General features: G+C 71.3%; 54 protein-coding genes and 2 pseudogenes (1 of these 56 only partly in view). 43 read left to right on the forward strand and 13 right to left on the reverse strand.

The genetic code is table 11. From position 1 onward, the window contains the following. The coding region (locus tag ONA70_RS01640) for a C40 family peptidase (RefSeq protein ID WP_265004503.1) at positions 1–1,162 on the reverse strand (1,162 nt) is incomplete at its 3' end. 243 nt (positions 1,163–1,405) lie between these two features. Between ONA70_RS01640 and mqnE the strand changes: the two genes are divergently transcribed. The 4 genes from mqnE (at position 1,406) to ONA70_RS01660 (ending at position 3,885) form a co-directional block, all read left to right on the forward strand. Continuing rightward, positions 1,406–2,575, forward strand: a complete 1,170-nt coding sequence (mqnE, locus tag ONA70_RS01645; protein WP_265004504.1) for an aminofutalosine synthase MqnE — start codon at positions 1,406–1,408, stop codon at positions 2,573–2,575. 2 nt (positions 2,576–2,577) lie between these two features. After that, positions 2,578–3,006: a hypothetical protein gene (locus ONA70_RS01650; protein ID WP_265004505.1), complete on the forward strand. Its 429-nt coding sequence runs from the start codon at positions 2,578–2,580 to the stop codon at positions 3,004–3,006. A gap of 56 nt (positions 3,007–3,062) precedes the next feature. Next, positions 3,063–3,344 (forward strand): DUF4229 domain-containing protein, encoded by a 282-nt coding sequence (locus tag ONA70_RS01655; RefSeq protein WP_265004506.1) that lies wholly within the window; start codon positions 3,063–3,065, stop codon positions 3,342–3,344. A 61-nt stretch (positions 3,345–3,405) separates the two neighbouring features. Beyond that, a complete protein-coding gene (locus ONA70_RS01660) occupies positions 3,406–3,885 on the forward strand; it encodes a hypothetical protein (protein ID WP_265004507.1) in 480 nt (159 codons plus the stop codon). Between the two features lie 53 nt (positions 3,886–3,938). Here ONA70_RS01660 and ONA70_RS01665 read toward each other — a convergent pair whose 3' ends face one another. Next, positions 3,939–5,279 carry a C39 family peptidase gene (locus ONA70_RS01665; protein ID WP_265004508.1) on the reverse strand — a complete coding sequence of 447 codons (1,341 nt, stop codon included), beginning with the start codon at positions 5,277–5,279 and terminating at the stop codon, positions 3,939–3,941. Between the two features lie 28 nt (positions 5,280–5,307). Next, positions 5,308–6,645 (reverse strand): C39 family peptidase, encoded by a 1,338-nt coding sequence (locus tag ONA70_RS01670; RefSeq protein ID WP_265004509.1) that lies wholly within the window; start codon positions 6,643–6,645, stop codon positions 5,308–5,310. Between the two features lie 374 nt (positions 6,646–7,019). On the opposite strand from ONA70_RS01670, the gene ONA70_RS01675 reads away from it, so the two are divergent. The 3 genes from ONA70_RS01675 to ONA70_RS01685 all read left to right on the forward strand — a co-directional run bounded on the left by ONA70_RS01675 (position 7,020) and on the right by ONA70_RS01685 (position 9,897). Beyond that, entirely contained in the window at positions 7,020–7,958 is a 939-nt protein-coding gene (locus ONA70_RS01675; protein WP_265004510.1) for an ABC transporter substrate-binding protein, read from the forward strand. A gap of 116 nt (positions 7,959–8,074) precedes the next feature. Next, complete coding sequence (locus ONA70_RS01680; RefSeq protein ID WP_265004577.1) at positions 8,075–9,121, forward strand: FecCD family ABC transporter permease; 1,047 nt, start codon at positions 8,075–8,077, stop codon at positions 9,119–9,121. Beyond that, positions 9,118–9,897 carry an ABC transporter ATP-binding protein gene (locus tag ONA70_RS01685; RefSeq protein WP_265004511.1) on the forward strand — a complete coding sequence of 260 codons (780 nt, stop codon included), beginning with the start codon at positions 9,118–9,120 and terminating at the stop codon, positions 9,895–9,897. The genes ONA70_RS01680 and ONA70_RS01685 overlap by 4 nt, the downstream gene beginning before the upstream one ends. Positions 9,898–9,963: 66 nt before the next feature. On the opposite strand, the gene ONA70_RS01690 is transcribed toward ONA70_RS01685, so the two are convergent. The 3 genes from ONA70_RS01690 to ONA70_RS01700 form a co-directional block, all read right to left on the reverse strand. Further along, entirely contained in the window at positions 9,964–10,722 is a 759-nt protein-coding gene (locus ONA70_RS01690) for a VOC family protein (RefSeq protein WP_265004512.1), read from the reverse strand. Between the two features lie 93 nt (positions 10,723–10,815). Then, positions 10,816–11,553, reverse strand: coding sequence for an ABC transporter permease (locus ONA70_RS01695; RefSeq protein ID WP_265004513.1), 738 nt, complete (start codon positions 11,551–11,553; stop codon positions 10,816–10,818). Between the two features lie 11 nt (positions 11,554–11,564). Beyond that, positions 11,565–12,452, reverse strand: a complete 888-nt coding sequence (locus ONA70_RS01700; RefSeq protein ID WP_265004514.1) for an ABC transporter ATP-binding protein — start codon at positions 12,450–12,452, stop codon at positions 11,565–11,567. A 170-nt stretch (positions 12,453–12,622) separates the two neighbouring features. Between ONA70_RS01700 and ONA70_RS01705 the strand changes: the two genes are divergently transcribed. The 6 genes and pseudogenes from ONA70_RS01705 (at position 12,623) to ONA70_RS01730 (ending at position 15,760) form a co-directional block, all read left to right on the forward strand. Then, positions 12,623–12,943, forward strand: a complete 321-nt coding sequence (locus ONA70_RS01705) for a type VII secretion target (protein WP_265004515.1) — start codon at positions 12,623–12,625, stop codon at positions 12,941–12,943. 11 nt (positions 12,944–12,954) lie between these two features. Further along, positions 12,955–13,881, forward strand: a complete 927-nt coding sequence (locus ONA70_RS01710) for a WXG100 family type VII secretion target (protein WP_265004516.1) — start codon at positions 12,955–12,957, stop codon at positions 13,879–13,881. Between the two features lie 9 nt (positions 13,882–13,890). Next, entirely contained in the window at positions 13,891–14,247 is a 357-nt protein-coding gene (locus ONA70_RS01715; RefSeq protein WP_265004517.1) for a YbaB/EbfC family nucleoid-associated protein, read from the forward strand. A gap of 4 nt (positions 14,248–14,251) precedes the next feature. After that, positions 14,252–14,851: a hypothetical protein gene (locus ONA70_RS01720; protein ID WP_265004518.1), complete on the forward strand. Its 600-nt coding sequence runs from the start codon at positions 14,252–14,254 to the stop codon at positions 14,849–14,851. Between the two features lie 247 nt (positions 14,852–15,098). Further along, positions 15,099–15,569, forward strand: a pseudogene (locus ONA70_RS01725) (DUF5753 domain-containing protein); the annotation flags it as partial. Then, positions 15,566–15,760, forward strand: a complete 195-nt coding sequence (locus ONA70_RS01730; protein WP_265004519.1) for a DUF397 domain-containing protein — start codon at positions 15,566–15,568, stop codon at positions 15,758–15,760. The pseudogene ONA70_RS01725 and the gene ONA70_RS01730, both read left to right, overlap by 4 nt. 25 nt (positions 15,761–15,785) lie before the next feature. Here ONA70_RS01730 and ONA70_RS01735 read toward each other — a convergent pair whose 3' ends face one another. Continuing rightward, a complete protein-coding gene (locus ONA70_RS01735) occupies positions 15,786–15,950 on the reverse strand; it encodes a hypothetical protein (protein ID WP_265004520.1) in 165 nt (54 codons plus the stop codon). A 160-nt stretch (positions 15,951–16,110) separates the two neighbouring features. Then, on the reverse strand, positions 16,111–18,150 hold the full coding sequence (locus tag ONA70_RS01740; protein ID WP_265004521.1) for a HelD family protein: 2,040 nt from the start codon (positions 18,148–18,150) through the stop codon (positions 16,111–16,113). A 182-nt stretch (positions 18,151–18,332) separates the two neighbouring features. On the opposite strand from ONA70_RS01740, the gene ONA70_RS01745 reads away from it, so the two are divergent. The 3 genes from ONA70_RS01745 (at position 18,333) to ONA70_RS01755 (ending at position 21,269) form a co-directional block, all read left to right on the forward strand. Next, the gene (locus ONA70_RS01745; protein WP_265004522.1) at positions 18,333–18,914 is read left to right on the forward strand and encodes a winged helix-turn-helix domain-containing protein; all 582 of its coding nucleotides are present in this window, start codon (positions 18,333–18,335) and stop codon (positions 18,912–18,914) included. Positions 18,915–18,959: 45 nt separating this feature from the next. Continuing rightward, positions 18,960–20,294 (forward strand): MFS transporter, encoded by a 1,335-nt coding sequence (locus ONA70_RS01750; RefSeq protein ID WP_265004523.1) that lies wholly within the window; start codon positions 18,960–18,962, stop codon positions 20,292–20,294. Between the two features lie 123 nt (positions 20,295–20,417). After that, a complete protein-coding gene (locus ONA70_RS01755) occupies positions 20,418–21,269 on the forward strand; it encodes a menaquinone biosynthetic enzyme MqnA/MqnD family protein (RefSeq protein ID WP_265004524.1) in 852 nt (283 codons plus the stop codon). Between the two features lie 79 nt (positions 21,270–21,348). Here ONA70_RS01755 and ONA70_RS01760 read toward each other — a convergent pair whose 3' ends face one another. Together ONA70_RS01760 and ONA70_RS01765 are read right to left on the reverse strand one after the other, a co-directional pair. Further along, on the reverse strand, positions 21,349–22,293 hold the full coding sequence (locus tag ONA70_RS01760) for a serine hydrolase (protein ID WP_265004525.1): 945 nt from the start codon (positions 22,291–22,293) through the stop codon (positions 21,349–21,351). Further along, complete coding sequence (locus ONA70_RS01765; protein WP_265004526.1) at positions 22,293–23,246, reverse strand: hypothetical protein; 954 nt, start codon at positions 23,244–23,246, stop codon at positions 22,293–22,295. The genes ONA70_RS01760 and ONA70_RS01765 overlap by 1 nt, the downstream gene beginning before the upstream one ends. Before the next feature lie 372 nt (positions 23,247–23,618). Here ONA70_RS01765 and paaA point away from each other — a divergent pair, with 372 nt between their 5' ends. Genes paaA through paaE form a run of 5 tightly spaced genes read left to right on the forward strand, consistent with a single transcriptional unit; the run spans position 23,619 to position 27,354 of the window. Then, positions 23,619–24,683, forward strand: coding sequence for a 1,2-phenylacetyl-CoA epoxidase subunit PaaA (gene paaA, locus ONA70_RS01770; RefSeq protein ID WP_265004527.1), 1,065 nt, complete (start codon positions 23,619–23,621; stop codon positions 24,681–24,683). Further along, on the forward strand, positions 24,680–24,967 hold the full coding sequence (paaB, locus tag ONA70_RS01775; protein WP_088959289.1) for a 1,2-phenylacetyl-CoA epoxidase subunit PaaB: 288 nt from the start codon (positions 24,680–24,682) through the stop codon (positions 24,965–24,967). The genes paaA and paaB overlap by 4 nt, the downstream gene beginning before the upstream one ends. Then, a complete protein-coding gene (gene paaC / locus ONA70_RS01780; protein ID WP_265004528.1) occupies positions 24,964–25,689 on the forward strand; it encodes a 1,2-phenylacetyl-CoA epoxidase subunit PaaC in 726 nt (241 codons plus the stop codon). The genes paaB and paaC overlap by 4 nt, the downstream gene beginning before the upstream one ends. Before the next feature lie 55 nt (positions 25,690–25,744). After that, positions 25,745–26,221: a 1,2-phenylacetyl-CoA epoxidase subunit PaaD gene (gene paaD / locus ONA70_RS01785; protein WP_265004529.1), complete on the forward strand. Its 477-nt coding sequence runs from the start codon at positions 25,745–25,747 to the stop codon at positions 26,219–26,221. After that, positions 26,218–27,354 carry a 1,2-phenylacetyl-CoA epoxidase subunit PaaE gene (gene paaE, locus ONA70_RS01790; RefSeq protein WP_265004530.1) on the forward strand — a complete coding sequence of 379 codons (1,137 nt, stop codon included), beginning with the start codon at positions 26,218–26,220 and terminating at the stop codon, positions 27,352–27,354. The genes paaD and paaE overlap by 4 nt, the downstream gene beginning before the upstream one ends. Here paaE and ONA70_RS01795 read toward each other — a convergent pair. Further along, complete coding sequence (locus tag ONA70_RS01795; RefSeq protein ID WP_265004531.1) at positions 27,342–28,295, reverse strand: Fic family protein; 954 nt, start codon at positions 28,293–28,295, stop codon at positions 27,342–27,344. The genes paaE and ONA70_RS01795 overlap by 13 nt on opposite strands. A 137-nt stretch (positions 28,296–28,432) precedes the next feature. Between ONA70_RS01795 and mqnC the strand changes: the two genes are divergently transcribed. The 20 genes and pseudogenes from mqnC (at position 28,433) to ONA70_RS01895 (ending at position 50,957) form a co-directional block, all read left to right on the forward strand. Then, the gene (gene mqnC, locus ONA70_RS01800; RefSeq protein WP_265004532.1) at positions 28,433–29,623 is read left to right on the forward strand and encodes a cyclic dehypoxanthinyl futalosine synthase; all 1,191 of its coding nucleotides are present in this window, start codon (positions 28,433–28,435) and stop codon (positions 29,621–29,623) included. A gap of 298 nt (positions 29,624–29,921) precedes the next feature. Further along, positions 29,922–31,133 carry a cell wall anchor protein gene (locus ONA70_RS01805; protein WP_265004533.1) on the forward strand — a complete coding sequence of 404 codons (1,212 nt, stop codon included), beginning with the start codon at positions 29,922–29,924 and terminating at the stop codon, positions 31,131–31,133. Between the two features lie 164 nt (positions 31,134–31,297). Further along, a complete protein-coding gene (locus ONA70_RS01810; protein WP_265004534.1) occupies positions 31,298–32,008 on the forward strand; it encodes a demethylmenaquinone methyltransferase in 711 nt (236 codons plus the stop codon). A 74-nt stretch (positions 32,009–32,082) separates the two neighbouring features. Then, a complete protein-coding gene (locus ONA70_RS01815) occupies positions 32,083–32,301 on the forward strand; it encodes a hypothetical protein (RefSeq protein ID WP_265004535.1) in 219 nt (72 codons plus the stop codon). Positions 32,302–32,435: 134 nt separating this feature from the next. Next, positions 32,436–33,710, forward strand: a complete 1,275-nt coding sequence (locus ONA70_RS01820) for a geranylgeranyl reductase family protein (RefSeq protein WP_265004536.1) — start codon at positions 32,436–32,438, stop codon at positions 33,708–33,710. 133 nt (positions 33,711–33,843) lie between these two features. Further along, positions 33,844–34,209, forward strand: coding sequence for an NADH-quinone oxidoreductase subunit A (locus tag ONA70_RS01825; RefSeq protein WP_265004537.1), 366 nt, complete (start codon positions 33,844–33,846; stop codon positions 34,207–34,209). A 14-nt stretch (positions 34,210–34,223) separates the two neighbouring features. After that, the gene (locus tag ONA70_RS01830; RefSeq protein ID WP_265004538.1) at positions 34,224–34,901 is read left to right on the forward strand and encodes a NuoB/complex I 20 kDa subunit family protein; all 678 of its coding nucleotides are present in this window, start codon (positions 34,224–34,226) and stop codon (positions 34,899–34,901) included. Continuing rightward, a complete protein-coding gene (locus tag ONA70_RS01835; RefSeq protein ID WP_265004539.1) occupies positions 34,898–35,632 on the forward strand; it encodes an NADH-quinone oxidoreductase subunit C in 735 nt (244 codons plus the stop codon). Before ONA70_RS01830 ends, ONA70_RS01835 begins: the two co-directional genes overlap by 4 nt. Next, complete coding sequence (locus ONA70_RS01840; RefSeq protein ID WP_265004540.1) at positions 35,629–36,957, forward strand: NADH-quinone oxidoreductase subunit D; 1,329 nt, start codon at positions 35,629–35,631, stop codon at positions 36,955–36,957. The genes ONA70_RS01835 and ONA70_RS01840 overlap by 4 nt, the downstream gene beginning before the upstream one ends. Further along, a pseudogene (gene nuoE / locus ONA70_RS01845) lies at positions 36,954–37,842 on the forward strand (NADH-quinone oxidoreductase subunit NuoE); the annotation flags it as partial. The gene ONA70_RS01840 and the pseudogene nuoE, both read left to right, overlap by 4 nt. After that, positions 37,790–39,106, forward strand: coding sequence for an NADH-quinone oxidoreductase subunit NuoF (gene nuoF, locus ONA70_RS01850; RefSeq protein WP_265004542.1), 1,317 nt, complete (start codon positions 37,790–37,792; stop codon positions 39,104–39,106). The pseudogene nuoE and the gene nuoF, both read left to right, overlap by 53 nt. Beyond that, positions 39,106–41,592 (forward strand): NADH-quinone oxidoreductase subunit G, encoded by a 2,487-nt coding sequence (locus tag ONA70_RS01855; protein ID WP_265004543.1) that lies wholly within the window; start codon positions 39,106–39,108, stop codon positions 41,590–41,592. Before nuoF ends, ONA70_RS01855 begins: the two co-directional genes overlap by 1 nt. Next, positions 41,589–42,947, forward strand: a complete 1,359-nt coding sequence (nuoH, locus tag ONA70_RS01860; protein WP_265004544.1) for an NADH-quinone oxidoreductase subunit NuoH — start codon at positions 41,589–41,591, stop codon at positions 42,945–42,947. Before ONA70_RS01855 ends, nuoH begins: the two co-directional genes overlap by 4 nt. A gap of 1 nt (position 42,948) precedes the next feature. Beyond that, a complete protein-coding gene (nuoI, locus tag ONA70_RS01865; protein WP_265004545.1) occupies positions 42,949–43,590 on the forward strand; it encodes an NADH-quinone oxidoreductase subunit NuoI in 642 nt (213 codons plus the stop codon). Next, positions 43,587–44,360, forward strand: a complete 774-nt coding sequence (locus ONA70_RS01870) for an NADH-quinone oxidoreductase subunit J (protein WP_265004546.1) — start codon at positions 43,587–43,589, stop codon at positions 44,358–44,360. Before nuoI ends, ONA70_RS01870 begins: the two co-directional genes overlap by 4 nt. Beyond that, positions 44,357–44,674 carry an NADH-quinone oxidoreductase subunit NuoK gene (gene nuoK, locus ONA70_RS01875; RefSeq protein ID WP_265004547.1) on the forward strand — a complete coding sequence of 106 codons (318 nt, stop codon included), beginning with the start codon at positions 44,357–44,359 and terminating at the stop codon, positions 44,672–44,674. Before ONA70_RS01870 ends, nuoK begins: the two co-directional genes overlap by 4 nt. A gap of 79 nt (positions 44,675–44,753) precedes the next feature. Beyond that, positions 44,754–46,643: an NADH-quinone oxidoreductase subunit L gene (gene nuoL, locus ONA70_RS01880; protein WP_265004548.1), complete on the forward strand. Its 1,890-nt coding sequence runs from the start codon at positions 44,754–44,756 to the stop codon at positions 46,641–46,643. 64 nt (positions 46,644–46,707) lie between these two features. Next, on the forward strand, positions 46,708–48,240 hold the full coding sequence (locus tag ONA70_RS01885; RefSeq protein ID WP_265004549.1) for an NADH-quinone oxidoreductase subunit M: 1,533 nt from the start codon (positions 46,708–46,710) through the stop codon (positions 48,238–48,240). After that, positions 48,237–49,790, forward strand: a complete 1,554-nt coding sequence (gene nuoN / locus ONA70_RS01890; protein WP_265004550.1) for an NADH-quinone oxidoreductase subunit NuoN — start codon at positions 48,237–48,239, stop codon at positions 49,788–49,790. The genes ONA70_RS01885 and nuoN overlap by 4 nt, the downstream gene beginning before the upstream one ends. Positions 49,791–49,877: 87 nt before the next feature. Further along, the gene (locus ONA70_RS01895) at positions 49,878–50,957 is read left to right on the forward strand and encodes a polyprenyl synthetase family protein (protein WP_265004551.1); all 1,080 of its coding nucleotides are present in this window, start codon (positions 49,878–49,880) and stop codon (positions 50,955–50,957) included. Between the two features lie 124 nt (positions 50,958–51,081). Here ONA70_RS01895 and ONA70_RS01900 read toward each other — a convergent pair whose 3' ends face one another. Then, a complete protein-coding gene (locus tag ONA70_RS01900; protein ID WP_265004552.1) occupies positions 51,082–52,269 on the reverse strand; it encodes an MFS transporter in 1,188 nt (395 codons plus the stop codon). Positions 52,270–52,443: 174 nt separating this feature from the next. On the opposite strand from ONA70_RS01900, the gene ONA70_RS01905 reads away from it, so the two are divergent. Further along, positions 52,444–53,226 carry an IclR family transcriptional regulator gene (locus tag ONA70_RS01905; RefSeq protein WP_265004553.1) on the forward strand — a complete coding sequence of 261 codons (783 nt, stop codon included), beginning with the start codon at positions 52,444–52,446 and terminating at the stop codon, positions 53,224–53,226. Between the two features lie 123 nt (positions 53,227–53,349). Here the strand turns inward: ONA70_RS01905 and ONA70_RS01910 are convergent, their stop codons facing one another. Next, on the reverse strand, positions 53,350–55,467 hold the full coding sequence (locus ONA70_RS01910; RefSeq protein WP_265004554.1) for a PhoX family protein: 2,118 nt from the start codon (positions 55,465–55,467) through the stop codon (positions 53,350–53,352). 238 nt (positions 55,468–55,705) lie between these two features. Between ONA70_RS01910 and ONA70_RS01915 the strand changes: the two genes are divergently transcribed. Then, positions 55,706–56,139: the 5' portion of a sigma-70 family RNA polymerase sigma factor gene (locus tag ONA70_RS01915; RefSeq protein ID WP_265004578.1), read on the forward strand. Its footprint extends 61 nt past the window's final position; the window shows 434 of its 495 coding nt (coding positions 1–434); the start codon lies at positions 55,706–55,708; the stop codon falls past the right edge of the window.

Consider the following 56,139-nt stretch of genomic DNA (forward strand, 5'->3'; position numbering starts at 1 on the left):
AGAGCCGGCTCCACCGGACCACCGAGATCTTCACGACGTCGCCGGTCCTCGGTGCCTCGACCATCTTGCCGTTGCCGATGTACATGGCGACGTGGTGGATGCTCGTCCAGCTGCTGCCCGAGGCGAAGAAGAGCAGGTCACCGGGGAGGAGCGCGTTCGGGTCGACGGTCCGCGAGCGGGTGGCGTAGTACTGGTCGCGGGAGACCCGGGGGAGGCCGTGGTAGCCGGCCGACTGGTACGACGCGAGCATCAGGCCGGAGCAGTCGAAGCGATCCGGCCCCTCCGCCGCCCAGAGGTACGGGTCGCCGAGCTGGGCGAGGGCGTAGCGCACCGCGGCCAGCGCGATCGGGTGGGCGGCCAGCCCGCTGACGCTCTGGTTGACCACGTACGAGTTGCCGAGCTGCTGCTCGGCGGCTTCCTGGCGCCGCTCGATCTCGAGCAGCTGCGCGGCGTTGTCCTTGCGCAGCTTGAGCAGGGCGGCTTCCTGCCGGTGCAGGTCCGCCTCAATCCGGGCGTACTCGGCGGCCTTCTCGGCGGCGCGCCGCTCGGTCGCGGTGTACGCCTCCCGGGCCATCTGCTCGGCCGCGGTGGCCCGGGCGACCTCGCCGTCCACGGCGGTGGTCGCGCCCTGCGCCTTGTCGCCCCGGGTGATCTTCTGGAGGGCGTCGAGCTGACGGAGGTCGGAGCCGAACTGGCCGGGCGGGAGCGCGGCATCGGCCTTGACCGCGTCGGCGGCGGTGTTCCTCGCCTTCTCCTGGGCCTGGGCGAGTGCGTCCATGGCCTGCTGCAGCGCGGCGGCGTCGAGGGCGAGCTGGGCCTGCACGGCGTCGCGCTCGATCTGCAGCCCCTGCAGGGCCTCGCCGAGCTGGGCGACCAGCGCGTCGGCCTGGTTGATCTGGGCGATCAGCGGACCGTCGGCCGGGTTGGTGACGGGAGTGGTGCCGAGCCCGCCCGGGGTCTGCCCGGGCAGCTGCAGGCCGATCTGCGGCGGCCGGAGCCCGGTGTCCGGGATGGCGTCGGGCAGCGGGTCGGCCCAGGAGGGGGTGGCGATGGCGGCGGCCGCCACCAGGCCGAGCAGCGCCGACCAGAGCTTCGGGCGCAGCACCGGCGAGATCACCGGGCCTCCGCGTCGCTGCCGTCGGCCTCGCCTGCTGTCGACCATTCCGCTCCCCGTCCGGTCTGGTGCCTTCCGCGCTCGGTGCGCACGGTGATCCGGGACGCTACCAGTGGGTGTGTTCCGCCCCATCCTGTCTTACCTCACGGACGCAACTATGTCGATGTGCGGAGGGTGACGGCCGACCGGCCGTCCGGTGAACTTGGCCGCTGCGGTTGACCGGGCCGCCGGTCGGCCGGGGGAGCGACGTAGGCTCGACCGGGACCGCAGGTGGAAGGGACGTGGCTTTCGATGGACGCCGGACTCAAGCGCGAGCTCGAAGCGAAGGTGTACGCGGGGGAGCGGCTGACCCGCGAGGACGGGATCGCCCTGTACGAGAGCGACGACCTCACCTGGCTGGGCCGGCTGGCCCACCACAAGCGGACCGAGATGAACGGCGACCGGGTGATGTTCAACGTCAACCGGCACCTCAACCTGACCAACGTCTGCTCCGCCTCGTGCGCGTACTGCTCGTTCCAGCGCAAGCCGGGTGAGAAGGACGCCTACACGATGCGCATCGACGAGGCGGTCCGCAAGGCCAAGGAGATGGAGGACGAGCAGCTCACCGAGCTGCACATCGTCAACGGCCTGCACCCGACCCTGCCCTGGCGCTACTACCCCAAGGTGCTGCGCGAGCTGAAGGCCGCCCTGCCGGCGGTCAACCTCAAGGCGTTCACCGCGACCGAGGTGCAGTGGTTCGAGAAGATCAGCGGGCTGAGCGCCGACGAGATCCTCGACGAGCTGATGGACGCCGGCCTGGAGTCGCTGACCGGCGGCGGCGCGGAGATCTTCGACTGGGAGGTCCGCCAGCACATCGTCGACCACGCCTGCCACTGGGAGGACTGGTCGCGGATCCACCGGCTGGCCCACGCCAAGGGGATGAAGACCCCGTCGACCATGCTGTACGGCCACATCGAGGAGCCCCGGCACCGGGTCGACCACGTGCTGCGGCTGCGCGAGCTGCAGGACGAGACGGGCGGCTTCCAGGTCTTCATCCCGCTGCGCTACCAGCACGACTTCGTCGACTCGGCGGACGGCAAGATCCGTAACCGGATCCAGGCCCAGACCACGATGGCCTCGCCGGCCGAGTCGTTGAAGACCTTCGCCGTCTCTCGGCTGCTCTTCGACAACGTGCCGCACGTGAAGTGCTTCTGGGTGATGCACGGTCTCTCCGTGGCCCAGCTGTCGTTGAACTTCGGTGTGGACGACCTGGACGGCTCCGTCGTGGAATACAAGATCACCCACGACGCCGACTCGTACGGCACGCCGAACACCATGCACCGTGACGACCTGCTGCACCTGATCTGGGACGCGGGCTTCCGTCCGGTTGAGCGGAACACCCGCTACGAGACCGTCCGCGAGTACGACGCGGCCCCGTCGCTGGCCGAGCGCCGCGCCGAGCCGCAGCAGGTCTGGGCCTGACGATGAGCACCGCGGAGCAGCAGCGCAGCTTTCCCCGGCGCGACGCCGCGGGACGGATCGCCACCCTGGGCGACCTGCTCGGGGTGAGCCTCGCCGGCCTGGTGATCGGGGTGCTGGCGCTGGTGCTCTTCGAATGGGCGTTCGCCACTCTGGGCTCGGCCGGCTTCGGGCGTACCAACGGCTGGCTGGCGGTCATCCTGCCGGTGTGGCTGTTCTGGGACGACTTCCGGGCCTGGGAGTTCGGCGCGGCCCGGGTGGTGGCGGCGTTGGCCGGGATCGCGCTCGGGGTGTTCGCCGGGCTGCTGGCGGCCGGTCTGGCCGCCGGGCTGCCGCCGCTGGTCTCCGGCGCGCTGGCCGCGGCGGTCTTCACCGTGGTCTACGCCGTGGTCTGGTTTCCTGGCGTGCACTGGCTGGCCCGGCGGACGGGCTGAGCCGTGACGGAGAACGGAGGCGCGGCAGTGAGCGCGAGTCGAACGGAGACGTGGCAGTGAGCGCGGCGGTCAAGTACACGCTGGGCCGGATCGGGCTGTTCGTCGCCGTGCTGGCGGCCCTCTGGTTCGTCGACATGAACATGTTCCTGCGGTTGATGCTGGCGCTGGTCTTCTCCGCCGCGCTCTCGTTCTTCCTGCTCCGGGGCTGGCGGGACGAGATGGCCGGGGAGATGGCCGACGCGTCGGAGCGGCGCCGGGCGGAGAAGGAGCGGCTGCGCTCCGCGCTCGCCGGCGACGAGCAGGCCGCCGAGGACGAGAGCGGCGACCGCCGGAGCTGACCCCGGCATCCGCCGCCGACGGGGCAGCGGTGCCGGCCTCGCCCCGCTAGGGTCGCTCCCCGTGATGGACCGGATCAGTAGTTGGCGGACGAAGTTCTTTCTCTGGGTCGGGTTGCCGGTGATCGCCGTGCTGGGCCTGGCCTTCGCGGCGCCTGACGTCGTGCCGGCCTGGCGGGCGAAGTCCGGGGCGGGCACGGACGGTACCTTCACCGCCCTGCGCGAGGAGTGCGGCCGGCGCAGCTGCAGCTGGCACGGCGACTTCGTCCCGGCCGACGGCGGCGCCCCGCGCCGGGACGTCCTCCTCTACGACGCGCCGGACGGGCTGACCACGGGCGGCACCGCGGCGGCCCGCGACACCGGCGCCGGCAAGGGCGTCTTCTCCCGGGACGGCGGCACCACCTGGCTGCTGGTCACCGGCTTCGCCGCGGTTGGCGCGCTCGCCGCGCTCGCCTGGGTGGTCCTGATCGTCCGGACGGTCCGCGGCCGGCGGCGGGACGTGGCCACCATCGAGCGGCTGGCCGGGAAGCCGGTCCAGGGCTGAGGCCGACGGGCCAGGCGCCGTCCCCTTCAGGGGACGGCGCCGGGCCCGTCCGGTCACCAGTTGGTCGAGCCCGGCACGACCGGCCAGGCCCGGTCCGCCGGCTTGATCAGGTACGCGATGCCGCCCGAGCCACCGGCCACGGTGCCGTTCGCCCGGTGCCGCTTGGTCCGCAGCCAGATCTGCTCGAACTGCGACCGCTTGTAGACGTTGCGCACCGCGTCGTTCGAGGACGAGGCGGGGTCGTTGACGATCACGTCACCGTCGGCGGTGAAGCCGACGACCACGAAGAGGTGCCCGGAGGTGCCGTAGTTCGCCCCGTCCAGCTCGCTGGCGAGGAAGGACTGCGAGGTGACGACCGGGATGCCGGCCTTGATGAAGCGCTCCACCTCGTCCAGCGAGTGCATCCGGGTGACGCGCGCGTCCATACCGGGGTAGCTGGCCGCGTACGCGGTGTTGAACGGCCAGTTGCCCGCGCCCTCGTACTCGTAGTCGTAGGTCATCCGGGCCGCGTGGTCGACGTTCGGGTCGGCGTAGTTCGGGTCGACCCAGGCGGTGTCCTCCGCCGAGGGCTTCCGGCCCCAGTACTCCAGCACCATCTCCGTGGAGGTCGGCGAGCACCATGCCTCACCGCCGCCGTCGTATTCCGGGTACTCCCCGATGTGGATGTTCTGCGAGTAGCGCGGCACCGGCAGCTCGATGCCCCAGGCGATGCCGCCCTGGCTCGGCTCGACGGTGAACCGGTCCGGCACGTTGGAGCTCATCGCGCCGAGCATCCAGACCCGCGGCGAGGCGGCCTGCCCCGGCGCCCGGTAGAGGGTCAGCCGGAGCTGGTACGACCGCAGCAGCACCCCGGCTCTGGCGTTGTCGATGGAGAAGGTGTCGGTCCAGATGGTCGACCAGGGGTCGCCCTGACCGTCCAGCGTGGCCCGCTTGATGTCCTGGTCGCCGGAGGCCCAGCGGCCCATCACGTACCAGGGGGTCTGCGCCCCGGTGTTGTACGTGCCGTGCAGCTCGACCTGGATCCAGGTGCCGGGCGGCGTCTGGGCGTTCCACGAGGCCACCAGCTCGGTGGCGTCGAAGCCGATCTGCCGCTCCGGCGAGGTCCAGGTGGCGTACTCCCAGCTGCGGGTGGCGCCGGTGTGCTCGTCGGTGAACTCGGTGGTGCCGACCGGCTGGCCGATGGTGACGCCGGTGCGGTACCCCGGGATGGCGTACGTGCCCTGGTGGGTGCCGCCCTGCCAGTCGGGGTACTTCGAGAACTCCTGGAAGGTGATCTGCTCGTCGTGCGCCACCACGGGCAGGTTGTTGTCCGCCTGGGCAGGCACGGTGGTGCCCAGGAGACTGAGCGCGGCGGCCCCGGCGAGGGCGACCGCGCGGAAGGCGGGTCTGATCATCTCAACTCCGTTTGTTGGAAAGGGGACATCACCAGTTGGTGGACCCGGCCACGGACGGCCAGGCCACGTCTGTCGGCTTGATCAGGTAGACGACGCCGCCGGAGCCGCTGCCGGTGCCGCCGCTCGCGGTGGTCCGCTTCGTCCGCAGCCAGATCTGCTCGAACTGGTCACGCCGGTAGACGTGCCGGACGGCGGCGTCGCTGGGCGAGGCCGGGTCGTTGGCGATCACGTCGCCGGTGGTGGTGAAGCCGACCACCACCATCAGGTGCCCGGCGGTGCCGTAGCCCGCTCCGTCCAGCTCGCTGGCGAGGAAGGACTGGCTGGTCACCACGGGAATGCCGGCGGCGATGAAGTGCTCCACCTCGTCCAGCGAGTGCAGCCGGGTCACCTTCCCCTCCAGACCGGGGAAGGTGGCCGCGTACGCGGTGTTGAACGGCCAGTTGCCGGTGCCCTGGTACTGGTAGTCGTAGGTCATCCGGGCGGCGTGGTCGACCGTCGGGTCGGCGTAGCTCGGGTCCACCCAGGACGTGTCGGCCGGCGACGGCTTCCGGCCCCAGTACTCGACCACCATCTCGGTCGAGGTGGGCGAGCACCAGGCCTCACCGCCGCCGCCGTACTGCGTGTACTGGCCCGCGTGGATGTTCTGCGAGTAGCGCGGCACGGCCAGTTCGGTGCCCCAGGCGATCCCGCCGGTGCTCGGCGCGACGGTGAACCGGTCCGGGACGTTCGAGCTCATCGTGCCGACCGAGCGGAGCACCGGCGAGACGGTCGACGCCGGGTCGCGGTAGAGGGTCACCCGGAGCTGGTACGCCTGCACCAGCACGCCGGCGCTCGGCGTGTTCACGGCCAGGGTGTCGGTCCACACGCTGGAGGTCCGGTCCCCCTGCCGGTCGACGCTGGTCCGCTTGATGTCGGCGTCGCCGGACGCCCAGCGGCCCATGACGTACCAGGGGGTGCGGGTGCCGGTGGTGTAGGTGCCCTGAAGTTCCACCTGGAGCCAGGTGCCCGCCGGGGTGTCCGCGTTCCACGAGGTGACCAGCTCGGAGGCGCCGAAGCCGATCTCGGTGAGCGGCCCGGTCCATGTCCCGTACGCCCAGGTGCGCCGGGTGCTGCTGTGCGGGTCCTTGTAGAGGACCGTGCCGACCGGCGTGCCGAGGGTGAGGCCGGCGGCGGTGGCCGTGGTGCCGGCGGCGGTGCCGGCCGACCAGCCGGTGCCGGACCAGCCCTGCCAGGTGATCTGCTCGTCGTGGGTGACAGCGGTGCTCCCGCTGGCCGGTTTGCCGGCGACGGCGGGAGCCGTGGTGCCGAGGAGGGCGAGCGCGGTGACGCCGGCGGCGGCGACCGCGCGCAGGGATGTCTGTGCCATGGCAACTCCACAGGTGAGCGACATCGTTGCCGTTCACTGTCGCGCCTGGAAGGAAGTTTCGCCAGAGGTCAACGCATGGAAAATGATTGCCGATGGGGTGATCCCCCGTGCGGACCTCCGGACGATCTCCGCTGGTCGTGCGCTACCGTGCTACCCGACCAACCCGCAGCGAAGCCGGTGCGAAACCGGTGCTGTCCCGCAACTGTGATGCCCCGCCCGGCGTCGGCCCTCCGGCCGCCACCGGGAGTGGGGACGAGCCAGGTCGCCTGCGGTCGGTCGCGACACGCGCTCTCGAGGAAGGGCGCCTCGCGGACGGGCCGCCCCGGCGATCCCTGTCGGCGAAGCACCACGATCCTCGACCGACAGGAGGACCGATGTCCAGACGTACCCCCCGGCTCTTCGCCGCCGCCCTCGCGGTCGGCGCGCTGCTCCTCGGCGGCTGCGCCGAGAAGACCTCGACCGACACCCCCGCCGCCGGCAGCAGCTCGGCCGCCGCCACCTTCCCCGTCACGGTCGGCAAGCTGACCCTGGAGAAGCGCCCCGAGAAGATCGTCTCGCTGTCGCCGACGACGACCGAGATGCTCTTCGCCATCGGCGCCGGTAAGCAGGTCACCGCCGTGGACGACCAGTCGAACTACCCGCCGGAGGCGCCGAAGAGCGACCTCTCCGGCTTCCAGCCGAACGCCGAGGCGATCGCCGGCAAGAGCCCCGACCTGGTGGTGCTCTCCAACGACACCAACAAGATCGTCGACCAGCTCACCACGCTGAAGATCCCGGTGCTGCTCACCCCCGCGGCGACCACGCTCGACGACACCTATCAGCAGATCACCGACCTGGGGAAGCTCACCGGCCACCCGGGTGAGGCGGACGCGGTCACGAAGAAGATGAAGGACGACATCGCGGCGCTCACCAAGGGCCTGCCGCAGCGGGCGAAGAAGCTCACCTACTACCACGAGCTGGGCCCGGAGCTGTACAGCGCGACCAGCAAGACCTTCATCGGCTCGATCTACGCCCTCGCCGGCCTGGAGAACATCGCCGACCCGTCGGACGCCGACGGCAAGAACGGCGGTTACCCGCAGCTCTCCCAGGAGGTCATCGTCAAGGCGAACCCCGACTTCGTCTTCCTGGCCGACACCAAGTGCTGCAAGCAGACCCCGGACACCGTCAAGGCCCGCAGCGGCTGGGCCGGCGTCACCGCGGTGAAGAACAACCAGATCGTCGCGCTCGACGACGACATCGCCTCCCGCTGGGGCCCGCGCGTGGTCGACCTGCTCAAGGCGATCGTCGACGCCACCGCCAAGGTCCCGGCCTGAACCTGACCGTGCGACCAGCGGAATCCACCGACCGGCCGGCCGGGACCCCTCGGGCGTTCCGGCCGGCCGGCCGGCCCCGGCGGGGCGGGCGGCCCCCGGCCGGACCGGGCGCGACGATCCGGCCGGCCGGACTGCGCACCCGCTGGCTGCTCGCCGGCCTCGGGGCGGTGCTGGTCGCGCTGGTCGCCGGGGTGTCCCTCGGCCCGGTCAGCCTGCCGCCCGGCAGCGTGGCCGCGGAACTGCTCAACCTGCTGCCCGGGGTGCACCTGGACAGCGGGCTCACCGAGCGGGAGATCGCCATCGTCACCGAGCTGCGGCTGCCTCGCGTCGTGCTGGGCCTGCTCGTCGGCGCGCTGCTCGCCCTGGCCGGCGGCTGCTACCAGGGCGTCTTCCGCAACCCGCTGGCCGACCCGTACCTGCTCGGGGTGGCGGCCGGCGCCGGGCTCGCGGTGACCGCGGTCATCGCGCTGGGCGCCGGGGCGGGGGGCGCGATCACCGGGATGCCGGTCACCATCCCGCTCGCCGCGTTCATCGGGTCGCTCGGCGCGGTCGCCATGACGTACGGCCTCGGCGTGGCCGGCGGGCGGGACCGGTCACCAGCCACGCTGATCCTGGCCGGGGTGGCGGTCTCGGCGTTCCTCGCCGCCGGGCAGACCTACCTGCTGCAACGGCACTCGGAGAGCATCCAGCAGGTCTACTCCTGGTTGCTCGGCCGGCTGGCCACCGCCGGCTGGCACGACGTCCGGCTGGTCCTGCCGTACTTCGTGCTCACCGCGGTGGTGGTGCTGCTGCACCGGCGCGAGCTGGACGTGCTCTCCGTCGGCGACGACGAGGCGACCAGCCTCGGCCTGCACCCGCAGCGCTCCCGCTACCTGCTGATCGCCGCCGCCTCGCTGGGCACCGCCGCCGCGGTCTCCGCCTCCGGCCTGATCGGCTTCGTCGGCATCATCGTGCCGCACACCGTGCGGCTGCTCGCCGGGTCCAGCTACCGGGTGATCCTGCCGCTGTCGATGCTCTTCGGCGGGGCGTTCCTGGCGCTGACCGACGTGGTCGCGCGGACCGCCGCCGCCCCGGCCGAGATCCCGATCGGCGTGGTCACCGCGCTGCTCGGTGGCCCGTTCTTCGTGCTGGTGCTGCGGACCTCCCGCCGGGCGTTCACATGAGCGGGCCGGCGGTCGAGGTGCGGGACCTGCGGGTCGAGCTGGGCGGGTCGCCGATCCTGGCCGGCGTGGACCTGACCGTCGCCGTGGGCGAGTGGGTCACCGTGATCGGCCCGAACGGGGCCGGCAAGTCGACCCTGCTGCGCGCGGTCGGCGGCCTGCTCGCCGCGCCGGGCGAGGTCTCCCTCTTCGGTACGCCGATCCGGTCGCTGCGCCGCCGTGACCGGGCCCGGGTCGTCGCCACCGTGGCCCAGTCCCCGGTGGTCCCGGCCGGCATGTCGGTCCTCGACTACGTGCTGCTCGGGCGCACCCCGTACATCCCGACGCTGGGCCGGGAATCGGCGGCGGACCTGGCCGCGGTGCACGAGGTGCTGGACCGGCTCGACCTGACGGAGTTCGACCACCGCGAGCTGGCCACCCTGTCCGGCGGCGAGCGGCAGCGGGTGTTCCTGGCCCGGGCGCTGGCCCAGGGGGCGACCCTGCTGCTGCTCGACGAGCCGACCAGCGCGCTGGACATCGGCCACCAGCAGGAGGTGCTGGAGCTGGTCGACCAGCTCCGCCGCGAGCACGGGCTGACGGTGCTGGCCACCATGCACGACCTCTCCGTCGCCGGCGAGTACGCCGACCGGATGGTGCTGCTCGCCGAGGGCCGGGTCGCCGCCTCCGGCCCGCCGCACGAGGTCCTCACCGAGGACCTGCTCGCCCGGCACTACCGCGCCCACGTCCGCGTCGTCCAGGGCGACCACGGGCCGTTGGTTGTCCCCGTCCGCCCGAGGTGAAAGGAGGGGCCCCCTATTAACCTCTCCGGTAGCGGAGGGGCCCCCTGCTAACACCGCTGGCACGGGTCAGCGGAGGGCCGTGATGTGGAAGAGGGCGCCCTGGGGGTCGCGGAGGCCGGCGGTCCGGCCGGCCGGGTTGTCCTTCGGCGGGACGAGGATGGTGCCGCCCAGCTCGGCGGCGCGAGCGGCGGTGGCGTCGGCGTCCTCCACCGCGAAGAACACCGACCAGTACGCCGGCAGGTCCTCGGGCAGCCGCTCCAGCTGCGGCATCATGCCCGCGACGATCCGGGCCCCGCAGCGCCAGCCGGTGTAGCTGACCGGGCTGGCCGCCCGTTCCTCCGGGTGCCAGCCGAAGACCAGCGCGTAGAAGTCCTTCGCCCGTTCCGGGTCGGGGGTGACCAGCTCGTTCCAGCACAGCGACCCGGGCGCGTTGAACAGCTCCGCGCCGCGCATCGCCATCGGCTGCCAGACGCTGAACACCGCGCCCGCCGGGTCCGAGAGGACCGCCATCCGGCCCTGGTCGAAGACCTCGAACGGGGCGACCACCACCTGGCCGCCGGCCGCCGCCACCCGGGTGGCCACCAGGTCCGCGTCGTCGGTCGCCACGTACGTCGACCAGATCGGCACCTGGTCCGGGCTGGCCGGCGGGCCGGCGGCGGCGACCGCCTTGCCGTCCTTGAGGAAGACGGTGTAGCCGCCGGCGGCCGGTTCCGGGGAGACCTGCCCGGTCCAGCCGAAGAGCTGCGGGTAGAACCGCTTCGCGTCCTCCAGCCCCGGCGTGGCCAGGTCGGCCCAGCAGGGCGTGCCGGGCTCGACGCCGTTCACGTTGACCCCTCTCGCCGGTGGGCGTCCCGGTCGGCACCCCCTGTCGGCATCGTGGCACCGTCCGCCCGGCGGCCGGGCCGGAATCGACAATCGTCAGGTGAAGCGGCGTCCCTCGTCCCGCCGGTACGCCCAGCCGGCGACCCCGGCGAGCAGCACCACCCAGACGCCCAACATCGCCAGGGCGAGCGGGTCCGGCCGCCAGTCGGTGGCGGCGGCCCACATCAGCTCCACCGCGCCCCTGGTGGGTAGGTAGGGGGCGATTGCCTGTATGAAGCCCGGCGCGTTGTCCGGGCCGGTGAGCAGGCCGCCGCCGAAGGCCAGCGGGAAGAAGATGAGCTGCGCGACCACGATCGCCGCCTTGCTCGGCATCGAGTAGCCGATGGCCAGGCCGAGCAGGGTGAACGGCACGGAGACCACCACGACCGTCCCGACGGCGATCAGGAAGTCCAGCGGCGTGACCGTGGCGGCGGTCGCCACCGCGGCGATCACCACCACGGGCAGCATCGACACGTACGTGAGGACCAGGCCGGCCAGGATCCGGCCGGCGAAGCGCGGTCCGGGGCCGGCCGGCAGGGTACGGGTGTACAGGTTCCACGGCTGGACGCGGTCCTCGGCCACCCCGGCGCCGTACTGGAAGATGTTCGCGGTCAGCACGGAGAAGGTGACCATCGACGTGGTGGCGAAGGTGGCGGCCCGGGCGTCGTCACCGGTGAACGGCACCACGAAGAAGATCATCGACGCGGCCGGGAAGAACGCGGCGCCGAACACCGCCACCGGGATGCGGATGATCTCCAGCAGCTGGTACTTGGCGTGGACCAGGGCGAGCGGCATCGGACGGGCTCCTAGGTGGTGACGGGCGCGGGCCGGTAGTCGGCGGTGATGGCGAGGAACGCCTCCTCCAGCGAGGTGGGCCGGACCTCCAGCTCCCGGAACGCCACCCCGGCGTGGACCAGGTCGCGGACCAGCTGGTCGGCGTCGGTGGTGAGCAGGTGGGTACGCCCCTCGGCGTGCTCGGTGGCGACCACGCCGGGCAGCGGCGGCAGGTCCTCGGCGATCAGGCTGACCCGGCGTACGCCGACGATGCCCCGGACCGCGTCCACGGTGTCGTCGGCGAGCACCCGACCGTGGCCGATCACCACCACCCGCTGCGCCAGCGCCTCCACCTCCTCCAGGTAGTGGCTGCTCAGCAGCACCGCGCCGCCCTCGGCGTGGAAGGCCTGGATCGCCTCCCAGAGGGTGCGCCGGGCCTCCACGTCCAGGCCGGTGGTGGGCTCGTCGAGGACCACCAGCCGGGGCCGGCCGAGGAAGGCGAGGGCCACCGCGAGCCGCCGACGCTGGCCGCCGGAGAGGCCGCCGGTCTGCCGGCGTACCTGATCGGTGAGGCCGAACCGGTCGAGCAGCTCGGCCCGGGGGACCGGGTCGGGGAAGTGGGCCGAGACGAAGTCGACCACCTCGCCGACCCGGAGAGTGCCGGGGAGGCCGGTCTCCTGCGGGGTGACGCCGAGCTGCCGGCGGCTGGCCGCGTCTCTCGGGTTGCCGCCGAAGAGCTCCACCCGCCCGGCGGTGGGCCGGCGCAGCCCGACCAGCAGGTTGATCAGGGTGCTCTTGCCGGCGCCGTTCGGCCCGAGCAGGCCGACCAGCTCGCCGGCGCGGACCGTCAGGTCGACCCGGTCCAGGGCCAGTACGTCGCCGTACCGGCGGCTGACCTGGTCGGCGCGGGCCAGGATCATGGGGAGGCTCCTTGCGGGGTTGCGGTCCCGGTGGGATTGCAGTCCCCTGTGTACCGTGTCGACGCCAGCCCCGCGGCCCGCCGCAGCGGCGACGATCGCCTAGGGTGTGTTTCCGTCGCCTGCGTCACAGGTGGGGCGAGCGACTGTCGACTGGACACTGGGGAGGGTCCTTGACGAGTCCGAGCAAGAACCTGGACGTCCAACCGGAGGCGCTGACCGCCTTCGCCGCCGCCTCGCGGGACCGGGCGACCCGGTTCCACGAGCTGCACCGGGTCTTCAACGACGGGCACGTGCCCCGGCACGCCTTCGGCATCATGCCCGCGTCGTTCAGCCTGGCCGCCGCGTACGCGGAGCAGTTCGAGGCGTGCCTGACCGGGCTGGCCGAGGGCGCCGAGGTGATGGCCGACATCGCCGAGGGGATCAGGGACACGGCCGACGCCTACACCGGCACCGACGTGGGGACCACCGATCTGTTCGCGCCGGGTGCCTGAGGGGGAGACGCATGAGCACCGAGGCACTGCAGCGCAACAAGACCTACTTCGAGCAGATCGTGTCGGGCACGCCCGACCCGTTCAAGCCGCTCTCCCAGGCCGTGCTCTGGCCGTTCGAGCAGCTGCTGGAGCTGGTCGCCGGTGAGCCGGACGACCTCATGCAGGCGGCCCAGCTCGCGCTGACCACGGGCGAGGCGGTCCGGCAGATCGCCGGAGACCAGATCGCCGACCGGGCCCGGCTGCGCGGCGCCTGGGACGGTGACGCGGCGGAGAAGTTCCACGCCTCGATGGAGCAGGTCGAGGAGGCCATCGAGGAGCTGGCCAAGGGGCTGGACGGCACCAAGGAGGTGCTGGTCGACGCGGCGAACGCGGCGGTCGACGCGTTCAACCTGCTGGTCGAGCTGATCCTGGAGTTCCTGCTCTGGTTCCTGACCGAGGTGATCATCGCGGCGGTGGCCGCCTTCCTCAGCGCGGGAATCTCGCTGGCCGCCACGGTGGTCCGGGTGCTGGCCCGGCTGGCCACCACGGTCGGCCGGATGTCCAAGATCGTGGCCCGGTTCGCCGAGATCCTCACCAAGCTGGTCACCAAGCTGGAGAAGGTCGCCCAGCTGCTCACCAAGTACCGCAAGACCGTGATGGAGCTGCGCAAGGCCAAGAAGGCGTACAAGGCCTGGAACAAGTCCGGCTACACCAAGGAAGCGTTGCAGTTCAAGCTCAAGCGGACCGCGATCCTGTTCCCGGGCAAGTACGCGATCAACAAGGTGTCGCCGGTGAACGTGCCGGGCATCGGCGGCGCCCTGCTGGACACCGGGGTCGGCATGTACGACATCTCCGACGGCCACAAGGACCGCAACTACCTGGTCGACGGCACGTACAAGGAGGACCTGGGTCCGTACACCCGGGGTGTGCAGAACGTCTTCGACTCGATCATCAATTGAGAGGCAGCCATGACGTCCTTCCCCGCCCTCGACCGGATCGAGGCGCTGGCCCGCAACCTGGACGGGTGGCAGCGTGAGCTCGGCGCGCGGATGGCCGAGCTGGAGCAGAGCAGTGCCGAGGGGGTGAGCGACTCGGGCCTGGTCACCGTGACGGCCGCCGCCGACGGCAAGATCCTCTCCACCGAGATCAACGCCCGGGCCATGCGGTTCGACTCGTACACGCTGGCCGAGGAGTTCACCGCCGCGGCCAACCGCGCCCAGGAGGCCGCCGCCGCCCGGGTCCGCGACATCGTCGGCGAGGTCATGGGCAACGCGCCGGCCACGGAGCGCCGGACCGACGACGACTACGGGTACGACCGATACTGAACCGATGGACGCGACAAGGTACCTCGACCGGATCGGCCGGCTCGTCGAGCCGGGCGAGCGGGTGCTGGCGTACGCGCAGGCGGAGGTGGGCGGCGGGGTCACGCCTCCGCCGCCGCCGGACGAGGCGGCCGCCGACGCGCCGGGCCGGGCGACCGTCACCTCGGTGCTGCTCAACCTGCTCGTCCCGCTGGCCACCTGGGACCGCGGCGATCGGCTGGTGGACCTGATCGGTTGGGGGATCGCCGGCCGGGGCGCCCCCGGCTCGGCCGCCTCCCGGCTGCACCGGGCGCTCAACCCAGCCCGGCCGGACGGGAAGCTGCGGCACACCGTGCTCGCCGTCACCGACCGGCGGCTGCTGGTCTGCGTCACCGGCCCGGTGAAGCTGCTATCCAACCGGGAGGACGACGAACGGTCGCTGGCCGAGACCACGGTCGCCTGGGCGGCGCCCCGGGCCGAGGTCGCGTCGGCCCGGATGGGCTGGCACCGGCTCAACCCGAAGCGGCTGCGGATCGACTTCACCGACGGCTCGTGGCTGGCCTTCACCGTGCCGATCGCCGAGTCGGGCGCGCCGCTGCGTGCGGTCGCCACCGCCATCTCCAGCTGACCCGCCCGCGCCGACGAGCCCGGCCCAGCGCCCGCTGATGAATGACGGGGCCCCTTTGGGTGTTCTGCCCGTATCCGTGGGGCAGCCGCTCGACGAGGAGGACTATGTCGTGAACTCCAGGTCAGTAGGCGCAAGCTCCCGAAGGGCATCCGCGAACGTGCCCGGATCGAGTGCCTGAAGGCGAGCCACGAGGGCGTCGCGCGTGTCCGTGACGATGCCGGGCAGCGCGTCGCTGTGCAGCGTGTTCGAGGCGTACGCCCGAGCGACGCTCGCGGGCGAGGCGCTGACCTCGGGCGAGGTGGACGACGTGGTTGCCTCCCGGATCGACCGGCAGGCCATCCTACGCAGAGAGCGCCCGCCCCTGCTGATCGCCGTCATTAACGAGCTGGTGCTCTATCAGTCGGCGTACGGCAACCGTGGCCTGATGCGCGAGCAGATCAATCGCCTCGCGGAGTGTGCCGAGATGCCGTCCGTTCAGGTGCTCATCGTGCCGCGCGATCTTGGAATGTACCCGGGCCTGGGTGGCGGCTTCATCGTGGCCGAGTTGCCCGGAGGTGAGCATGTCGCACACGTCGATAGCCAGGGGCCGGCGCAGATAGTAAATGATGCGGCGTCGGTTGCTACCCTGAATCGCAGATGGGAGCGCATAAGGAGCGAAGCCCTATCTCGCCCTCAATCGCTGGACCTGATCAGGAAAGCGGCAGGATCATGGACGTGACCGGTGCGCAGTGGCGCAAGAGCACGAAGAGCGGCAACAACGGCGGGTCATGCGTGGAGGTCGCCGACAACCTCTCCGGCGTCGTCCTGGTCCGCGACACCAAGGACCGCGAGGGCGGCACGCTCAGCTTCAACCCCTCGTCGTGGCAGTCGTTCGTCGACTTGGCGAAGCAGATCGGCCCCGTCGGCTGACCCCGTACAGCGTGCGGAAGGCCTCTCAGCGCGATGCTGGGGGGCCGTTCCCGCAGGAGCGGCGCTCGGTGATGCGGTGCACGACGACGGTGGCGACCAGCCCATTCTTGCCTTCTTCGAGGGCCCGTTCGCCCTCGGCACGCTCGACCTGTGCGGCGCGGATGTCCTGCCAGCGGGCGTAGCTGCTCATGGCTGGCTACCGTCCTCCTCGGCGCGTTCTTTCCGGTAGATCCCCTCAGCTTCGCCCACTCGGACGTTGATCGACTCCGGTTGCGGCAGCTCGGGGTGTCCTCGGAACGGGATGCCCCGAACTGCCGCAAGCCGAGCGGATCAGGCTTGGCCGGACGGGCTCAGCCGGCCAGCGGGGCGGGCAGCGGGTCGCGGTGCAGCACCGCGAGCCGGGAGACCGCCCGGGTCAGCACCACGTAGAGGCGGTGCAGGCCGCGCGGCTCGGCCGCCACGATCGCGGCCGGTTCGACGACCACCACGTGGTCGTACTCCAGACCCTTGACCAGAGTCGCCGGGACCACGGTGACCCGCGCCGCGGCCTCCACGTCGTCGGCGGTCGCGGTCGCCACGCCCACGCCGCCGAGCGCCGAGCGGAGCCGGTCCACCGCGTCGTCGGCGGCGATCACGCCGACCGAGCCGTCGTGCGCCAGCGCCGCCTGCACCTCGGCCACCGTCTCGGTCACCAGGTCGTCCACCGTACGCACGGCCAGCGTCCCGTCGCGGCGCAGCGACTGCGCCGGAGGCACGTCGACCGCCAGCGCCGGCAGCAGCCGGTTCGCGAACGCGACCACGGCCGCCGGCACCCGGAAGCCGACGCTCAGCGGCACCACCGCCGCGTCCGGCTTGCCGAGGTGGGCCAGGGACTCCCGCCAGTCGGTGGCCGCCCAGGGGGCGGTGCCCTGGGCCAGGTCGCCGAGGAGGGTGATCGAGCCGTGCTCGCTGCGCCGGGCGATCGCCCGGCACTGCATGGGCGAGAGGTCCTGCGCCTCGTCGACCACCACGTGCCCGAAGCCGCCGGGCCGCTCGACCAGCCCGGCCGCCTCGTCGATCAGCACCGCGTCCGCGGCGGTCCACTTCGTCGCCTTCGGAGTACGCCCGAGCTTGCCCGACCGGAGCAGCTCCTGCTCCTCGGCGCTGAGCAGCCCATCGGCGGCGGTGGCGAGCGCCTCGGGGTCGGTGAGCAGGGTGTGCAGCAGCCCCTCCGGGGTGAGCGCCGGCCAGACCGCGTCGAGGAAGGCGGTGACCGGCTTGGCCTTGCCCATCCGGCGCAGCCAGGCGTCGCTGGGCGACTCGGCCCGGCGGGCCTCGGACTGGCGTTGCAGCAGCCCCACCACCCGGGCCCGGACCCGCTCCCGGCCGGTCGCGTACGGCAGCCCCTCCCGGCGGGTCTCCTCGACCACCCGGTGCAGCGGGTCGAGGCCGATCCGCCAGCGGAACGAGCCGTCCGACACCATGATCGGCTCGGTGGGCGTGCCGATGTGCGCGTCGACCGCCCGGCGCAGCACCTCGGCCATCCGGACGTCGTGCTTGAGGGTGGCGACGGCGGGGTCGTCCACCGCGCGTACCGGCACCCGGGCGACCAGGTCCTCCACCGTGGCCTGCTCGACCTCGACCTCGCCGAGGGCGGGCAGCACCGCCGCGATGTACGACAGGAACGCCCGGTTCGGCCCGACGATCAGCACCCCGGACCGGCGCAGCCGTTCCCGGTGCAGGTAGAGCAGGTACGCGGCGCGGTGCAGCCCGACCGCCGTCTTTCCGGTGCCCGGCGCGCCCTGTACGCAGATCGAGTCGGCCAGGTCGGCCCGGACCAACTCGTCCTGCTCGGGCTGGATGGTGGCGACGATGTCCCGCATCGGGCCGACGCGGGGCCGCTCGATCTCGGCGGTGAGGATCCGGCTGGCGGTGCCCAGCTCCTCGCCCCGGTCCAGGTGCTCGTCCTCGAAGCTGGTCAGCACGCCGGCGCTGAACCCGAACCGGCGCCGGACGGCGACGCCCTGCGGTTCGCGCGCGCTGGCCCGGTAGAACGACCGGGAGACCGGGGCCCGCCAGTCCAACACCATCGGCTCGCCCAGCTCGTCGGTGACGTGCCGCCGCCCGACGTGGTAATCCCGCCCGGCGTGATCCGCATCGGCTTCCCCGAAGTCCAGCCGGCCGAAGAAGAGCGGGGTGGTCGGGTCGTCGGCCAGCTCCTTGACCCGGCGGGCCATGTGCCGGCCCAACTGCTCGGCGGTGTACGCGTCCCCGGCGACCTTGTCGCCGGTGGCGAAGAGGGCCTCGGCGCGCTCGCGCATCCGGCCCAGCGCGGCGCGGGACGCCGCCAGGTGGTCGCGTTCGGCGACGAGTTCGGCGTCCAGGGTCTGTTCTGGGGCGTGCAGGGTCATCCACGTACTCCTCGTCACGGGAAAAACGCTGCCGCTCGCGTGTCCGACCTCCGGGTCGGCGCGGGACGTCCTGTGCGGTGCTACTCACCACGGCCGTCGGGCGGGACAGAGGAGCTTACTCCCGCCGGCGCGGCGGGCAACCGAATTTCGCCGAGCCGCTGCCGGGGCGGGATCATGGAGGCATGACTGAGGCGCAGCCCGAACAGCGCCGGGTGACGATCAGCGACCCGCAGGTGATGCGGGCCCTCGCCCATCCGGCCCGCATGGCGATCATGGAGCATCTCAGCACGGTGGAGGGCGGAGCGACCGCCACCGAGTGCGCCGAGATCGCCGGTCTCTCCCCGAGCGCGACCAGCTACCACCTGCGGGAATTGGCGAAGTACGGGTTGATCGAGGGAGCGCCCAGCCGGGGCGACGCCCGGGAGCGGGTCTGGCAGGCGTTCAGCCCGTCGTACTACGTCGAGTCTGGTCCGGACGCCGGCCCGGACGCCCGGGCCGCCGAAGCGGCGCTGGTCGAGGCCCACATGGTCCGGGACAGCCAGCGGGTCCGGGACTGGATCCGACGCGCTCCGGACGAGCCGCGCGAGTGGTACCAGGCCGCCTGGTTCAGCGACAGCCTCCTCCTGCTCACCCCCGAGGAACTGGTCGAGCTCAACAACGCGATCCAGGCGCTGATCGGCCCGTACCGGCGGCGGTTGCGGACCAATCCCCCCGAAGGGTCCCGAAGCGTCGCCGTGCAGTACCGGGCGTTGCCTATCGATTGACGTCGGGCCTTGTGTCGCCCAGGTATGAAGGATTATTTTCGAAATATGTCCTTCACATCTGGTCCGTCGCGCTGGTCCGACGTCTGGCTGGTCACCACCTCCCGCGGGGTCTCCACCTGCGGCGACTTCCTCGCCGCCACCGCCCTGACCCTGGCCCTCCAGTCCGCCGGCGCCGGCGGGCTCGCGGTGTCCGGGCTGATGCTCGCCGCCACCCTGCCCCTGGTGGCGCTCGCACCGCTGACCGGCCGGCTCGCCGACCGGGTGGACAGCCGACTGCTGCTGGTCGTCGCCGGGCTCGGCCAGGCCGCCGTCTGCCTCGCCCTCGCCTACGCCGGTCACCCGGCCCTGGTCATCGTGCTGGTGGCGCTGCTGGCGTCGGGCCTCGCGGTCACCCAGCCCGTGCTCTCCGCGTTGGTGCCGGCCATGGTCCGGGCCGAGGACCTGCCCCGGGCCGCCGCGCTGAACCAGACCGCCGGGACGCTCGGCGCACTGGCCGGCCCGGCGCTGGCCGGGGTGCTGGTCGGTGGCTTCGGTGCCCGGCTGCCGCTGCTCCTCGACGCCGCCAGTTATCTCGCGCTGGTCGCGGCCGGGCTGCTGATCCGGACCCGCCGGGGTGGGAGCCACCGGTCGGCCCCGGCGGCGGCCTCCGGCACCTCCGCCGCGCCCGCGGTCGGCTGGCGCCTCCGCCGGGACCCGCTGCTGGTCGCGATGATCACCACCATCGCCGGGGTGATCCTCGCCGTCGGGGCCATCAACGTGGTCGAGGTCTTCTTCATCCGCGAGACCCTGGGCAGCTCCGCCACCATGTACGGCCTGGTCACCGGCTCGTGGACACTCGGCATCCTGGTCGGGGCCTGGCTCTTCGCCCGGCTGGCCCGGCGGTTGGTCGACGACGGGCGGCTGCTCGTCGGCTACCTCGCCCTGCTCGCCGGCTGCTGCCTGATGATCCTGCTCTCCGCCGCGGTGCCCTCCGCCTTGCTGCTGGTGCCGGTCTGGCTGCTCGGTGGCGTGGGCAACGGCGGCGCGAACGTCTTCGACAACGTGCTGCTGGCCCGGCGGGTGCCCGAGGCGTCGCGCGGCCGGGCGTACGCCGCGCTCAGCGCGTCCGTCCAGGGTGCCTCGATGGGCGGCTTCCTGGTCGGCGGTCTCCTGCTCGAGGTGGCCACACCCCGGCTCCTGATCGCCGGCTGCGGCGTCGCCGGGCTGCTGGTGATCGCGCTGGTGGTGCCGCCGGTCGCCCGGGCCATCCGGACCGAGCGGGCCCCGGTCGGCGTACCTGGGCCCGCGCCGGGCGAGACGCAGGCGCCGGTCGGCTGCCGTGTGACGATGCCCGCCGGTGCCGGGGCCAGCCCTCACGCCGAGCCACGCCCCAGGTGTTAAGAAGGGGCCCCTTCTCTACCGGAAACGTTAAGAAGGGGCCCCTCCTTACCGACCGGTGCGGGGTTGGCCACTCCGGCCCCCTCCCGGTGAGCCGGACCCGGTGGGCGGGGATACGGTCAGGTCATGGCTGACCGCATCGCCCGCCCCCGGGTCGGGCACATCCAGTTCCTCAACTGCCTGCCCATCTACTGGGGGCTGATGCGGTCCGGTGCCCTGATCGACGTCGACCTGCACAAGGACTCGCCGGACCGGCTGAACGCCGCGCTGGTCGCCGGTGACCTGGACATCGGGCCGATCTCGCAGGTGGAATACCTGCGGCACGCCGACGAGCTGCTGCTCCTGCCGGACCTGGCGGTCGGCAGCGACGGTCCGGTGCTCTCGGTCAACGTGGTCTCCACGAAGCCCCTCACCGAGCTGGACGGGGCCCGGGTCGCGCTCGGCTCGACCTCGCGTACCGGAGTGCTGCTGGCCCGGCTGCTGCTCGGCGAGCGGTACGGCGTCCGCCCGGAGTATTTCCGCTGCCCGCCGGAGCTGACCCAGATGCTGCTGGAGGCCGACGCCGGCGTGCTGATCGGCGACGTGGCGCTGCGCGCCCTCTACGAGGCGCCCCGCAAGGGCCTCGAGGTGACCGACCTCGGGCAGGCCTGGCGGGACTGGACCGGCCTGCCGATGGTCTTCGCCGTCTGGGCGGTCCGCCGGGACTTCGCCGCCGCCCACCCGGGCGTGGTCAAGGAGGTGCACGAGGCGTTCCTGCGCTCGCGTGACCTGTGCCTGGCCGAGCTGGACCAGGTGGCCGAGGCGGCGGCCCGCTGGGAGCCGTTCGACGCGGCGACCCTCGCCACCTACTTCCGTACCCTCGACTTCTCGCTGGGCGAGCGGCAGGTGGCCGGGCTCCGGGAGTTCGCCCGCCGGGCCGCCGAGATCGGCGAGGCGCCCGCACTGCCGGCGAACGGGCCGGAGTTCTTCCTCGGCTGAAGGCCCCACTTTCGACGAGGAAGCGGCGGTGCCCCGGCGGACCGGGACACCGCCGCTTCCGGCAGTACGCGGGGCGGGCTCAGATCTTGTCGCGGAGCAGCGCCTCGGTGATCTTCTGGCAGTTCTTCATGCCGTACTCCCACCCGCCGCCAGCGCTGAAGGGGGTGCGGACCATCACGCCCATCGTCCAGGTGTCGCCGATGGCCAGGCAGTTGACGTGATACTCCTGCTCCTTCTGCCGGTCGATCCACCCGTTCTTGATGGCGATCTGCTTCTGTTCGGCGGCCGGGAACGCCTTGCGGATGCCGAAGTCGCCGACGCCGCGGACCAGCCGCATCTCGTTGAGCAGCCACTTGGTCCACTTCGGTCCGGCCGCCCGGCCGTCGTCGATGCAGAGGCCGAGCCGCGCGGTGTCCCGGGGCGACAGCATCGTCCGGCTCCAGCCGCCGTCGCCGGCGACCTTGCTGTCGGTCAGCTTGCAGATCGAGATCAGCCGCTTGATCGAGGCCGACCCGCCGACACTCTCGTAGAACTGCTGTGCCCGGGTGTTGTCGCTGTCCCGGATGATCTGCGTGGCGTCGTCCAGCTTCGCGTCGCTCGGGGTCTTCCCCGCCTCGGCGCTCAGGCGCAGGTAGTCGGCGACCACCCAGGACTTGATCATCGACGCGGTGGTGCTGGTCTCGTCCATGTTCGCCGAGCCGATGATCTTGCCGGTCCGCTTGTCCAGTACGGCCCAGGAGTACCAGCCCTTGAGGCCGAGGCCATCGAGGTCCTGAGCCTCGAACGGCAGCGGCTCCAGCGAGGGCGACGGCGACGGTGACGACTGGGTGCGGGTGCTCCGGTCGGTGGGCGTACCGGTAGACCGGCCGCTCGCGGTGCCGCTGTGCGAGGTGGTGGTGGGGCGGAACGGCGATCCGGGAATGAACCGGAGCGAGACCAGCACCAGCCCGACCAGGATCACGGCGACCGCGCTGTACGCCAGCGGGCTGTGGTTGCTGCCCGGCCGGCGGCGGGTGCCCGCCATCAGAGCTTCCCCGGCTGCTGCGGCACCTTGAGGGCGGCACCGGGCTGCGGGGTCACCAGCTGGGTGGCGACGCTGGCGCAGACCTTCGCGCCGTACTCCAGGCCCTTGCTCTGCGGGTAGCGCATCATCACCGCGAGGGTCCAGTCGTCGGTGACGGCGAGGCAATTGACGTGCCACTGGACGTCTGCCCAGAGCATGGTGAAGCCGTTCTTGATGCTGACCGGCCCCTGCGACGTGATCGAGTCGGGCAGTCCGTCGATGATGCCCCAGCGACCGCCCTGGACGGCGTCGGACTTCTGGTCCTTGACGCTGCCGCGCACGTTTGCCATCTCGTTGAGCACCCACTTCGTCCACTTCGGCCCGGCGGCCGTGCCGTCGCCGATGCAGTCGCCCATGCGCACCGCGTCGCGCGGTGACATCTGGGTGTACGCCCACTTGGCCCGGTCGGGATAAATCTTCGTGTCGGTCAGCTTGCACATCTTGATCAGCCGATCCAGCACCGGCTTGCGCCCGCCGGCGTTGTAGAGCGCCTCGGCCGAGATGTCGTTGCTGTCCCGGATGGCGGTGACGGCCTGCTTCTTGCGCGCTGCGCTGAGCGGCTTGCTGCCGAGTTCACGCAGGTAGTCGGAGACGATCCACGCCTTGATCATCGACTCGGTCGAGTTGGTGGACGTCATGTTCGGGGCACCGCTGATCTCGCCGGTCTTCCGGTCCATCAGCGCCCAGGAGAAGAACTTGCCCTGGAAGTTCACCGAGACCGGAGCGTCGGCCAGGGTCGGCGGGGGCGGCGCGGTGGGCGTCGGTGCGGGTACCTGCTCGACACCGCCGCCGATGCCGCTGAGGCTGGGCAGGGCGTGTCCGCCGGAGAGCCGGGCGTACGCGGCGGGCACCAGCATGACGCCACCGAGGAGGACCGCCACGATGGCGAGCACCAGGGTCACGCGAGGTCGCATGAGTGGGCGAACTCCAGATGTCTGGCCGGGGGGACCGGCTGTTCCGAATGGGTACGGCCCTGATCGCCGAGGCCGGGGGAGATGGCCCTGGAGCTGGTGGCGATCGTCAGCAGCCGATCGGTGTGCCGGGCGAAGTCTACTTCCGGACCGACTTGACGCCACTACCCGGCGGCCGGCGACTCGCCAAGAAGGCGGCACAATAGGCGGCTTTGCCGCGATTGAGAGGATTCATCCTGTGGGCGTGGCCGATGTCACATCAGTTGCCGCCGGCCGGCACCGCTCACCGAAAGCGGCCAATCGGTGACGGATCGTACCTCCGGAATCCTGTTACACCCTCTGGTGTCATCGGTCGCGAGCTGTAACACTGGCCTCATGTATGGCAACGACTTCGCCCCGCCCGAGGACGGTCCGGGCGGCGGCCTGCTCGGCGAGGTGGAGGCGGCGGAGGCGGCCCTGCGGGAGGCTGCGGCGCGGGCCCGGCGTGGCGGTCCGGACCCGGACGAGGACCTCGAGGCGTACTTCGCGGACGTGATCGACGCCGACCAGAAGATCGAACCGCGCGACTGGATGCCGGAGGCGTACCGGAAGGGCCTGATCCGGCAGATCGCCCAGCACGCGCATTCCGAGATCATCGGCATGCAGCCGGAGGGGAACTGGATCAGTCGGGCCCCCTCGCTCAAGCGCAAGGCGATCCTGCTGGCCAAGGTGCAGGACGAGGCCGGTCACGGCCTCTACCTCTACGCCGCCGCGGAGACCCTGGGCGTCAGCCGGGACGAGCTGGTGGAACTGCTGCTCGACGGCCGCCAGAAGTACAGCTCGATCTTCAACTACCCGACGCTGACCTGGGCCGACGTGGGTGCGATCGGCTGGCTGGTGGACGGGGCCGCGATCGTCAACCAGGTCCCGCTCTGCCGCTGCTCCTACGGCCCGTACGCCCGGGCGATGATCCGGGTCTGCAAGGAGGAGTCGTTCCACCAGCGGCAGGGGTACGAGATCCTGCACACCCTGGCGCACGGCACCCCGGAGCAGAAGGCGATGGCGCAGGATGCCGTCAACCGCTGGTGGTACCCGTCACTGGCGATGTTCGGCCCGCCGGACGGAGACTCGACGCACAGCTCCCAGTCGATGGCCTGGAAGATCAAGCGCTTCTCCAACGACGAGCTGCGGCAGCGTTTCGTGGACATGTGCGTGCAGCAGGCCGAGATCCTCGGCCTGACCATCCCCGACCCCGACCTGCGCTGGAACGACGACCGCCAGTCGTACGACTACACCCAGCCCGACTACGACGAGCTGATGCGGGTGATCAAGGGCGACGGGCCGTGCAACCGGGAGCGGATGGCGCACCGGCGCCGCGCCCACTCCGACGGCGCCTGGGTACGGGAGGCCGCCGCGGCGTACGCGGCGAAGCAGAGCAACAAGGAGAAGGTGGCCGCGTGAGCAAGGAATCCTCGCCGCTCTGGGAGGTCTTCGTCCGGGCGCGGCGCGGGCTGTCGCACACCCACGTCGGCAGCCTGCACGCCCCCGACGCCGAACTGGCCCTGCGCAACGCCCGTGACCTCTACACCCGCCGCCAGGAGGGCGTCTCCATCTGGGTGGTGCCGGCCAGCGCGATCACCGCGTCCAGCCCGGACGAGAAGGACGCCTTCTTCGACCCGGCCGCCGACAAGGTCTACCGCCACCCCACCTTCTACGAGGTGCCGGACGGGGTGGCGCACCTGTGACCGGTCCGTACGACTTCACCCTCGGTCTCGGCGACGACGCGCTGATCGCGGCGCAGCGGCTCGGCGAGTGGACCTCCCGCGCCCCGGAGATGGAGGAGGACATCGCGCTGGCCAACATCGCCCTCGACCAGCTCGGCGCGGCCCGCCTGCTGCTCACGTACGCGGGCGAACTGGAGGGCGCCGGCCGGGACGAGGACGCGCTGGCGTACCTCCGCGACGACCGGGAGTTCCGCAACTGCCTCCTGGTCGAGCTGCCCAACGGGGACTTCGCGGTCACCATGGCGAAGCTGTTCTTCCTGGCCGCGTACCAGCTGCCGCTCTACACCGCGCTGGCCGGATGCGCCGACGAGCGGCTCGCCGCGATCGGCGCCAAGGCGCGCAAGGAGTCCGCGTACCACCTGGACCACGCGTCGCTGTGGGTGAAGCGGCTCGGCGACGGCACCGAGGAGTCGCATCGGCGGATGCAGGCGGCGGTGGACCAGATCTGGCCGTACACCCACGAGCTGTTCACGGCGGACCCGGCGGCGCCGGTCGACCCGGCCACCCTGCGGGCCGACTTCGACGCCACCGTCTCCGCCGTGCTGGCCGAGGGGACCCTGACCCGCCCGGAGACCGGCTGGACCCCGGGCGGCGGCCGCGCCGGCGTGCACACCGAGCACCTCTCGTACCTGCTGGCCGAGATGCAGGTGCTGCACCGTGCCCATCCGGGGGCGCGCTGGTGAGCGCGAGGAGTGCAGCGAAGCGGAGCCCCGCAGTCGCGAACGGAAGGTGGCACTGGTGACCACGCCGAGGGAGGTCGTGGCGGCGGTGGTGGACCCGGAGATCCGGGTCATCACCATCGACGAGCTGGGCATCCTGCGGTCGGTCGACGAGGATCCGGCCACCGGACGGGTCGTCGTCACCATCACCCCCACCTACACCGGCTGCCCGGCGATGGACGTGATCCGGGCGGACATCCGTCGCGCGCTCGCCGCCGCCGGCCACCCCGACGCGGAGGTCCGCACGGTCCACGCCCCGGCGTGGAGCACCGATTGGATCTCGGAGGGCGGCCGGGCCAAGCTGGCCGCCGCGGGCATCGCCCCGCCCGCGCCCGCCGCCCGCGGCAATGTGGTGCCGCTGACCCTGGCCGTCCGCTGTCCCCGCTGCGGCTCGTCGGAGACCGAGCAGGTCAGCCGCTTCGGCTCCACCGCGTGCAAGGCCCTCTGGCGCTGCCGCGCCTGCTCCGAACCCTTCGACCACCTGAAGGCGCTGTGACTGTCACGATCACCCGGCCGGTCCGTCGCCGGCCGGCCTTCCACCCGCTTCCCGTCTCCGCCGTCGACCGGCTCACCGACGACGCGGTGGCGATCACCTTCGCCGTACCCGAGGAGCTGCGGGCGGCCTTCGCGTTCTCCGCCGGCCAGCACCTCACCGTGCGGCGTCCCGCCGGAGGCGGGCCCACCGCCCCCGCCGGTGCGGACGGCGAGGACGTGCGGCGGTCGTACTCGATCTGCTCGACGCCGGACGAACTGGCCCGGCACGGCCGGCTGCGGATCGGGGTGCGGGAGATCCCCGGCGGGGCCTTCTCCGCGTTCGCCTGTGGCGCGCTGCGCGGGGGCGACCTCGTCGAGGTGCTGCCCCCGCTCGGGCACTTCACCACGGCGTTCGCGCCGGACCGGGTCCGCCACTACGGCGCGGTGGTCGCCGGTTCCGGCATCACCCCGGTGCTGTCGCTGGTCGCCACCGCGCTGGCCGTCGAGCCGGCCAGCACCTTCACCCTGGTGTACGGCAACCGGACGGCGAACTCGGTGATGTTCGCCGAGGAGCTGGCTGACCTGAAGGACCGTTACCCGACCCGGCTGCACCTGGTGCACGTGCTCTCCCGGGAGCAGGGCGAGTCGCCGCTGCTCTCCGGACGGATCGACGCCGAGCGGCTGACCCGGCTGCTGGACACCGTCGTCCCCGGCGGCGCCATCGAGGAGTGGTTCCTCTGCGGCCCGTACGGGATGGTGGTGGACGCGAAGGCCGTGCTCGTCGACCGGGGCCTGCCCGAGTCGGCGGTGCACACCGAGCTGTTCCACGTCGACGCGCCGCCGGAGCCGGTCCGCCGCCCGGCCGCCGGGCCCGGCGCCGGCGCCGAGGTGACCATCGTGCTGGACGGTCGGTCGTCGACCTTCACCATGGGCCGCGACGAGCGGGTGCTGGACGCGGCGCTGAAGGTCCGCGGCGAGCTGCCGTACGCCTGCAAGGGCGGGGTCTGCTCGACCTGCAAGGCCAAGGTGGTCTCCGGCGAGGTGACCATGGCGCGCAACTACGCCCTGGAGCCGGACGAGGTCGCCGCCGGGTACGTGCTGACCTGCCAGTCCAGCCCGGTCACCGACAAGCTCACCGTCGACTACGACGCGTGACGGTTAGGCGGTTCCGGCCGTAGGCTCCCGGTATGGAACTGGAGGGGGCGGGTGCTGTCAGTCCGTCGGGCGTGCTGGCTCGGCTGGTAGCCGAGGGGCGGGCGGTCGCACCGGAATCCGGCGAGCCGCTGCCCATGCCTCAGGCGCTGATGGTGAGCACTGAGGCAGAACCGGATCCACGGCCCGGTGTCGTTCTCCGGCTGCCACGTCGGCCCGCCGACGTCAGCGAGTACGTCGTAGTAGGCGTAGGTGTTGCGGCCGACCCCCAGCCATTCCTCGATAGAGGAGAACTCGGGGGCGAGGACGCCGTCGCGGGCAAGCACCAGCGTGTGCAGGCACCGCGACATGCGCCCGTTGCCGTCACGCCAAGGATGGATCTTCACCAGGTTCAGATGTGCCATTGACGCGCGAACCAGGAGAGGGCTCACGGGCTCGCCTTCGGCCAGCCAGTCGACGAGTTCCTGAATCAGAACTGGGACGTCGTCCGCGTCTGGGCCGGTGCAGACGCGACGACCAGTGTGCGCCTCGTCGACGTAGATGTCACCGGGCCGGTATCTCCCCGGCCACTTGGACAGATCGTGGCGCATCATCATGAAGTGCAGAGCGTTGAGGAGCATGTGATGCCAGGAAAACTCCCGTGAGTGGCCGAGTTGCTGCACGTAGGTGACGGCGTCGCGGTATCCGGTGATCACCTCCCACGTGCCCGGGTTGGTTTCCATCGGCTCTTCCCCGGCGACGGCGGCGACGGCATCGTCCAGCCCGACCTGGTAACCCTCGATCGAGTTGGATCCCTGAATCGCGTGGGCGATCAAGGTTCTCCGAAGTTGCCCAGTCCAGCGCCGTGGCTCGGCGACCTGGTAGCGAAGAGCATCCCGCATCATCTCCAGCTCGCTGAGCACGCGCTTGTCGTCAGCGGTGAGGGCGGGTGTCGAGTAGAGCATGCAGTCATCATTGAATGATTCCTAGCTTATGCCGAAATCATTCAGGCAATTCCTCGTCGTGTTGCCGCCTCCGGTAATGGGTCACAAGGGCGGACGTGGTCGACGAAGCTCCCGACGGGCGACGTAGGCTCGGGGGCGTGACGGTGAGCCGGGAGATCGACGACATCCTGCAGCGCGGCGCGGACGGCGGGCGGATCACGCCCGAGGAGGCCCTGCTGCTCTACACCGAAGCGCCCTTCCACGCGCTGGGCGAGGCGGCCGACGCGGTACGCCGGCGGCGCTACCCGGACAACATCGTCACCTACCTGATCGATCGCAACATCAACTACACGAACGTCTGCGTGACGGCGTGCAAGTTCTGCGCCTTCTACCGCGCGCCCAAGCACAAGGAGGGGTGGACCCACCCCACCGAGGAGATCCTGCGCCGCTGCGGCGAGGCGGTCGAGCTGGGCGCCACCCAGGTCATGCTCCAGGGTGGCCACCACCCGGACTACGGCGTGGAGTACTACGAGGAACTCTTCTCCGCGGTCAAGAACGCGTACCCGCAGCTGGCCATCCACTCGATCGGCCCGAGCGAGATCCTGCACATGGCCAAGGTCTCCGGCGTGAGCCTGGACGAGGCCATCGCCCGGATCAAGGCCGCCGGGCTGGACTCGATCGCCGGCGCCGGCGCCGAGATGCTGCCGGACCGGCCGCGCCGGGCGATCGCCCCGCTGAAGGAGTCCGGGGCGCGCTGGCTGGAGGTCATGGAGCTGGCACACCGGCAGGGCCTCGAGTCGACCGCGACGATGATGATGGGCACCGGCGAGACCAACGCCGAGCGGATCGAGCACCTGCGGATGATCCGCGACGTGCAGGACCGGACCGGCGGCTTCCGGGCCTTCATCCCGTGGACGTACCAGCCGGAGAACAACCACCTCAAGGGCCGTACCCAGGCCACCACGATGGAGTACCTGCGGCTGATCGCCGTGGCCCGGCTCTTCTTCGAGACGGTGCCGCACCTGCAGGCCTCGTGGCTGACCACCGGCAAGGACGTCGGCCAGCTCGCCCTGCACATGGGCGTGGACGACCTGGGCTCGATCATGCTGGAGGAGAACGTGATCTCCTCGGCCGGCGCCCGGCACCGTTCGAACCTGCACGAGCTGATCGGCATGATCCGTACCGCCGACCGGATCCCCGCGCAGCGGGACACCCTCTACAACCGGCTCGCGGTGCACCGGACGCCGGCCGACGACCCGAGCGACGACCGGGTGGTCTCGCACTTCTCCTCGATCGCCCTGCCGGGCGGCGGGGCCGGGAAGTCGCTGCCCCTCGTCGAGGTCAACTGAGCGGGTCCCGTCCACCGGCCGCGCCCGTCCGGGCACGGTCGGTGACCGCCGCTGAGCTGCGGAGCGATCGGCCGAACGGCCAATGGTTGTCTGTCGATGGGCCTTTTCCGCCGCCTGTTCTCCGGATCTCCGTCTGGGACCATCGCTGTCAAGAGCCATCAATTCGGGCAATCCTTAAGTGACGCTTAGCCGGGCAGGTGGCGAGGCCCCGGCGCGTGGGGTGGCGAGGGTGATCGATGGCAGCTAACGTGCCCGCTTGTCCCCGTTCCTTCATCGATCCCGCGGGGGGATTTTCTTCATGATCTTCCGTAATCGGCCGCTGGTGCGGCTCGGCGCCGCCACGCTGCTCGCCTCCGGGGCGATCACCGCCTTCGGTGCGCCCGCCCACGCCGCCGGCACCGAGACCGACCTCGAGCTCAAGGTCGCGGGCACCCGCGTCGCGGCCAACGCCGAGGGCAAGGTGGCCTTCGTCAAGGTCACCAACCTCGGCCAGAACGCCCCGAGCGAGCTGGCCGTCCGGGTCGACGTGTCCAAGGTGGACTTCGACAAGGTCGTCGCCGTGCCGTTCAGCGGGGAAGACGTCTGTGAGCCCGACGACGACGAGAAGCCGTCGGTGTTCAACTGCAACGTCCTCACGGCGGACCTGCCCGGCCCGGGCGAGACGATCGATGTGCCGCTGTTCGTGTTCAAGTTGGCTGCCGAGGGCAGCTACCAGGCGCCGCTGTCGTTCAAGCTGATCTCGAAGGACGACACCAACGCGGAGAACGACACCGCGTCCGCGATGCTCGACCTCTCCGACGAGAGCGGCCCGGACCTCGCGGTCATCGCCGACGACGTCAAGCAGGCCGCCAAGGTCGTCGACGGCAACCCGGTCTACTCGGGCGACCTGCACCCGGGCGGCCAGTCCGCGCTGACGTACGTCATCGCCAACCAGGGTGACCAGGCGACCGCCGGCCTGAAGATCACCGTGAAGCTGCCCAAGGGCGTGACCCCGGCCGAGACCGAGCAGGACTGCGAGTACTCCGCCGACAAGTCCACCTTCACCTGCACCTACGCGGACTTCGGCCTGATCCCGCTGGACCAGGACAAGGGCGACGACGACAACCTCTACTCGGCGTACGGCTTCTTCCACCTGTTCAACGTGGGGTCTGACGTGAAGCCGGGTGCGCTGACCGGCGGCCTGGTGTCGGTCGAGCCGGTCGGTGCCGTGCCGAGCGGCACCCGCGCGAAGCCCGTCACTCAGCTGCCGAAGAACGTCGAGGGCATGCAGGCCAAGGATGTCGATGCCAGCGACAACAGCGATGGCTACGCTGTGATCGTCGCCGCCAAGGGTGGCGCCGGCGGTGGCGTGGGCGGCGGCGAGGGTGGCCTGCCGGTGACCGGTGCCAAGGCCGGCCTGATCGGCGGCATCGGCGCGGCCGTGCTGCTCGCGGGTGGCGCGATGTTCCTGGTCGCCCGTCGGCGCCGGGTGGTCCTGGTGACCCCGGGCGACGAGAAGCCGACCGCCTGACGGTCGTCCTCCATCGGCCCGCGAGGGCCGTCCACATAACGCACGGCAGTGGGGGCGGGATGGTTCACCATCCCGCCCCCACTGTCGTCGCACCATCCGGCCCTGGTCGGGCCGGGGTGGCACCCGTCGGGGGACGCCGGTGGCCCGGCTGGCAGAGTGGAGGGGTGAGCCGTACCCCGCAGGGCCAGCGCGCTGGCCTGGACAAGCAGCCGCACGAGGTCGCCGCGATGTTCGACGGCGTGGCGGCTCGCTATGACGTGACGAACACGGTGATGACCGCCGGCCGGGACCGGGCCTGGCGCCGGGCCACCCGGGAGGCGCTCGGCCTGCGCCCGGGGGAGCGGGTGCTGGACGTGGGCGCCGGGACTGGGGTCTCCACCGAGGAACTGAGCCGCTCCGGCGCGTACGCGGTCGGCGCCGACCTCTCCCTCGGCATGCTCCAGGCCGGCCGCCGGACCCGGCCGCACGTGCCGCTGCTGGCCGGCGACGCGCTGCGGCTGCCCTTCCCGGACGGCACCTTCGACGCGGTGACCATCTCCTTCGCGTTGCGCAACGTGGTCGACACCGAGGCGGCGCTGCGCGAGTTCGCCCGGGTGACCCGGCCGGGCGGCCGGCTGGTGATCTGTGAGCTGAGTCATCCGGCCAACCCGCTGTTCCGCACCGCGTACCTGTCGTACCTGATGCGATGGTTGCCGGCCGCGGCCCGGGTGGTGTCCAGCAACCCCGACGCGTACGTCTACCTGATCGAGTCGATTCGGGCCTGGCCGGACCAGGCCGTTCTGGCGGCGCGGATCCAGGAGGCCGGCTGGGGGCAGGTCGCCTGGCGGAACCTGACCGGCGGGCTGGCGGCGCTGCACCGGGCGGTCCGGGACTGACCACCGGAACAGGGCAAACCACCCTCTTTCGTGAATATCCGTTTTTGGTCCACTTTGCCCCGTAAGCTCGGCCTATGACGGGACCAGAGCAGGCGGCTACGGACGACGACGCCGCGGAACTCATCGCGCAGCTGAAGGAGTTGGCCGGCGCAGATCCCGCCGACGTACGTCAGGTCGTGGCCGAGGTGCTGGCCGCGCTCGACCGGGCGGCCGGGGGCGCGCTTCGCGAGCACCTGCCCGAAACCATCCGGGCCGATGCCGGCCTGGGACCTGCGAAGGCCGCCCGCCCGTGACGCCGAAATGGACTCCGACCGGCGCGTTTCCGGGAAGTTAGGTACCCCTCACCAGCTACACGTATGACCCCGGTCATAGACTCCAACCCGATCGGCTTGTGAAGCATTTCACGAGCATGCGGGAGGAGGCGCAGATGACCGCGGTGGAGAACGACGCCGACGTGATCGTCGTGGGCGCCGGTCCCGGAGGATCGGCAACCGCGTACCACCTGGCCCGGCACGGCGTACGCGTGCTGCTGCTGGAAAAGACCGAATTTCCCCGGGAGAAGGTCTGCGGCGACGGGCTGACCCCGCGCGCCGTGCGGCAGCTCATCCGGATGGGCGTGGACACCTCGCCCGAGGCCGGCTGGCTGCACAACAAGGGCCTCCGGGTGATCGGCGGCGGGGTACGCCTGGAACTGGACTGGCCCGACCTGGCCAGCTTCCCCAACTACGGTCTGGTCCGGACCCGGCTCGACTTCGACGACCTGCTCGCCCAGCGGGCCGTCGCCGCTGGGGCGAAGCTGCGGACCGGCGTGAACGTGATGGGCCCGGTGCTGGACGCCGACGACCGGGTGATCGGCGTGCAGGCCGAGGTGGGCCCGGACAAGGAGCCGGCCACCTTCCACGCCCCGCTGGTGGTCGCCGCGGACGGCGTGTCCGGCCGCTTCCCGCTCGCCCTCGGGCTGACCAAGCGGGAGGACCGGCCGATCGGCGTCGCGGTACGCCGCTACTACCGGTCACCGGCCAAGCACGACGACGACTACCTGGAGTCGTGGCTGGAGCTGCGGGCCAAGGGCAGCGACGCGCTGCTCCCCGGGTACGGCTGGATCTTCGGCCTGGGTGACGGCCGGGTCAACGTCGGCCTGGGTGTGCTCAACTCCTCAGCCGCCTTCGGCAAGACCAACTACCGGCGGCTGCTCACCGACTGGCTGGCCAACACCCCCGAGGACTGGGGGATGACCGACGAGGCCAACGCGGAGGGGCCGACCCTCGGCGCCGCGCTGCCGATGGGCTTCAACCGGGTCCCGCACTACACCCGCGGCGTGCTGCTGGTCGGCGACTCCGGCGGCATGGTCAACCCGTTCAACGGCGAGGGCATCGCGTACGCGATGGAGTCCGGTGAGCTGGCCGCCGAGGTGGCGGTGCAGGCGCTCGCCCGACCGGCCGGCGTCGAGCGGGAGCGGGCGCTGATGGCGTATCCGCAGGAGCTCAAGGCCCGCTTCGGCGGCTACTACCGGCTCGGCGGGATCTTCGTGAAGCTGATCGGCCGGCCGGAGGTCATGCGGCTGGCCACCAAGCACGGCATGCCGCACCCGATGCTGATGCGCTTCGTGCTCAAGCTGCTGGCCAACCTGACCGACCCCCGGGGCGGGGACGCGATGGACCGGATCATCAACGCGATGACGAGGGTGGCGCCAGCCGTGTAGACCAGCGGCTCCGGGGGCGACGGCGCCTCCGGAGCCGGCAAAGATCGACCCCGCCGGCCGAGGTCCCGAGGGACGTGAATAGTGTGATTTTCGCTAACGACCGAGGTCAGAGAAGGACGAGCAGGAGACAACGATGACGCTCTCTCCTTACGCACCGATCATCGGGCTGTTCGCCCTCGCCGCGGGGTTCGCGCTGTTCTCCGTGGCCGCCGCCCGATTCGCCGGCCCACGGCGGTTCAACAAGGCCAAGCTCGAGGCGTACGAGTGCGGCATCGAGCCGAGCCCGCAGCCGGTCGGCGGCGGCCGGTTCCCGATCAAGTTCTACCTGACGGCGATGCTCTTCATCGTCTTCGACATCGAGATCATCTTCCTCTACCCCTGGGCGGTCTCCTTCGACGCCCTGCCGATCTTCGGCTTCGTGGAGATGGTCCTGTTCATCGTCGCGGTCTTCGTCGCCTACGCCTACGTCTGGCGGCGCGGCGGCCTGGACTGGGACTGAGGGAGGTACGGCAGATGGGCATCGAGGAGAAGCTTCCCTCCGGCGTCCTGCTCACCACCGTCGAGAAGCTGGTCAACTGGTCGCGGAAGTCGTCCGTCTGGGGCGCCACCTTCGGCCTGGCCTGCTGCGCCATCGAGATGATGGCGGCCGGTGGCCCGCACTACGACATGGGCCGATGGGGCATGGAGGTCTTCCGGGCCTCGCCCCGGCAGGCGGACCTGATGATCGTGGCCGGCCGGGTCAGCCAGAAGATGGCTCCGGTCCTGCGCCAGATCTACGACCAGATGGCCGAGCCCCGCTGGGTGCTCTCCATGGGTGTCTGCGCCAGCAGCGGCGGCATGTTCAACAACTACGCCATCGTGCAGGGCGTCGACCACGTCGTCCCGGTCGACATGTACCTCCCGGGCTGTCCGCCCCGCCCCGAGATGCTCATCGACGCGATCCTCAAGCTCCGCGAGAAGATCATGTACGAGCCGCTGGGCCCGAACGGCCGCAAGATGCTGGAGGCCCGCAAGGAGCGCGGTGACGTGCCCGTGGTGCCGTACGGCTCGATGCCGTCGTCGTACCGCAACGACAAGGCCCGGCGCGCCGAGTGGACCAGGGCGGTCCGCGAGGGGCGCGAGGAGCAGTTGCGGATCGAGAACTGGATGAAGGCGCAGAACCACCTCCACGTACACGGGGGCCCGAAGTGACCGGATCGAATGACAACAGCACCGGGGGCGTGCCGGTACCGGTGACCCCGGCCGGGGCGACCAGCGGCGCACCGGCCGAGTACCCGCCGGCCAGCCCCGCCGGCCGCGGCATGTTCGGCGTGCAGGGCAGCGGCGACGTCTCCGGCTACGGCGGCCTGGTCCGCCCGCGCAAGCCGATCGAGGAGAGCCCCCGGCCGTACGGCGGCTACTTCGACGAGGTGCGGGACGCGCTGGAGGAGGCGTACCCCGAGTTCGGCGACGCGATCGAGAAGGTCGTGGTCGACCGGGGCGAGCTGACCCTGCACGTACGCCCGGAGCGGATCGCCGAGGTCTGCCAGGTGATGCGCGACGACCTGGCGCTGCGCTTCGAGCTCTGCTCCTCGGTGTCCGGCGTGGACTACCTGGGCGCGGAGGAGCGCCGGCTGCACGTGGTCTACCAGCTCACCTCGATGACCTACCGGCGCCGGGTCCGGCTGGAGGCCGCGGTCTCCGCCGACGACCCGCACCTGCCGAGCGTCACCAGCGTCTACCCGACGGCCGACTGGCAGGAGCGGGAGACGTACGACATGTTCGGGATCGTCTTCGACGGCCACCCCAACCTGACCCGGATCCTCATGCCGGACGACTGGGAAGGGCACCCGCAGCGCAAGGATTACCCCCTCGGCGGCGTGCCCGTCGAGTACAAGGGTGCGGAGATCCCGCCGCCGGACCGGAGGAGGTCCTACCAGTGACGACGTCGAACTACGCGACCGAGCGCGAGACCGCCGAGGGCAAGGTCTTCACCGTCACCGGTGGGGACTGGGACCAGGTCGTCTCGGGTACGGACCCGATCAACGACGAGCGGATCGTCGTCAACATGGGCCCGCAGCACCCGTCCACGCACGGCGTGCTCCGGCTGATCCTGGAGCTGGAGGGCGAGACGGTCCGCGAGGTCCGCTCGGTCGTCGGCTACCTGCACACCGGCATCGAGAAGAACCTGGAATACCGCAACTGGGTCCAGGGCTCGACCTTCGTGACCCGGATGGACTACCTCTCCCCACTGTTCAACGAGACGGCGTACGCGCTGGCGGTGGAGAAGCTGCTCGGCATCACCGACGACATCACCGAGCGGGCCACCACCATCCGGGTGCTGATGATGGAGCTCAACCGGATCTCCTCGCACCTGGTCTGGCTGGCCACCACCGGCATGGAGCTGGGCGCGATCTCGATCATGCTGTACGGCTTCCGTGAGCGGGAGTACATCCTCGACATCTTCGAGACCATCACCGGCCTGCGCATGAACCACGCGTACGTGCGCCCGGGCGGGGTGGCTCAGGACGTGCCGGACGACGCGATCGTCAAGATCCGCAAGTTCCTGAAGATGATGCCGAAGAAGCTCAAGGAGTACGAGGATCTCCTCTCCGGCCAGCCGATCTGGACCGAGCGCACCAAGAACGTGGCGGTGCTCGACGTGACCGCCTGCGTCGCGCTCGGCGTCACCGGCCCGGTGCTTCGCTCCGCCGGTCTCGCCTGGGACCTGCGCAAGACCATGCCGTACTGCGGTTACGAGACGTACGAGTTCGACGTCCCGACCCACACCGACGGCGACGTCTGGGGCCGCTACCTGGTCCGGCTCGCCGAGATCCGGGAGTCGCTGAAGCTGGTGGAGCAGGCGGTGGACCGGCTGGCCAAGCCGGGCCCGGTGATGGTGTCCGACAAGAAGATCGCCTGGCCGGCGCAGCTGGCCATCGGCGTCGACGGCATGGGCAACTCGCTGGAGCACGTCGCGAAGATCATGGGTCAGTCGATGGAGTCGCTGATCCACCACTTCAAGCTCGTCACCGAGGGCTTCCGGGTCCCGCCCGGCCAGGTGTACGTCGGCATCGAGTCGCCCCGCGGCGAGCTGGGCGTGCACGCCGTCTCGGACGGCGGCACCCGGCCGTACCGGGTGCACTACCGGGAACCGAGCTTCGTCAACCTCCAGGCGCTCCCGGCGATGGCCGAGGGCGGCCTGATCGCCGACGTGATCGCCGGTGGCGCCTCGCTGGACCCCGTGATGGGTGGATGTGACCGATGACTGTGTTTACGGAAGAGACCCGGGCCCGGGCGCGGGAGATCATCGCCCGCTACCCGGCGGACCGGTCCCGCTCGGCCCTGCTGCCGCTGCTGCACCTGGTCCAGTCCGAGGAGGGGTACGTCTCCCCGGCCGGCGTCGAGTTCTGCGCCGAGGTGCTCGGCCTGAACAAGGCCCAGGTCGGCGCGGTGGCCACCTTCTACACGATGTACAAGCGCAAGCCCACCGGTGACTACCTGGTCAGCGTCTGCACCAACACGATGTGCAACGTGCTGGGCGGCCAGCAGGTCTACGACACCCTCGCCGAGCACCTCGGCGTCGGGCACGACGAGACCACCGAGGACGGGAAGATCACCCTGGAGCACGCCGAGTGCCTGGCGGCGTGCGACTACGGCCCGGTGATGACGGTCAACTACGACTTCTTCGACAACGTCGACGCGCAGACCGCGCTGGACGTGGTCGATGAGCTGCGCGCCGGCGGCCGGCCGATGCCGACCCGGGGCGCCCGGCTCTGCACGCTGAAGGAGATGGCCGTCCAGCTCGCCGGGTTCGCCGACGAGCGCCCCGGCGCGGTGGCCGACGGCGGGCCGGGCGAGCCGAGCCTGCGCGGCCTGCGCCTGGCCGAGCAGAACGGCATCTCGGTGCCGGGCTTCGACCCGAACACCCCGATCCGGAGCAAGGCCGAGGCCGACCAGGCCGCCGCCGCGGCGAAGGCGAAGGCCGAGGCCGCTCAGGCCGCCGGCGCGGCCGCCAACCCGCCGGCCGCCGACCGCAAGCCGGCCGGCGACGCGGCCAGGGCGCAGCAGCGCAACCTCAAGGAAGCGGAGGCTCAGAAGTGACGACGCCTCGGCCGGAGACGCTGGCCAAGCTGACGCCGGTGCTGACCAAGCGCTGGCTGTCGCCGGACGCCTGGCGGATCGGCACCTACGAGAAGCTGGACGGCTACGCCGCCCTGCGCAAGGCGCTCAAGGCCCACCCGGACGACCTGATCCAGCTGATCAAGGACTCCGGGCTGCGCGGGCGTGGCGGCGCGGGCTTCCCGACCGGTCTCAAGTGGGGCTTCATCCCGCAGGGCGACGGCAAGCCGCACTACCTGGTGGTGAACGCGGACGAGGGCGAGCCGGGCACCTGCAAGGACCTGCCGCTGATGACCCACGACCCGCACTCGCTGGTCGAGGGCGTGATCATCGCCTCGTACGCGATCCGGGCCAACCGCGCCTACATCTACATCCGCGGTGAGGCGGTGCACGCCGCCCGCCGGTTGCGCAACGCGGTCCAGGAGGCGTACGCCAAGGGCTACCTCGGGAAGAACGTCCTCGGCTCCGGCTTCGACCTGGAGCTGGTGGTGCACTCGGGCGCCGGAGCGTACATCTGCGGCGAGGAGACCGCGCTGCTGGACTCGCTGGAGGGCTTCCGGGGCCAGCCCCGGCTGCGCCCGCCGTTCCCGGCGACCCACGGCCTCTACGCCAGCCCGACCGTGGTGAACAACGTCGGCACCATCGCCAGCGTGCCGTACATCGTGCTGGGCGGCGCCGACTGGTGGAAGACCATGGGGACGGAGAAGTCGTCCGGCCCGATGATCTACTCACTCTCCGGCCGGATCGCCAACCCCGGCCAGTACGAGTGCTCGATGGGGATCACCCTGCGTGAGCTGATCGAGCTGGCCGGCGGCATGCAGCCCGGGCACAACCTGAGGTTCTGGACCCCGGGCGGCTCGTCGACCCCGCTGCTCACCGCCGAGCACCTAGACGTGCCACTGGACTTCGAGGGGGTGGCGGCGGCCGGCTCGATCCTGGGCACCACGGCCACGCAGATCTTCTCCGATCAGGACTGCCCGGTGTACGCGACGTACCGGTGGCTGGAGTTCTACCACCACGAGTCGTGCGGCAAGTGCACTCCGTGCCGCGAGGGCAACTACTGGATGGTCCGGGTCTACCGGCGCATCCTGGCCGGCGAGGGCACCCACGAGGACCTGGACACCCTGCTCGACACCTGCGACAACATCCTCGGCCGCTCGTTCTGCGGCCTGGGTGACGGTGCGACCAGCTCGGTGACCTCGTCGCTGAAGTACTTCAAGCAGGACTACCTCGACTACATCGAGGGCCGTACCGCACCGAAGCTGTCGGACAAGCAGCTGGTGGGAGCGCACTGATGACCGACGTAGCCAAGCAGACCGAGACCGTCACGCTGACCATCGACGGCGTCCAGGTCACCGCGCCCAAGGGGACGCTGCTGATCCGGGTCGCCGAGCAGCTGGGCACCGAGATCCCCCGGTTCTGCGACCACCCGCTGCTGGCCCCGGCCGGCGCCTGCCGGCAGTGCCTGGTGGAGGTGGAGGGCCAGCGCAAGCCGGTCGCCTCCTGCACCCAGACCGTCGCCGACGGCATGGTGGTACGGACCCAGCTCACCTCCCCGGTCGCCAAGAAGGCGCAGGAGGGGATCATGGAGCTGCTGCTGGTGAACCACCCCCTGGACTGCCCGATGTGCGACAAGGGCGGCGAGTGCCCGCTGCAGAACCAGGCGATGTCGACCGGCCGGACCGACTCGCGGTTCCACGAGCACAAGCGGGAGTACCCGAAGCCGCTGGAGATCAGCACCCAGGTGCTGCTCGACCGCGAGCGCTGCGTGCTCTGCCAGCGCTGCACCCGGTTCTCCGAGGAGATCGCCGGCGACAAGTTCATCGACCTGATGGGCCGGTCGTCCGCCGAGGAGATCAACATCTACCGGGACGACGCGTACGGGGCGGAGGCCGGGGATGACGCGGGCGATGTCCCGTTCAACTCGTACTTCTCCGGGAACACGGTGCAGATCTGCCCGGTCGGCGCGCTGACCGGCGCCCAGTACCGGTTCCGGGCCCGCCCGTTCGACCTGGTCTCCACCCCGAGCGTCTGCGAGCACTGCTCCGCCGGCTGCGCCCAGCGCACCGACTGGCGGCGCGGCAAGGTGCTGCGCCGGCTGGCCGGCGACGACCCGGCGGTGAACGAGGAGTGGAACTGCGACAAGGGCCGCTGGGGCTTCCAGTACGCCCGGGCCTTCGACCGGCTCACCACCCCGTTGGTGCGCGACGAGCGGACCGGTGAGCTGCGCGAGGCGTCCTGGAGCGAGGCGCTGACCCGGGCCGCCGAGGGGCTGCGTGCCGCCCGGGAGGGCGGGCAGGGTTCGGCGGTGCTCACCGGCGGCCGGCTGACCGTCGAGGACGCGTACGCGTACGCCAAGTTCGCCCGGGTCGCGCTGCACACCAACGACATCGACTTCCGGGCCCGCCCGGTCTCCCGCGAGGAGGCCGAGTTCCTGGCCAGCAGCGTCGCCGGGGTCACCGACGTGACCTACCCGGACGTGGAGAACGCGCCCGCGGTGGTGCTGGTCGGCCTGGAGCCGGAGGAGGAGTGCCCGATCCTCTTCCTGCGGCTGCGCAAGGCGTACCTGAAGAAGAAGCTCACGGTGTACGCGATCGCGCCGTTCGCGACCCGCGGCCTGGAGAAGCTCGGGGCCAAGCTGGCCCGGGTGGTGCCCGGCGAGGAGGCCAGCGTGCTGGCCGAGCACGCCACCGTGGCCGAGGCGCTGAGCCGGCCGGGGGCGATCCTGATCGTCGGCGAGCGGCTGGGCGCGGTGCCCGGCGGGCTCTCCGCTGCGGCGGACGTCGCCCGGCGTACCGGGGCGAAGCTGGCCTGGGTGCCGCGGCGCGCGGGTGACCGCGGCGCGGTCGACGCGGGCTGCCTGCCCAACCTGCTGCCCGGCGGCCGCGTGGTCACCGAGCCGGCGTCCCGCGCCGAGCTGGGCGAGGCGTGGGACATCCCGGCCGGGGTGATCCCGAGCCAGGCCGGCCGGGACACCGACGGCATCCTCACCGCGGCGGCCAACGGACAGCTCGGCGCCCTGGTGGTGGCCGGGGTGGACCCGGCCGACCTGGCCGACCCGCGCCTGGCCGAGCAGGCTCTGGACGCGGTGCCGTTCCTGGTCAGCTTCGAGCTGCGGATGAGCGCGGTGGCCCGCCGGGCGGACGTGGTCTTCCCGGTCGCCCCGGTGGTCGAGAAGGCCGGCAGTTTCCTGGACTGGGAGGGCCGGCTGCGCACCTTCGAGGCGGTGCTGGAGACCGACGCGATGAACGACGGCCGGGTGCTCGACGCGCTCGCCGCGCAGCTCGACGTCCGGCTCGGCACCGGCGACGTGATGAGCGTCCGCCGGGAGCTGGGCTCGCTGCCGCCGACCCGGGTCGAGCGCCCGGGCGCGCCGGCCGTGGAGCCGGAGGCGGTGCCGCAGCCCGGCGCGGGGGAGGCCGTGCTGGCCACCTGGCACCAGCTGATCGACCTGGGCAGCCTCACCGACGGTGACGAGCACCTCGCCGGGACCGCCCGACCGCCGGTGGTCCGGTTGGGCAAGGGCACCGCGGAGGCGATCGGCGTGGCCGACGGCGACCCGGTGACCGTGGGCACCGACCGCGGCGCGGTCACCCTGCCGGCGGCGATCACCGAGATGCCGGACGGCGTCGTCTGGCTGCCGACCAACTCACCCGGCTCGACCGTCCGGCGCAGCCTCGGCGCGGCGTCCGGCGCGGTCGTGAAGGTCTCCGCCGCCGCGACAGCCGCGGACGCGGCCGGTCGCCCGGGCCCGCTCCTCAACGCTGGGGGTGTTCAATGAGCACGGTCCTCGCGGCCGCGCAGGATCCGACGCTGGCCGACTTCGGTAGGGACCCGTGGTGGCTGGTCCTCGTCAAGATCGTCTTCGCCTTCGCCTTCGGTCTGCTGGCCACCCTGCTCGGCGTCTGGTTCGAGCGCCGGGTGGTCGGCTACATGCAGGTGCGGCCCGGCCCCAACCAGGTCGGCCCGTTCGGCCTGCTGCAGACCCTGGCCGACGGTCTGAAGATGGCCTTCAAGGAGGACATCCTCCCGCGGACCGCCGACAAGGTCGTCTACTTCTTCGCCCCGACCATCTCGGTGATCTGCGCGGTCACCGCGCTGTCGGTGGTGCCGTTCGGGCCGAAGGTGAGCATCTTCGGGCACTGGACGCCGCTGCAAGTCACCGACGTGCCGGTGGCGGTGCTGGTGCTGCTGGCCTGCTCCTCGATGGGCATCTACGGCATCGTGCTCGGCGGCTGGGCCTCCGGCTCGACCTACCCGCTGCTGGGTGGTCTCCGGTCCAGCGCCCAGATGATCTCGTACGAGGTCGCCATGGGGCTGAGCATCGTGGCGGTGTTCATGACCGCCGGCACGATGTCCACCAGCGGGATCGTCGCCGCCCAGGCGCACGGCTCGAAGCTGGACGTCTTCGGCTGGAATGTCACCGCGCCGGGCTGGTACGCGATCCTGCTGCTGCCCAGCTTCATCATCTTCTTCATCGCCACGGTCGGTGAGACCAACCGGGCACCGTTCGACCTGCCCGAGGCGGAGTCGGAGCTGGTCGCGGGCTTCATGACCGAGTACAGCTCGCTGAAGTTCGCGCTCTTCATGCTCTCCGAGTACGTCTCGATGGTGACCATGTCCGCGGTCACCACCACCCTCTTCCTGGGCGGCTGGCGGGCACCGGCGCCGATCACCACCTTCTGGGCCGGCGCCAACTCCGGCTGGTGGCCGATGCTCTGGTTCTTCGCCAAGGTGATCCTGCTGGTCTTCGTCTTCGTCTGGCTGCGGGGCACGCTGCCCCGGCTCCGGTACGACCAGTTCATGCGCTTCGGCTGGAAGGTCCTGCTGCCGATCAACCTGGTCTGGATCCTGGTGCTGGCCGGGCTGCGCTCGATCGAGGACTGGGAGCGGCCGCAGCGGCTGCTCGCCACCGCCATCGGCGCGGGCGTCCTGCTGCTCGCCACGCTGCTGTGGCCGAGCAAGCGCAAGGCGCCGAAGCCGCCGCTGCAGGAGCAGGTCAACAGCCGGCCGCACGGCAGCTTCCCGCTGCCCCCGATGGACCTGCAGGTACCACCGAGCCCGCGCACCAAGCGCGTGGTCGCCGAGCGGGAGCCGGCCAACGTCGTCGCCGGCACGGACTCCAGGGAGGTGTGACGTGGGCGCGATCACCGGAACGTTCAAGGGCTTCGGGGTCACCTTCTCGCACATGTTCAGGAAGGTCGTCACCACCGACTACCCGTTCAAGCCGCCGGTCTCGGCGCCGCGCTACCACGGGCGGCACATCCTCAACCGGCACCCGGACGGGTTGGAGAAGTGCATCGGCTGTGAGCTGTGCGCCTGGGCCTGCCCGGCCGACGCGATCTACGTGGAGGGTGGCGACAACACCGAGGAGCAGCGCTTCTCCCCGGGTGAGCGGTACGCCAGCGTCTACCAGATCAACTACGCCCGCTGCATCTTCTGCGGGCTCTGCATCGAGGCCTGCCCGACCCGCTCGCTCACCATGAGCAACGAGTACGAGCTGGCCCGGGACAACCGGCAGGACCTGATCTTCACCAAGGAGCAGCTGCTCGCGCCGCTGCTGCCGGGGATGGAGCAGCCGCCGCACCCGATGTGGCTGGGCGACAGCGAGAAGGACTACTACGTCGGCGGCCTGACCAACCCGGGCACCTCGGCCGGCGCCGAGCGGTCCCCGATGGGGCCCGGCCGGTACCGGGTGGACGAGCACCCCGGGGTGACCTTCCCGGGCGCCGAGCAGGCGGCCCAGCGGGCGGCGGCAGGCAAGGGAGACACGGCATGACCACGCAGACGGTGCTCGCCGAGGCGGCCTCGGTCGGCGGCGGCGAGGCGGTGACCTTCTGGATCCTCGCCCCGCTGGCCCTGATCGGCGCGATCGGCATGGTGTGGGCGCGCAACGCGGTGCACTCGGCGCTCTGGCTGGTGCTGACCATGCTCTGCCTGGGCGTGTTCTACGTCCTCCAGGCGGGGCCGTTCATCGGCATGGTGCAGATCATCGTCTACACCGGCGCGATCATGATGCTCTTCCTGTTCGTGCTGATGCTGGTCGGCCGGGACGCCTCCGACTCGCTGATCGAGACGCTGCGCGGGCAGCGTACGGCGGCGATCGTGCTGGCTCTCGGCTTCGCCGGCCTGGTCGGCACCGGGCTCTATCGGGCGCTCGACGGCGTCCGGGCCGTCGGCTTGGACAAGCCGAACGGCGAGGGCAACGTGCAGGGCATCGCCCGGCTGCTCTTCACCAAGTACGTCTTCGCCTTCGAGCTGACCTCCGCGCTGCTGATCACGGCGGCCGTCGGCGCGATGGTGCTGGCGCACGTCGAGCGGCGCAAGCAGGACAAGATGGACCAGATCGCCACCATGAAGGCCCGGTTCCGCCCCGGCAACTACCCCGGTCCGAAGCCCGGCCCGGGCGTCTTCGCCACCTCGACCTCGGTGGCCACGCCGGCCCGTCTGCCCGACGGCCGGCTGACCGAGCGGAGCATCCCGGAGATCCTGCCGGCGCGGGAGCTGACCGCCGAGGAAACCTCCCTGAAGGGGACGGAAAGGAAATGAGCAGTTTCTTCTCGGTCGAGCCGAGCTACTACCTGGTCCTCGCCGCGGTGCTCTTCACCATCGGCGCGGTCGGAGTGCTGGTCCGGCGCAACGCGATCGTCCTGTTCATGTGCGTCGAGTTGATGCTCAACGCGGCGAACCTGACGCTGGTCACCTTCAGCCGGATCAACGGCGACCTGAACGGCCAGATCATGGCGTTCTTCGTGATGGTGGTGGCGGCGGCCGAGGTCGTGGTCGGGCTCGCGATCATCATGTCGATCTTCCGGACCCGGCGCTCGGCGAGCGTCGACGACGCCAACCTGCTGAAGTACTGAGGGGCCCGCGGTGGAACAGACTCTGACGTTTGCGTCGGCTGAACCGACCGGAGCCGTCGCTTTCGCGACGGCGGATGGAATGCTCGGCAGCGTCTGGCTGCTGGTGGCCATCCCGCTGGTCAGCGCGGCGATCCTGCTGCTGCTCGGCCGCCGGGCTGACCGCTGGGGCCACTGGCTGGGGGTGGGCGCCATCGGTGCCGCCTTCGTGCTCGGCCTCACCTACTTCTTCCAGCTCCGTGGCTTGGAGAACAAGCAGGTCCAGCTGAGCCTCTGGCAGTTCATCACGGCCGGCGACCTGAAGGTGGACTTCGGTCTGCTCTTCGACCCGTTGGCCGCGGTCTTCGTCCTGCTGATCACCGGGGTGGGTTTCCTGATCCACCTGTACGCGGTCGAGTACATGGCGCACGACGAGGGCCGGCGGCGGTTCTTCGGGTACTTCAACCTGTTCGTCGCCGCGATGCTGCTGCTGGTGCTCGGCAACAACTACGTGATGCTCTACTTCGGCTGGGAGGGCGTCGGTCTGGCGTCGTACCTGCTGATCTCCTTCTGGTACGGCCGGCCGAGCGCGGCCACCGCCGGCAAGAAGGCGTTCCTGATGAACCGGGTCGGTGACGCCGGCCTGGCGATCGGCATCTTCGTCCTCTTCGCCCAGCTCGGCAGCACCCAGTACGAGGACGTGTTCAACGGCGTCGGCGCGCTGAGCCAGACCACCGTGCTGCTGCTCGGCCTGCTGCTGCTGCTCGGCGCGGCCGGCAAGTCCGGTCAGTTCCCGCTCCAGGCGTGGCTGCCGGACGCGATGGAGGGCCCGACCCCGGTCTCCGCGCTCATCCACGCCGCCACCATGGTCACCGCCGGCGTCTACCTGATCGCCCGCTCCAACCCGATCTTCTCGGCCAACACGACGCTCCAGCTCGTGGTGGTCAGCGTCGGCGCGATCACCCTGCTGATGGGCTGTCTCATCGGCGCGGCGAAGGACGACATCAAGCGGGTGCTGGCCTGGTCGACGGTGAGCCAGATCGGCTACATGTTCCTCGGCGTGGGGCTGGGCGGCGGCGCGTACGCGCTGGCCATCGTGCACCTGCTGGCGCACGGCTTCTTCAAGGCCAACATGTTCCTCGGCGCCGGCTCGGTGATGCACGGCATGCACGACCAGGTGGACATCCGGCGCTTCGGCGGGCTGTCGAAGTACATGAAGGTCACCTGGCTGACCTTCATGATGGGCTGGCTGGCCATCATCGGCATGTTCCCGTTCTCCGGCTTCTTCTCCAAGGAGCCGATCATCGGGGCCGCGTTCGAGCGGGAGGGCTGGACGGCCTGGCTCTTCGGTGGCGCGGCGCTGCTCGGTGCCGGGCTCACCGCCTTCTACATGACCCGGCTCTTCGTGCTCACCTTCCACGGCCCGAAGCGGTGGACCGAGGACATCGAGCACCCGCACGAGTCGCCGAGGCTGATGACCATCCCGCTGATCCTGCTGGCGATCGGTTCGGTCGGTGCCGGCTTCCTGCTCTCCACGTCGGTGCCGGACTGGCTGACCGCCACCGCCGGCCTCGGCGGCGAGCACGTGGAGCACGAGCCCGTTCTCGCGCACTGGCTGATCACCACGCTCTCGCTGCTGATCACCGTGCTCGGCGCCGGGCTGGCCTGGTTCCTGTTCCGCGACGGCACGGCCACCGAGCCGCACCCGGCCGGCGTGCTGGTCACCGCCGCCCGCCGCAACCTCTACACGGACGCCTTCAACGAGGCGGTCTTCGAGAAGCCGGGCATCTTCCTCACCCGGGCGCTGGTCTTCCTCGACAACCGGGGGGTCGACGGGCTGGTCAACGGCCTGGCCGCCGCGGTGGGCGGGGGCTCCGGCCGGCTCCGGCGGCTGCAGACCGGCTTCGTGCGGTCGTACGCGACCTCGATCCTGGCCGGCGCGCTGCTCGTGGTGGCGGCGTTCCTGGCCGTGCAGGCGGGGTGGCTGGCGTGATCGACCTGAACGCGGCCGCCCCCGCCGGCGGGCCACGCAGTCACGACGGAGGTAAGGCCGAATAATGTCCAACTTCCCGTTCCTCTCGGTGCTCACCGTGGCACCGCTGGTCGGCGCCCTGGTCGTGGCCCTGCTGCCGCGCCGCCTGCCGGACCTGGCCAAACTGGTGGCGTTCGGCTGGTCGCTGCTGGTCCTGGTGCTGTCCGTGGCCATGTGGATCGCCTTCCAGGCCGACGGTGACCGGTTCCAGTTCCGCGAGTCGTACGCGTGGATCCCTAACTGGGGCGTCAACTTCACCTTCGAGGTGGACGGCATCGCGCTGGTCATGCTGATGCTGATCGCGATCCTGGTGCCGCTGGTGATCCTGGCCTCCTGGCACGACGCCGAGCAGTCCAAGCGCTCGGTGCCGGTCTACTTCGCCCTGCTGCTCGTCCTCGAGTGCACGATGATCGGCGTCTTCGCGGCCGCCGACGTCTTCCTCTTCTACGTGTTCTTCGAGGTCATGCTGGTGCCGATGTACTTCCTCATCGGCAGCTACGGCGGCCACCAGCGGCAGTACGCGGCGGTGAAGTTCTTCCTCTACTCGCTGGTCGGCGGTCTGTTCATGCTCGCCGCGGTGATCGGCCTCTGGGTGGTCGGTGGGAAGACCTTCGACTGGCAGGCGCTGAGCCAGGCCGACATCGACGTCAACACCGCCCGCTGGCTCTTCCTCGGCTTCTTCCTCGCGTTCGCGATCAAGGCGCCGTTCTTCCCGTTCCACACCTGGCTGCCGGACGCCGGTGGCGCGGCCCCGGCCGGCGCGGCGGCACTGCTGGTCGGCGTGCTCGACAAGGTCGGCACCTTCGGGATCCTGCGGTACTGCCTGCCGCTCTTCCCCGAGGCGTCGAAGTGGTTCGCCCCGTGGGCGCTCGCGCTCGGCGTGATCGGCATCATCTACGCCGCGCTGCTGGCGGTCGGGCAGAACGACCTCAAGCGGTTGGTGTCGTACACCTCGATCGCGCACTTCGGTTTCATCGGGGTCGGCATCTTCGCCTTCACCACCCAGGCCGGCACCGGCGCGGTGCTCTACATGCTCAACCACGGGCTGGCCACCGGCCTGCTCTTCCTGGTGGTGGGCATGCTGATCGCCCGCCGCGGCTCGGCGCTGATCAGCGACTTCGGCGGTGCCGGCAAGCTGGTCCCGGTCCTGGCCGGGGTGCTGTTCTTCGCCGGTCTCGCCTCGCTGGCGCTGCCCGGCACCGCGCCGTTCGTTTCCGAGTTCCTGGTGCTGATCGGCACGTTCACCACCAACAAGCCGGTCGCGGTTATCGCCACGCTCGGCATCATCCTGGCCGCGGCGTACGTGCTGTGGATGATCCAGCGCACCACCCAGGGCACCCTCAACCCGGCCCTGACCGAGGTCGACGGCATGCGTCGTGACCTGACCCTGCGCGAGAAGATCGTGGTCGCCCCGCTGATCGCGCTCATCGTGCTGCTCGGCTTCTACCCGAAGCCGGTCACCGATGTCATCAACCCCGCCGTCAAGGCGACCATGCAGGACGTCGGTCGGACCGACCCTGCGCCGGCGGTCGGCAGCGTCCAGGAGGCCGCGAAATGACCGAGCTGAAGTTGCCGTCGCTCGACTACGCGGCGCTCGCTCCCATCCTGATCATGTTGGGGGCCGCGCTGGTCGGCGTCCTGGTCGAGGCGTTCGTGCCGCGCCGCCTGCGTAACGGGGTGCAGCTCGCGCTCGCCCTGCTGGCGGTGCTGGCCGCGCTGACCATGGTGATCCTCAACGCCGACGACCGGCTGCTCACCGCCGGCCAGGCCATCGCGGTGGACGGGCCGACGCTCTTCCTCCAGGGCGCCATCCTGATCCTGGCCACCATGGCGCTGCTGCTGATCGGCGAGCGTTCGGTGGAGCGGGGCGGCGCCTTCGTGGCCCACGCCGCGGTCACCGCCGAGTCGCCCGAGGACCGGCGGCAGGCCGAGGGCGGCGGCGGCACCACCGAGGTGTACCCGCTGGCCACCTTCGCCATCGGCGGCATGCTGATCTTCGTGGCGGCGAACGACCTGCTCACCATGTTCATCGCGCTCGAGGTCTTCTCGCTGCCGCTCTACCTGCTCTGCGCGCTGGCCCGCCGCCGGCGGCTGCTGAGTCAGGAGGCGGCGATGAAGTACTTCCTGCTCGGCGCGTACGCCTCGGCGTTCTTCCTGTTCGGCGTGGCGCTGGTGTACGGCTTCACCTCGGGCATCCCGGGCCGTACGGCCGGCGTCGACTTCGCCACCATCCACGCGGCGGTCGCCGACTCCTCGGCCAGCCCGACGCTGCTCTACGCCGGCATGGCGCTGCTCGCCATCGGCCTGCTCTTCAAGGCCGCCGCCGCGCCGTTCCACGTCTGGACGCCGGACGTCTACCAGGGCGCCCCGACCCCGGTGACCGGCTTCATGGCGGCCTGCACCAAGGTCGCCGCCTTCGGCGCCCTGCTGCGGGTCTTCCACGTCGCCTTCGCCGGGGCCGCCTGGGACTTCACCCCGGTCCTCGGCTCGGTGGCGGTGCTGACCATGCTGGTTGGCGCGGTGCTGGCGGTCACCCAGACGGACATCAAGCGGCTGCTGGCCTACTCGTCCATCGCGAACGCCGGCTACCTGCTGGTGGGCGTGCTGGCCCCGAGCAAGGACGGGCTCTCCGGCACGATGTTCTACCTGGTCGCGTACGGCTTCTCGGTGATCGCCGCGTTCGCCGTGGTGACCCTGGTCCGGGACGCCGACGGCGAGGCGACCCACCTGTCCCGCTGGGCCGGGCTGGGGCGGCGTTCGCCGTTCTTCGCCGCGATCTTCACGTTCATCCTGCTGGCCTTCGCCGGTATCCCGCTGACCAGCGGGTTCACCAGCAAGTTCGCGATCTTCGCTCCGGCGCTGGACGCGAACCAGGCCTGGCTGGTGATCGCCGGTGTGCTGACCAGCATGGTGCTGGCCTTCCCGTACCTGCGGGTCGTGGTGATGATGTGGCTCTCCGAGCCCGGCGATGCCACCCCGACGGTCACCGTGCCGGGCGCGCTCACCTCGGCCGCCCTGGTCATCGGCGTGCTGGCCACACTGGTCCTCGGTGTCGCCCCGGCGCCACTGCTCGACCTGGCCACCGGCGCCGCCGAATTCGTCAGATGACAGAGGTTCTCCCCGGGGGCCGGTACGCCATGGCGTACCGGCCCCCGGTGCGTATCCCCCTCATCGGGCAGGTCGAACGGGTGTGGCATGGTTGAAGGCGTGATTCCGGCTGGCGAGCGTTCAGGTGCCACCGGCCCCGGCGGTCGCCCGGGCCCGGAGGGCACGGGTCAGTTCGGCGCGCTCGGCCTGCACCTCGCCGATCCGCGCGTCGAGGCCTCCGTGCTGGGCCTCCTCGATCGGGTCGAGGCCGACCTGCGGGCCAGCGTCGCCAGCGCCGATCCGCTCGTCACCGAGGCGGCCCGGCATCTGGTGGAAGCCGGTGGCAAGCGGTTCCGTCCGCTGCTGGTCGCGCTGGGCGCCCAGTTCGGCGACCCGACCGGCGATGGGGTCGTACCGGCCGCCGTGGTGATGGAGCTCACTCACCTGGCGACGCTCTACCACGACGATGTCATGGACGAGGCGGCGGTGCGCCGCGGCGCGCCGAGCGCCAACTCCCGCTGGACCAACTCGGTCGCCATCCTGGTCGGCGACTATCTCTTCGCCCGGGCCGCGGACATCGCGGCGGACCTGGGCCCGGCGGCGGTGCGCCTGCAGGCACGCACCTTCGCCCGGCTGGTGCACGGGCAGATCGCCGAGACGGTCGGCCCGCGCGGCACCGACCCGGTCGCGCACTACCTGCACGTGATCGCGGAGAAGACCGGCTCGTTGATCGCCACCTCGGCCCGCTTCGGCGGCATGTTCGGCGGCGCGTCCAGCGCGCACACCGAGGCCCTGGCCGGGTACGGCGAGACCATCGGGGTGGCCTTCCAGCTCTCCGACGACCTGCTCGACATCGCCAGCGAGTCGATGCAGTCCGGCAAGACCCCCGGCACCGACCTGCGCGAGGGCGTCCCGACCCTGCCGGTGCTCTACGCGCTGGCCTCGGACGACTCGGACGCCGCCAGCGTACGGCTGCGGGAAATTCTGGCCACCGGCCCGCTGGTCGATGACGCGCTGCACACCGAGGCGCTCGGCCTGCTCCGCGAGTCCCCAGCGCTCAAGCGTGCCCGGGAGACCGTCCGCAGCTACGCCGAGGACGCGCGGGCGCAGCTCGCTCCCCTTCCCGAGAGCCCGGCCCGCCACGCCCTCGAATCCCTCTGCGACTACATCGCCGACCGCACCAGCTAACCCCCCACCCCCCCACCCCCGACCGTGCGGTCGGTCATGAAGTTGTTGCCACGACACGCCGTGCTGGCGGGCAACAACCTCATGATCACGCGGGCGGGACGGAGGGACTGGGCCGCGGGGTGGGTTAGGGGGCGGAGCCAGCGAGGAGGCGGCTGCCGGTCAGCATGAGGAGGGCGGCCAGGAGCATCGACGCCGCGGCCGACGCCCACATGATGGGGTAGCCGAGCGCGCCGGCCAGGGCGCCGAGGCAGAGCGGGCCGACGCAGCCGCCCGCGTACACCCCGGTCTGGGTGATGGAGGTGGCGGCGGCCGGAGCCTGCGGATGGAGCCGGACCACCGCAAAGTTCATCAGGCCAGGCCAGGCCCAGCCGAGCCCGAAGCCGAGCAGCACGCCGGTGACCAGCGGCGCCGGCCCGGCCACCGCGAGCAGGGCCAGCCCGACCGCGCCGACCACCAGCATGCCGGCGATCAGCGCGACGTGCCCGGTCTCCCGGCGGTCAGCGAGCCAGCCGGCGCCGACCCGGGCCAGCACGCAGACCGCGCTGCCCAGGGTGAGCGTCAGGCCGGCCAGGGCCGGTGACAGCCCCCGGCCGGCGGACGAGTCCACCAGGAAGGTGCCCAGCGCGTTCGCCGCGCCGGACGCCAGGGTGGCGGCCAGGCCGATCACCACCAGCGCCACGGTGGCCCGGCCCGCCCGTCCGGCGGCGGCCGGCCGCGTCGGGTCGCGCTCCTGCCAGGGTACGGCGGGCAGGGCGGCCAGCGCCGCCCCGGCGGCGGCCACGAACGCCCAGCGCCAGCCGGCGGTCAGCGCGATGGTGGGCACCGCCGCCCCGGCCAGCAGGGTGGAGACCGGGATGGCGGCCTGCTTCACCCCGAAGGAGAGTCCCTGCCGGTGGGCGGGCACGTGCCGGGCCAGCGCCGCGTTGCTGGCGAGCTGCCCGAGGGCGTTCGCGGCGGCGCTGAGCCCGAGCAGCGCGACCAGCATCGGGTACGACCGGGCCAGCCCCGCCACGGCCAGCAGCGAGCCGGCGGAGAGCAGGATGCCGGCGCGGGCCACCACGGCGGCGCCGTACCGCTCGACCAGCGCGCCGGAGGGGACCGACGCGAGCGCGCTGATCCCGAAGTAGACCGAGACGGCCAGGCCCAGCCCGGCGGGGGAGAAGTGCAGTTCGTCGCCCATCTGCACGGCGAGGCCACCGACCAGGAAGACGGGCAGGACACAGGCGATGGTGGTGGCGATCGCGCCCGCGCTGGCGCGGACGGTACGGCGGCGGGACGTGGGCGGCGCGGGGTGCAGCACGGTGTCAGTCATGGCCAGGCAAACCTACGCCGGCCACGTTTCGGCGGCGGCCGTCACGTTTTGGCAGCTGATCGTGTCTGTCGGTGCACGGCCAGTGCCTGGTGATCTGGCATCCTCGATCCGAACAGGCATTTCGCACTCGGCCTGTTTTTCATATGGTGTAAGTCCCCGGCGGCGGAGGTGGTTGTGCGCGACCCCTTGGCGGAACCTTCGGACCTGATCCGCAGTGTCTCCCGCGCGCTTCGAGTGCTCGAGTCGGTCGGCCGTGCGCCGAAGGGACTCACCGTCAAGCAGATCGCCCGTCGCTGCGAGCTGACCGTGGCCACCACGTACCACCTGGTGCGCACCCTGGCCTACGAGGGTTACGTGATCCGGCGGGAGGACGGTACGTACATCGTCGGGCTGGAGGTGGCCGACCGGTACCGGGAGCTGGTGACCGCGTTCCGGGGGCCGCCGGCGGTCGGGGAGTCGCTGCGGCGGGCGGCCATGGAGACCGGCTGGAGCCACTACCTGGGGCGCTTCGTCGGCGGCCAGGTGGCGGTCACGGCGGTCGCCGAGGGGCCGCGCTCGCCGTACCTGGAGGATCTGGTGCCGGGCTTCGACGAGGGGGCGCACGCCACCGCCCTCGGCAAGAGCCTGCTCGCCACCCTCACCGCCGAGCAGCGCTTCCGCTACCTGCGCGAGTACGGCATGCGCCCGTTCACCAGCGCCACCCTGACCACCGTCGAGGCGTTCGAGGCGGATCTGGCCGCCGGTGACCGGCGCGGGATGCAGTTGGAGCTGGGGCAGTTCCGGCAGGGCGTGGCCTGCGCCGCGGTGCTGGTCACCCCGGACAAGGACATCGAGCGCCGCGTGGTGCTGGCCTGCGCGCTGCCGGCCGGCGAGATGATGACCTCCGCCCGGGTGGTCCGGGCCAAGCTGCTCACCGTCGCCCGCGCGATCGCCGACGGCATCGCCGCCGAGGGCTGACCCCGCCGAGCCTGATCGGCCCGGACTGCCGCCGAGCCGCGGCGGCCCGTACCGCCGAAAGGGCCCCTTCCCGGGGGAAGGGGCCCTTTCGGGGCGGTCCAGCGCCGAACCGCCGGGGGAACGTCAGCTGCCGACCGGGCCGCCGTCGAGGCGCCAGGTGACCACCACGCCGGGCTTGGCGAAGTCGCCGTCCGGCCAGGTGGACGCTGGGTTCGCCACCGACGCGCCGGTGATCTCGCCGGGGTGTTGCACGGCCACGAAGACCGAGCGGTTGTCCTTGGTGATGAACGGGCCGCAGGTCTCCGCGCCGACCGGCACGGTGAGGAACTGCTTCAGGTGGCCCCGCTCCGGGCCCTCGACGGCGGTGGCGAAGAGGCCGTCGTTGCTGCCCAGCGCGTTGCCGTCGGTGGCGATCCAGAGGTTGCCGGTGGCGTCGAAGGCGACGTTGTCCGGGCAGGAGATCGGCGAGACCTTGGCCTTGTCGTACCCGGCGAAGTGGGTCGACGGGTCGGTCGGGTCGCCGCAGACGATCGGCAGCGACCAGGCGAACGTCTCGGCGGTCTGGTCGCCCCGGTTCTCGACCAGCTCAAGGATCTGCCCGTGCTTGTTGAGGTTGCGCGGGTTCGCCTCGTCGGCGGCGGCCTTGCCGGCCTTGCCCCGGTCGGTGTTGTTGGTCAGCGCCACGTACACCTTGCCGGTGAGCTGACTGGGCTCGACGTCCTCCGGCCGGTCCATCTTGGTCGCGCCCACCTTGTCGGCGGCGAGCCGGGTGAAGGTGAGCACGTCCGCGGCGGTCATCCCGTCGACGTACGAGCGGTTGCCGCTGACCAGCTTGATCCACCGGCCGCGCCCGTCGAACGCCCCGTCCGCGGGGAGCTTGCCGGTGCCGTCGATCTCGCCGGCGCTGTTGCCGGTCAGCGTGGCCACGTAGAGCGTGCCCGACTCCAGCAGGGTGCGGTTGTGCTTGCGGGCCACCCAGGAGCTGCCCGGCATGAACTTCTTGTCCGAGACGAACTTGTAGAGGTAGTCGAACCGCTCGTCGTCGCCCAGGTAGGCGACCACGTGCCCACTGTCCGCCACGATCACGTTGGCGCCCTCGTGCTTGAACCGGCCCAGCGCGGTGTGCTTGCGCGGGCGGCTCTCGGGGTCGAACGGGTCGATCTCGACGATCCACCCGAAGCGGTGCGCCTCGTTGGGGTGCTTCGCCAGGTCGAAGCGCTCTTCGGCACGGTCCCACTTGCGGCTGCCGCTCGGGTAGCGCACGTCGGTCGGGATGCCGTACCGGGCCAGCTTCGGCTTCAGCTCCTCGGGCGCGCCGTCGCCGCCCACGAAGTACTGGTTGAAGTTCTCCTCGCCGGAGAGCACGGTGCCCCACGGCGTGACCCCGCCGGCGCAGTTGTTCAGCGTGCCGACGACCGTACGGCCCTTCGGGTCGGCGGCGGTACGCAGCCAGGCCGAGCCGGCGGCCGGACCGGTCAGCTCGAACGTCGTGGCGAGCGCGGTGACCCGCCGGTTGTACGGGCGCCGGCCGTGGCCCACCGGCCGCCACTGCCCGGTGCCGTCCACCCGCTCCAGCTCGACCACGGACATGCCGTGCGCGGCCATGGCCACCCGCAGCTGCTCCACGGAGAGCGCATCCTGGCTGGTGAAGCCCGGGAACATCAGGTCCTCGTTGGTGTACTCGTGGTTGACCACGAGCAGCGCCCGCCTCCGGTCGATCGGCAGCACGCCGACGAAGTCGTTGTTGTAGCCGAACTGCGTCGCCTGGGCGGCGGCGGTCTGGCCGTGCACGTCGAAGGCGGAAGCGCCGGGCACCACCGGGTCGCCCCACTTGATCACGACGGCGTGGTCGTACCCGTTCGGCACGACCAGGGTGTCGAGCTTGTTCGGCGGGATCGGCTTGAAGGTCAGCGCGCCGCTGCCCACCCCGCCGCCCGGCGCGGCCTCCGGTGCCACCGGGACGGTCGGCGCGGCGGGCGCGGCGGCGGCCGGGGCGGCGCCGGCCAGGGCGCCGGCGACGGTGCCGCCGAAGCCGAGGACCAGGGCACCGACGGCACCGGCGCGCACCACGCCGCGCCGGGACACCTCGGCGTCGACCAGGTCCCCGAAGTACGGGTTGCCGGAGGAGTTCGGTACCGGGTGGTCACAGGCGTTGCCGCAGCGGTATTGGCAGGTCATCGCGTCGCGGGCACCATGACGGGTGGCGCCCAGCAGCGGGAGCAGCCGGGGACGGTCGCTCATGGGGTGGAGCCCTCCTGATATGACGTCAGTGCTGTGCCGGGGCGTGTACGCGCACGTACGGGCCGGACCCTGCCAGGGCCTGGTGAGCGGGTACCGGCCCGGACGTGAACCGAACGTGAACAGCTGCGGCGTGACCTGCGGCTGAACCGTTCGGCCTGACGGCACGTATGAAACAGAGGAACGCATCGCTGGTCTCGCCGGAAGCGAGGTACCCGCCATCAGCGACCACGACGCCCAACTGCTGCGCGCGTTGCACGACGAGCACGCCGACGCGCTCTTCGCGCATGCCCTCCGGCTGGTCAACGGCGACCGGTCGCGCGCCGAGGACCTGGTGCAGGAGACGCTGCTCCGGGCCTGGCGGCACCCGGAGTCGCTGGACCCGGGGCGGGGTTCGGTCCGCGCCTGGCTCTTCACCACCGCCCGGAACCTGGCCATCGACGCCTGGCGGCGGCGGTCCACCCGGGTCGGCGAGATCTACACCGACGAGCTGCCCGAACCATCCGAGACGGTCGACGAGGCGGAGCGTGCGGTGGAGGCGTGGACCGTGGCCGAGGCGCTGAACCGGCTCAGCCCCACCCACCGGGACGTGCTGGTCGAATGCTTCTACCAGGGCCGGTCGGTGGCCGAGGCGGCCGCCCGGCTCGGCGTGCCGCCGGGGACGGTGAAGTCCCG

The organism is Micromonospora yasonensis (assembly GCF_026013475.1).
GTDB lineage: Bacteria > Actinomycetota > Actinomycetes > Mycobacteriales > Micromonosporaceae > Micromonospora > Micromonospora yasonensis.

Bases quoted from the DNA above. Each gene is read 5' to 3' on its own strand.
- ONA70_RS01910 (WP_265004554.1), bottom strand. From the start codon at position 55,467: ATGAGCGACCGTCCCCGGCTGCTCCCGCTGCTGGGCGCCACCCGTCAT.
- ONA70_RS01760 (WP_265004525.1), bottom strand. From the start codon at position 22,293: ATGGCGGGCACCCGCCGCCGGCCGGGCAGCAACCACAGCCCGCTGGCG.
- ONA70_RS01710 (WP_265004516.1), top strand. From the start codon at position 12,955: ATGAGCACCGAGGCACTGCAGCGCAACAAGACCTACTTCGAGCAGATC.
- nuoL (WP_265004548.1), top strand. From the start codon at position 44,754: ATGCTCGGCAGCGTCTGGCTGCTGGTGGCCATCCCGCTGGTCAGCGCG.
- ONA70_RS01665 (WP_265004508.1), bottom strand. From the start codon at position 5,279: ATGATCAGACCCGCCTTCCGCGCGGTCGCCCTCGCCGGGGCCGCCGCG.
- ONA70_RS01735 (WP_265004520.1), bottom strand. From the start codon at position 15,950: ATGAGCAGCTACGCCCGCTGGCAGGACATCCGCGCCGCACAGGTCGAG.
- ONA70_RS01650 (WP_265004505.1), top strand. From the start codon at position 2,578: ATGAGCACCGCGGAGCAGCAGCGCAGCTTTCCCCGGCGCGACGCCGCG.
- ONA70_RS01685 (WP_265004511.1), top strand. From the start codon at position 9,118: ATGAGCGGGCCGGCGGTCGAGGTGCGGGACCTGCGGGTCGAGCTGGGC.
- ONA70_RS01795 (WP_265004531.1), bottom strand. From the start codon at position 28,295: ATGCTCTACTCGACACCCGCCCTCACCGCTGACGACAAGCGCGTGCTC.
- nuoK (WP_265004547.1), top strand. From the start codon at position 44,357: ATGAGCAGTTTCTTCTCGGTCGAGCCGAGCTACTACCTGGTCCTCGCC.
- ONA70_RS01815 (WP_265004535.1), top strand. From the start codon at position 32,083: ATGACGGGACCAGAGCAGGCGGCTACGGACGACGACGCCGCGGAACTC.
- ONA70_RS01700 (WP_265004514.1), bottom strand. From the start codon at position 12,452: ATGATCCTGGCCCGCGCCGACCAGGTCAGCCGCCGGTACGGCGACGTA.
- paaA (WP_265004527.1), top strand. From the start codon at position 23,619: ATGTATGGCAACGACTTCGCCCCGCCCGAGGACGGTCCGGGCGGCGGC.
- nuoN (WP_265004550.1), top strand. From the start codon at position 48,237: ATGACCGAGCTGAAGTTGCCGTCGCTCGACTACGCGGCGCTCGCTCCC.
- ONA70_RS01825 (WP_265004537.1), top strand. From the start codon at position 33,844: ATGACGCTCTCTCCTTACGCACCGATCATCGGGCTGTTCGCCCTCGCC.
- ONA70_RS01855 (WP_265004543.1), top strand. From the start codon at position 39,106: ATGACCGACGTAGCCAAGCAGACCGAGACCGTCACGCTGACCATCGAC.
- ONA70_RS01885 (WP_265004549.1), top strand. From the start codon at position 46,708: ATGTCCAACTTCCCGTTCCTCTCGGTGCTCACCGTGGCACCGCTGGTC.
- ONA70_RS01900 (WP_265004552.1), bottom strand. From the start codon at position 52,269: ATGACTGACACCGTGCTGCACCCCGCGCCGCCCACGTCCCGCCGCCGT.
- ONA70_RS01740 (WP_265004521.1), bottom strand. From the start codon at position 18,150: ATGACCCTGCACGCCCCAGAACAGACCCTGGACGCCGAACTCGTCGCC.
- ONA70_RS01870 (WP_265004546.1), top strand. From the start codon at position 43,587: ATGACCACGCAGACGGTGCTCGCCGAGGCGGCCTCGGTCGGCGGCGGC.
- ONA70_RS01720 (WP_265004518.1), top strand. From the start codon at position 14,252: ATGGACGCGACAAGGTACCTCGACCGGATCGGCCGGCTCGTCGAGCCG.
- ONA70_RS01765 (WP_265004526.1), bottom strand. From the start codon at position 23,246: ATGCGACCTCGCGTGACCCTGGTGCTCGCCATCGTGGCGGTCCTCCTC.
- ONA70_RS01895 (WP_265004551.1), top strand. From the start codon at position 49,878: ATGGTTGAAGGCGTGATTCCGGCTGGCGAGCGTTCAGGTGCCACCGGC.
- ONA70_RS01820 (WP_265004536.1), top strand. From the start codon at position 32,436: ATGACCGCGGTGGAGAACGACGCCGACGTGATCGTCGTGGGCGCCGGT.
- ONA70_RS01715 (WP_265004517.1), top strand. From the start codon at position 13,891: ATGACGTCCTTCCCCGCCCTCGACCGGATCGAGGCGCTGGCCCGCAAC.
- mqnE (WP_265004504.1), top strand. From the start codon at position 1,406: ATGGACGCCGGACTCAAGCGCGAGCTCGAAGCGAAGGTGTACGCGGGG.
- ONA70_RS01675 (WP_265004510.1), top strand. From the start codon at position 7,020: ATGTCCAGACGTACCCCCCGGCTCTTCGCCGCCGCCCTCGCGGTCGGC.
- ONA70_RS01745 (WP_265004522.1), top strand. From the start codon at position 18,333: ATGACTGAGGCGCAGCCCGAACAGCGCCGGGTGACGATCAGCGACCCG.
- ONA70_RS01805 (WP_265004533.1), top strand. From the start codon at position 29,922: ATGATCTTCCGTAATCGGCCGCTGGTGCGGCTCGGCGCCGCCACGCTG.
- nuoH (WP_265004544.1), top strand. From the start codon at position 41,589: ATGAGCACGGTCCTCGCGGCCGCGCAGGATCCGACGCTGGCCGACTTC.
- ONA70_RS01755 (WP_265004524.1), top strand. From the start codon at position 20,418: ATGGCTGACCGCATCGCCCGCCCCCGGGTCGGGCACATCCAGTTCCTC.
- ONA70_RS01750 (WP_265004523.1), top strand. From the start codon at position 18,960: ATGTCCTTCACATCTGGTCCGTCGCGCTGGTCCGACGTCTGGCTGGTC.
- ONA70_RS01695 (WP_265004513.1), bottom strand. From the start codon at position 11,553: ATGCCGCTCGCCCTGGTCCACGCCAAGTACCAGCTGCTGGAGATCATC.
- ONA70_RS01830 (WP_265004538.1), top strand. From the start codon at position 34,224: ATGGGCATCGAGGAGAAGCTTCCCTCCGGCGTCCTGCTCACCACCGTC.
- ONA70_RS01670 (WP_265004509.1), bottom strand. From the start codon at position 6,645: ATGGCACAGACATCCCTGCGCGCGGTCGCCGCCGCCGGCGTCACCGCG.